The 43299-nt window shown below is 65.6% G+C and carries 47 protein-coding genes (1 of these 47 running past the window's edge); 14 read left to right on the forward strand and 33 right to left on the reverse strand.

Annotation, left to right across the window (positions count from 1 at the left end; genetic code table 11):
• On the reverse strand, positions 1-374 hold the beginning of the coding sequence (gene pnp, locus ACFPO9_RS08980; RefSeq protein WP_379769659.1) for a polyribonucleotide nucleotidyltransferase. Its footprint begins 1738 nt before the window's first position; the window shows 374 of its 2112 coding nt (coding positions 1-374); the start codon lies at positions 372-374; its stop codon lies off the left edge, out of view.
• A gap of 232 nt (positions 375-606) precedes the next feature.
• The gene (gene rpsO, locus ACFPO9_RS08985; protein WP_047826294.1) at positions 607-876 is read right to left on the reverse strand and encodes a 30S ribosomal protein S15; all 270 of its coding nucleotides are present in this window, start codon (positions 874-876) and stop codon (positions 607-609) included.
• A gap of 171 nt (positions 877-1047) precedes the next feature.
• Between rpsO and ACFPO9_RS08990 the strand changes: the two genes are divergently transcribed.
• The gene (locus ACFPO9_RS08990; protein WP_379769661.1) at positions 1048-1548 is read left to right on the forward strand and encodes a hypothetical protein; all 501 of its coding nucleotides are present in this window, start codon (positions 1048-1050) and stop codon (positions 1546-1548) included.
• Positions 1549-1555: 7 nt separating this feature from the next.
• Positions 1556-2059: a hypothetical protein gene (locus ACFPO9_RS08995; protein ID WP_379769664.1), complete on the forward strand. Its 504-nt coding sequence runs from the start codon at positions 1556-1558 to the stop codon at positions 2057-2059.
• On the opposite strand, the gene ACFPO9_RS09000 is transcribed toward ACFPO9_RS08995, so the two are convergent.
• Complete coding sequence (locus tag ACFPO9_RS09000; protein WP_379769666.1) at positions 2013-2933, reverse strand: alpha/beta hydrolase; 921 nt, start codon at positions 2931-2933, stop codon at positions 2013-2015. The genes ACFPO9_RS08995 and ACFPO9_RS09000 overlap by 47 nt on opposite strands.
• Before the next feature lie 135 nt (positions 2934-3068).
• Here ACFPO9_RS09000 and ACFPO9_RS09005 point away from each other — a divergent pair, with 135 nt between their 5' ends.
• Positions 3069-3833, forward strand: a complete 765-nt coding sequence (locus ACFPO9_RS09005) for a hypothetical protein (RefSeq protein ID WP_379769668.1) — start codon at positions 3069-3071, stop codon at positions 3831-3833.
• 6 nt (positions 3834-3839) lie between these two features.
• Here ACFPO9_RS09005 and pssA read toward each other — a convergent pair whose 3' ends face one another.
• From pssA to ACFPO9_RS09035, 6 genes are all read right to left on the reverse strand, one after another.
• Complete coding sequence (gene pssA, locus ACFPO9_RS09010) at positions 3840-4709, reverse strand: CDP-diacylglycerol--serine O-phosphatidyltransferase (protein ID WP_379769670.1); 870 nt, start codon at positions 4707-4709, stop codon at positions 3840-3842.
• An 84-nt stretch (positions 4710-4793) separates the two neighbouring features.
• Positions 4794-5579, reverse strand: a complete 786-nt coding sequence (locus ACFPO9_RS09015; protein ID WP_379769672.1) for an SIMPL domain-containing protein — start codon at positions 5577-5579, stop codon at positions 4794-4796.
• Between the two features lie 225 nt (positions 5580-5804).
• Positions 5805-6821: a ketol-acid reductoisomerase gene (gene ilvC / locus ACFPO9_RS09020; protein WP_379769674.1), complete on the reverse strand. Its 1017-nt coding sequence runs from the start codon at positions 6819-6821 to the stop codon at positions 5805-5807.
• A gap of 29 nt (positions 6822-6850) precedes the next feature.
• Positions 6851-7342, reverse strand: a complete 492-nt coding sequence (gene ilvN / locus ACFPO9_RS09025) for an acetolactate synthase small subunit (protein WP_230029864.1) — start codon at positions 7340-7342, stop codon at positions 6851-6853.
• The gene (locus tag ACFPO9_RS09030) at positions 7342-9069 is read right to left on the reverse strand and encodes an acetolactate synthase 3 catalytic subunit (RefSeq protein ID WP_379769677.1); all 1728 of its coding nucleotides are present in this window, start codon (positions 9067-9069) and stop codon (positions 7342-7344) included. Before ACFPO9_RS09030 ends, ilvN begins: the two co-directional genes overlap by 1 nt.
• 382 nt (positions 9070-9451) lie before the next feature.
• Entirely contained in the window at positions 9452-10075 is a 624-nt protein-coding gene (locus ACFPO9_RS09035) for a glutathione S-transferase family protein (protein ID WP_379769679.1), read from the reverse strand.
• A 120-nt stretch (positions 10076-10195) separates the two neighbouring features.
• Between ACFPO9_RS09035 and ACFPO9_RS09040 the strand changes: the two genes are divergently transcribed.
• The 4 genes from ACFPO9_RS09040 to ACFPO9_RS09055 are packed head-to-tail and all read left to right on the forward strand — an operon-like array spanning position 10196 to position 12496.
• A complete protein-coding gene (locus ACFPO9_RS09040) occupies positions 10196-10768 on the forward strand; it encodes an RNA polymerase sigma factor (protein WP_379769681.1) in 573 nt (190 codons plus the stop codon).
• On the forward strand, positions 10765-11172 hold the full coding sequence (locus tag ACFPO9_RS09045; RefSeq protein WP_379769684.1) for a DUF3619 family protein: 408 nt from the start codon (positions 10765-10767) through the stop codon (positions 11170-11172). The genes ACFPO9_RS09040 and ACFPO9_RS09045 overlap by 4 nt, the downstream gene beginning before the upstream one ends.
• 12 nt (positions 11173-11184) lie before the next feature.
• Entirely contained in the window at positions 11185-11964 is a 780-nt protein-coding gene (locus ACFPO9_RS09050; RefSeq protein ID WP_379769686.1) for a DUF3106 domain-containing protein, read from the forward strand.
• A 16-nt stretch (positions 11965-11980) separates the two neighbouring features.
• A complete protein-coding gene (locus tag ACFPO9_RS09055) occupies positions 11981-12496 on the forward strand; it encodes an RDD family protein (RefSeq protein WP_379769689.1) in 516 nt (171 codons plus the stop codon).
• A gap of 9 nt (positions 12497-12505) precedes the next feature.
• Here the strand turns inward: ACFPO9_RS09055 and ACFPO9_RS09060 are convergent, their stop codons facing one another.
• The 12 genes from ACFPO9_RS09060 to ACFPO9_RS09115 form a co-directional block, all read right to left on the reverse strand.
• Positions 12506-13207 carry an RNA pseudouridine synthase gene (locus ACFPO9_RS09060; protein WP_379769691.1) on the reverse strand — a complete coding sequence of 234 codons (702 nt, stop codon included), beginning with the start codon at positions 13205-13207 and terminating at the stop codon, positions 12506-12508.
• Positions 13204-14226, reverse strand: a complete 1023-nt coding sequence (gene ltaE / locus ACFPO9_RS09065; protein WP_379769693.1) for a low-specificity L-threonine aldolase — start codon at positions 14224-14226, stop codon at positions 13204-13206. Before ltaE ends, ACFPO9_RS09060 begins: the two co-directional genes overlap by 4 nt.
• Before the next feature lie 11 nt (positions 14227-14237).
• Positions 14238-15113, reverse strand: coding sequence for a class I SAM-dependent methyltransferase (locus tag ACFPO9_RS09070; protein ID WP_379769695.1), 876 nt, complete (start codon positions 15111-15113; stop codon positions 14238-14240).
• Entirely contained in the window at positions 15100-15294 is a 195-nt protein-coding gene (iscX, locus tag ACFPO9_RS09075) for a Fe-S cluster assembly protein IscX (protein ID WP_379769697.1), read from the reverse strand. Before iscX ends, ACFPO9_RS09070 begins: the two co-directional genes overlap by 14 nt.
• A gap of 16 nt (positions 15295-15310) precedes the next feature.
• Complete coding sequence (fdx, locus tag ACFPO9_RS09080) at positions 15311-15649, reverse strand: ISC system 2Fe-2S type ferredoxin (protein ID WP_230029368.1); 339 nt, start codon at positions 15647-15649, stop codon at positions 15311-15313.
• Between the two features lie 140 nt (positions 15650-15789).
• Complete coding sequence (gene hscA / locus ACFPO9_RS09085; RefSeq protein WP_379769700.1) at positions 15790-17679, reverse strand: Fe-S protein assembly chaperone HscA; 1890 nt, start codon at positions 17677-17679, stop codon at positions 15790-15792.
• Positions 17680-17776: 97 nt separating this feature from the next.
• A complete protein-coding gene (gene hscB / locus ACFPO9_RS09090) occupies positions 17777-18292 on the reverse strand; it encodes a Fe-S protein assembly co-chaperone HscB (protein WP_379769702.1) in 516 nt (171 codons plus the stop codon).
• Between the two features lie 20 nt (positions 18293-18312).
• Positions 18313-18636: an iron-sulfur cluster assembly protein IscA gene (iscA, locus tag ACFPO9_RS09095; protein WP_230029371.1), complete on the reverse strand. Its 324-nt coding sequence runs from the start codon at positions 18634-18636 to the stop codon at positions 18313-18315.
• A gap of 115 nt (positions 18637-18751) precedes the next feature.
• Positions 18752-19150: a Fe-S cluster assembly scaffold IscU gene (iscU, locus tag ACFPO9_RS09100; RefSeq protein WP_036168742.1), complete on the reverse strand. Its 399-nt coding sequence runs from the start codon at positions 19148-19150 to the stop codon at positions 18752-18754.
• Between the two features lie 24 nt (positions 19151-19174).
• Positions 19175-20431, reverse strand: coding sequence for an IscS subfamily cysteine desulfurase (locus tag ACFPO9_RS09105; protein WP_379769704.1), 1257 nt, complete (start codon positions 20429-20431; stop codon positions 19175-19177).
• Positions 20431-20946 carry a Fe-S cluster assembly transcriptional regulator IscR gene (iscR, locus tag ACFPO9_RS09110; protein WP_379769706.1) on the reverse strand — a complete coding sequence of 172 codons (516 nt, stop codon included), beginning with the start codon at positions 20944-20946 and terminating at the stop codon, positions 20431-20433. The genes ACFPO9_RS09105 and iscR overlap by 1 nt, the downstream gene beginning before the upstream one ends.
• A 256-nt stretch (positions 20947-21202) precedes the next feature.
• Complete coding sequence (locus ACFPO9_RS09115) at positions 21203-21973, reverse strand: uracil-DNA glycosylase family protein (RefSeq protein WP_379769708.1); 771 nt, start codon at positions 21971-21973, stop codon at positions 21203-21205.
• A gap of 171 nt (positions 21974-22144) precedes the next feature.
• Between ACFPO9_RS09115 and ACFPO9_RS09120 the strand changes: the two genes are divergently transcribed.
• Positions 22145-22603, forward strand: a complete 459-nt coding sequence (locus ACFPO9_RS09120; RefSeq protein WP_379769710.1) for a CBS domain-containing protein — start codon at positions 22145-22147, stop codon at positions 22601-22603.
• Between the two features lie 40 nt (positions 22604-22643).
• Here ACFPO9_RS09120 and maiA read toward each other — a convergent pair whose 3' ends face one another.
• On the reverse strand, positions 22644-23288 hold the full coding sequence (gene maiA, locus ACFPO9_RS09125; protein ID WP_379769713.1) for a maleylacetoacetate isomerase: 645 nt from the start codon (positions 23286-23288) through the stop codon (positions 22644-22646).
• Complete coding sequence (locus tag ACFPO9_RS09130; RefSeq protein ID WP_379769715.1) at positions 23285-24310, reverse strand: fumarylacetoacetate hydrolase family protein; 1026 nt, start codon at positions 24308-24310, stop codon at positions 23285-23287. The genes maiA and ACFPO9_RS09130 overlap by 4 nt, the downstream gene beginning before the upstream one ends.
• A gap of 92 nt (positions 24311-24402) precedes the next feature.
• On the opposite strand from ACFPO9_RS09130, the gene ACFPO9_RS09135 reads away from it, so the two are divergent.
• Both ACFPO9_RS09135 and ACFPO9_RS09140 read left to right on the forward strand, forming a co-directional pair.
• Positions 24403-25317: a LysR family transcriptional regulator gene (locus tag ACFPO9_RS09135; RefSeq protein WP_379769717.1), complete on the forward strand. Its 915-nt coding sequence runs from the start codon at positions 24403-24405 to the stop codon at positions 25315-25317.
• A 4-nt stretch (positions 25318-25321) separates the two neighbouring features.
• Positions 25322-25888 carry a gamma-glutamylcyclotransferase gene (locus ACFPO9_RS09140; protein WP_379769719.1) on the forward strand — a complete coding sequence of 189 codons (567 nt, stop codon included), beginning with the start codon at positions 25322-25324 and terminating at the stop codon, positions 25886-25888.
• 10 nt (positions 25889-25898) lie between these two features.
• Here the strand turns inward: ACFPO9_RS09140 and ACFPO9_RS09145 are convergent, their stop codons facing one another.
• From ACFPO9_RS09145 to ACFPO9_RS09185, 9 genes are all read right to left on the reverse strand, one after another.
• Positions 25899-27224, reverse strand: a complete 1326-nt coding sequence (locus tag ACFPO9_RS09145; RefSeq protein WP_379769722.1) for a diguanylate cyclase — start codon at positions 27222-27224, stop codon at positions 25899-25901.
• Positions 27225-27378: 154 nt separating this feature from the next.
• Positions 27379-27942 carry an AAA family ATPase gene (locus ACFPO9_RS09150; protein ID WP_379769724.1) on the reverse strand — a complete coding sequence of 188 codons (564 nt, stop codon included), beginning with the start codon at positions 27940-27942 and terminating at the stop codon, positions 27379-27381.
• Positions 27943-28024: 82 nt separating this feature from the next.
• On the reverse strand, positions 28025-29236 hold the full coding sequence (locus ACFPO9_RS09155; RefSeq protein WP_379769726.1) for a PA0069 family radical SAM protein: 1212 nt from the start codon (positions 29234-29236) through the stop codon (positions 28025-28027).
• Positions 29237-29346: 110 nt separating this feature from the next.
• Positions 29347-29967 (reverse strand): tRNA-uridine aminocarboxypropyltransferase, encoded by a 621-nt coding sequence (locus ACFPO9_RS09160; protein ID WP_379769728.1) that lies wholly within the window; start codon positions 29965-29967, stop codon positions 29347-29349.
• Positions 29968-30012: 45 nt separating this feature from the next.
• The gene (locus ACFPO9_RS09165) at positions 30013-30636 is read right to left on the reverse strand and encodes an NADPH-dependent FMN reductase (RefSeq protein WP_379769730.1); all 624 of its coding nucleotides are present in this window, start codon (positions 30634-30636) and stop codon (positions 30013-30015) included.
• Between the two features lie 35 nt (positions 30637-30671).
• On the reverse strand, positions 30672-32066 hold the full coding sequence (locus ACFPO9_RS09170) for an efflux transporter outer membrane subunit (protein WP_379769732.1): 1395 nt from the start codon (positions 32064-32066) through the stop codon (positions 30672-30674).
• Positions 32063-33163, reverse strand: a complete 1101-nt coding sequence (locus ACFPO9_RS09175; RefSeq protein ID WP_379769735.1) for an HlyD family secretion protein — start codon at positions 33161-33163, stop codon at positions 32063-32065. The genes ACFPO9_RS09170 and ACFPO9_RS09175 overlap by 4 nt, the downstream gene beginning before the upstream one ends.
• Before the next feature lie 20 nt (positions 33164-33183).
• Positions 33184-34917: an MFS transporter gene (locus ACFPO9_RS09180; RefSeq protein ID WP_379769737.1), complete on the reverse strand. Its 1734-nt coding sequence runs from the start codon at positions 34915-34917 to the stop codon at positions 33184-33186.
• On the reverse strand, positions 34914-35390 hold the full coding sequence (locus tag ACFPO9_RS09185) for a MarR family winged helix-turn-helix transcriptional regulator (RefSeq protein WP_379769739.1): 477 nt from the start codon (positions 35388-35390) through the stop codon (positions 34914-34916). The genes ACFPO9_RS09180 and ACFPO9_RS09185 overlap by 4 nt, the downstream gene beginning before the upstream one ends.
• Before the next feature lie 251 nt (positions 35391-35641).
• Here ACFPO9_RS09185 and ACFPO9_RS09190 point away from each other — a divergent pair, with 251 nt between their 5' ends.
• Both ACFPO9_RS09190 and ACFPO9_RS09195 read left to right on the forward strand, forming a co-directional pair.
• Positions 35642-36832, forward strand: coding sequence for a dienelactone hydrolase family protein (locus tag ACFPO9_RS09190; RefSeq protein WP_379769742.1), 1191 nt, complete (start codon positions 35642-35644; stop codon positions 36830-36832).
• Positions 36833-37055: 223 nt separating this feature from the next.
• Positions 37056-38255 carry an esterase/lipase family protein gene (locus tag ACFPO9_RS09195; protein ID WP_379769744.1) on the forward strand — a complete coding sequence of 400 codons (1200 nt, stop codon included), beginning with the start codon at positions 37056-37058 and terminating at the stop codon, positions 38253-38255.
• Between the two features lie 30 nt (positions 38256-38285).
• Here the strand turns inward: ACFPO9_RS09195 and ACFPO9_RS09200 are convergent, their stop codons facing one another.
• Positions 38286-40187 carry a hybrid sensor histidine kinase/response regulator gene (locus ACFPO9_RS09200; protein ID WP_379769746.1) on the reverse strand — a complete coding sequence of 634 codons (1902 nt, stop codon included), beginning with the start codon at positions 40185-40187 and terminating at the stop codon, positions 38286-38288.
• Positions 40188-40431: 244 nt separating this feature from the next.
• On the opposite strand from ACFPO9_RS09200, the gene ACFPO9_RS09205 reads away from it, so the two are divergent.
• Entirely contained in the window at positions 40432-42684 is a 2253-nt protein-coding gene (locus ACFPO9_RS09205; RefSeq protein ID WP_379769749.1) for an ATP-binding protein, read from the forward strand.
• Between the two features lie 19 nt (positions 42685-42703).
• On the forward strand, positions 42704-43162 hold the full coding sequence (locus ACFPO9_RS09210; RefSeq protein ID WP_379769751.1) for a response regulator: 459 nt from the start codon (positions 42704-42706) through the stop codon (positions 43160-43162).
• Positions 43163-43299 lie beyond the last annotated feature (137 nt).

Genomic DNA, 43299 nt, shown 5'->3' on the forward strand with positions numbered 1-43299 from the left:
TCGATTTCAGGGTTCACGGACAGGACGTGGATGATGACCTGGACTTCGTTCAGGTAACCTTCCGGGAACAGCGGGCGGATCGGACGGTCGATCAGGCGCGAGGTCAGGGTCTCCTTCTCCGACGGACGGCCTTCGCGCTTGAAGAAGCCACCCGGGATCTTGCCGGCGGCGTAGCTCTTCTCGATGTAGTCGACGGTCAGCGGGAAGAAGTCCTGGCCCGGCTTGGCGTCTTTCTTCGCCACCACGGTTGCCAGGACAACGGTGTCCTCGACCGACACGACGACAGCGCCGCTGGCCTGGCGAGCGATTTCGCCGGTCTCCAGGGTCACGGTGTGATCGCCGTACTGGAAGGTTTTCGTAACTTTGTTAAACATGGGTAATCCCTTTCTATTTGCCGACAGATTTTCAGGCGCTGTCGTTCACCTCACCGCGGGCTATCCGGTTTCGATAGCCTTTACTGCAAGTCAGTTGGCGCCTTTCGGGGTCAGAGCCCACCCGTATGAACCGGGCTCTGACCCCGAAAGGCGCCAAGAAAAACAAAAATGCCTGCGGCAGTCTGACTGACGCAGGCATTTCGATTCAAGCTTGACGCTCGAAGCGCAACAATTACTTACGCAGACCGAGCTTGGCGATCAGATCGCGGTAACGGTTCAGGTCCTTGTTCTTCAGGTAAGCCAGCAGGCTCTTACGACGGTTGACCATCATGATCAGGCCGCGGCGCGAGTGGTGGTCTTTCTTGTGTTCCTTGAAGTGGCCGTTCAGTTCGTTGATGCGTGCGGTCAGCAGTGCAACCTGGACTTCCGGGGAGCCGGTGTCTTTGTCGCCACGTGCGTTGTCGGCGATGATGGCTGCTTTGTTGATGTGTTCTACGGACATGATGTTACCTTTCACATGCGGTGCAAGAGTCGGAACCCAGCGCACCGTGAGTTATTAAAAACCTGGCCTCGAAAGCCAAGACCGGGAAGTATAGGCGAAAACCTCGGGTGAGGCCAGCGTTTCCTGGACTTCGCTACAATGCATTGCATCTCCATTGTTTTTTTGATACTCATGAACACATCCAGATACGCCCTCGCCCTGGCCATTGGCATGGCCCTCTCCGCCTGCGGCCATTTGATGCCCAAGCCCCCTGCCGCCGGCACGCCCCTGGCCGAGGTCACGGCCAGGCTCGGCAAGCCGAGCGCCGTGTATCCGGAACCGGACGGCGGCCAGGTGCTCGAATACCGCGGCCAGCCCATGGGCCAGTTCCAGCACATGGCGCGCTTCAAGGCCGATGGCACGCTGCTATCCTACGAACAGGTGCTGACCACCGAAAATTTCGCCCGGATCGAGCCGAATCGCTGGACCCGCGACGAGGTGCTGCGCAACTTCGGCCGCCCGGCCGAGGTCGTGCGCTCGCGCCGCGAGGACGGCGAAATCTGGTCCTACCGCTACAAGGAAAAAGGCGTGTGGGATTCGCTGATGAACGTGGACTTCAATGCCCGCGGCACGGTGCTGCGCGTCTTCAACAGCGCCGACCCGCTGCTCGACGACCGTTTCAAGGGACTGTGAGGATGCGATGTCTTGCCTGATCCGAAACTGCGCGCTGGCGGCGCTCGCGCTGTCGCTGTCCGCCTGCGCGCCGCTGTTCCGCCAGCCGCCGCCCGTCGGCGCTTCGGTGGGCGAAGTCTCGGCGGCGCTGGGCCAGCCGGCCGCCAGCTATCCGATGCCGGACGGCGGCCAGGTGCTCGAATACCGCGGCCAGCCGATGGGCCAGTTCCAGCACATGGCGCGCATCGGTGCCGACGGCCGCCTGCTCTCCTTCGAGCAGGTGCTGACCAGCGAGAATTTCGCCAAGGTGAAGGTCGGCCAGTGGACCAGGGACGACATCCTGCGCAACTATGGCCGCCCGGCCGAGATCTCGCGCGTGGCCTTTCACGACTACGAAGTCTGGTCCTACCGCTACAAGGAAGCGGGGGTGTGGAATTCGATGATGAGCGTGCACTTCGACCAGAACGGCGTGGTGCAGCAGATGCTCAACGGCCCGGACCCGATGTACGACGACCGTTTCCGGCATCGCTGAGCGCACCATTGCGGCCGCCATCGCTGCGCACGAAGGCATCGACCGCATCCAGGGTCGGCGCCAGGCGCTGCAAGGAGGCCGACAGCGATGCCACCAGGGTCGCATGGCCCACGCCGTCATAATAGATTTCACGCACGGGCACGCCGGCGCCGCGCAGCCTGGCCGCGAGGCCGCCGGTATTGCGGACCGGGTTGACCAGCTTGTCCTCCTTCGCGGCGACCAGCAGGGCCGGCGGCGCCGACGCGCCGACATGCTCGACCGGCTGCGAGTCCGCCGGCGTATCCGGGAAATGAAAGACCGGCCGCGCGGTCGGGTTCTGCACCGGCAGGAAGTCGTAGGGACCGGCCAGGCCGATCCAGCCGCGCAACGAATCCGGCCGCAGGCCCTGGCGGCCCAGCCAGCGCCCGTCCAGCGCCAGCATGGCGGCATTGTAGGCGCCGGCGCTATGCCCCATCAGGAAGACCTGGCGCGGGTTGCCGCCATAAGCCCCGATGCTGCGCTCGGTCCAGGCGACGGCCTGCGCCGCATCGTCCAGGAAGTCCGGATAGCTGACCTTCGGATACAGCCGGTAGTCCGGCACGACCACCACGTAGCCACGCGCGGCCAGGGCGCGGCCGACGAAGGCGTAGTCTTTCCGGTCGCCGCTGACCCAGTTGCCGCCGTAGAAGAACACGATGACCGGGGCCAGTCCCGCCTCCCCTTTCGGCCGATAGACGTCGAGCAGGTGGCGCTCGCCGGCGCCGTAGCGGATGCCTTCGGCCAGCTGCGCGGCGCCGTTCGGCGACACCGCATTCACCACAGCCAGCGGCGAACACGCCGCCAGCGTCAGGGCAAGCAGCAGGCTTGCGGCGATATAGAAAACGGTTTTGGTCATCGGCTTCCACGGCAGAGATCGGAAACCCAGTATAGGGACGAGCGGCGGATCGGCGCGCGCGTTTTAAGGCGCGGCTAAGGCGACGGTGAGGATGTGTGACAAAGCCGCTCTCCGGGACGGCTATACTCTTTCCGCATGGACCGCGCCTACCACACATCCGTCTCCGATCGCCGCTATGGACTGCTGCTGACCGTTCTCGTGCACGTGGCGCTGGTGATCGGCTGGCAGGCCGTTCGTACCTTGCCGGCGCCGGCGACGCAGCCGGACGGATCCCGCACCCGCCTGCTGTGGATTCCGCTGCAGTTGCCGAAGCTGAAGCGGCGCGAGCCGGAGCCCGACCCGCAGCCGGCCGCGCCGCGCAAGGAGGCCACGGCGCCGGGCCTGCATTCGCGCCCTGCCCTTTCACTCCCGCCCTTGCCTGTCGTAACGCCCTCAGCTGCGCCAGCCGACAGTGCCGCAACGGCACCGGCGGCGCCCACCGCAAAAGCGGATGCATTGCCGCAAGCTGCCTCGCAGAAGCCCAGCGCCGAACAGATCCTGCAGCAGGCCAGGCGCGACATCGGCAGCATCGCCAAGACCCTGCGCAAGGAAAACAATCCGTATATCGCGGCGCCGCTGGACAGCCCCGTGATCCGCATGCAGCGCGGCATGGAGCAGGCCCACGCGCTGGCGGCGCCGCGCCTGTGGGAAGCGCCAAAGGTGGAGGAACTGGTGAACAACACCGGCGATGGCGCGCGGCGCTCGCGCGTCATCACCGGCAACGGCACCTATTGCCTGACCGAGCGCGCCACCAATACCGACGTCGAGATGATCGAGCACCACGGCAAGCTGCGCATCACCAACTGCCCGGCGCACGAAGAGCCGGCCAAGCAGCAGACCTGGCGCACCCTGCGCGATTAAAAAAGATCAGCGCCGCTCGCTCGGATCGAGCGGCTCTTCCTCGGTCTGCACGATGCTGACCGGCTTGCCCTTGGCCAGGCGCCACAGGTAGACCGCATAGCCAGACAGGCCGTACAGCACGAACAGCGGCCACAGTACCTTCGGCGGGTCGATCGCCAGCAGCGCCAGTCCCAGGGCGACAAGGAACACGACGATGAAGGGCACCGACTTGCGGAAATTGACGTCCTTGAAGCTGTAGAAGGGCACGTTGGTCACCATGGTGATGCCGGCGAACAGCGCAATGCTCCACGAGATCCAGTCGGCCTGGCGGGGACTGATGTTGATCTCGGGATCGGTCATCATCATCACAAAGCCGACCACCAGCGCCGCCGCGGCCGGGCTGGGCAAGCCCTGGAAGAAGCGCTTGTCGACGACTTCGATGTTGGTGTTGAAGCGGGCCAGGCGCAGCGCGGCGCCGGCGCAGTAGACGAAAGCGGCGATCCAGCCGAGCTTGCCCAAGCCGCGCAGCGACCATTCGTAGATCACCAGCGCCGGTGCGGCGCCGAAGGAGACCATGTCGGACAACGAGTCGTACTGGGCGCCGAACTCCGACTGCGTGTTGGTCAGGCGCGCGACGCGGCCATCCAGGCCGTCGAGCACCATGGCGATGAACACGGCCCAGCAGGCGTGGTCGAAGCGCTGGTTCATTGCCATCACGATGGCGTAGAAGCCGCCGAACAGCGCGGCGGTGGTGAAGGCATTCGGCAACAGGTAGATGCCGCGGCGCGGGCGGGTTCCTGCATCCGTCTTGCGCGGAGCACGGCTGAAGCGGCTGAAGCGGCCGAAGCGGCCCGTCTTGGGCGCGGCGTTTTTTCTGCGGCGTGGGAATGTTGGCATAAGTATTGTTATTCGGAAACTGCGCACGCGGGCGCGGATGACGCCATTATATGGCCGCGCCCTGCAGTTAGCGAACCGATACTGTTACCGGAATTTCACCTTCCCGACGACACGCATTTCCAGGCGCGTTACACCGGGCTCGAAACTGGGTTCCGGGGTCTCGCCGGATTCGGCGAAGCGCTTGCCGCGCATCATCGCCATCGGCGCCGCGGCGGCGTCGGCCTGCCCGCCCACGTAATTCCCGCTGCCTTCGAAATCGACGGTATCGATCACGGCCTCATTGACATTGCGGCCCATCGCGCGCGCGATCGAGGCGATGCGTTCGTTCAGATTGCGGTAAGTGGCGGCGATACGCTGGTCGTCCATCTGCTTCGTCAGCTCCGGACTGAGATGGTAGTCGATGCCGGTGATGCCCAGCACCTTCTGTGCCGCGGCGGCGGTCTTCGGCAGGTTCTCGAGATTGCGCGTCTTCAGTTCCAGGTACTGGCCGACGCGCCAGCCGATCGGGACGCGGCGCGCGGCCTGGGTGGCCAGCGGGCGCTGCGGATTGTCCGGCACCTCCGGATACACCGGGTAGCTGTAGTAGTTGACGGTCTTGAGCTCGGCGCGCGGATCTTCGCGGCGCACGATGTCGGTGCCCTGCTTCATCTTCTGGTTCACGCGCGCCTGCGCGGCGGCGCGGTCCTTGTCCTGCTCTTCGACCGAGAAGGTGACGGTGGCTTCGTCATTGGCATGTTTTACTTCACCGTAGGCGGGGACGATGACCAAGGTGCCGCTGGTGGTGGCTGCGGCTGCTGCCGGCGCGGTCTGGGCGTGGGCGTTCAGGGCCAGGGCGAGGCTGGCGGCGAGGATCAGGCGGGAGGGGCGCATTGTTGTTCTCCTGTTGGGTTGCAGGGGGAACGATAGCGCCTTTTGGCGAGGTGGGGGATGGATGTAATGGAAAGTTGCAATCGGTTGCAAACGAATGCAATTGTTTGCTGCAAAACCGTCGTCCCCGCGTAGGCGGGGATCCAAGTTGCACGCGCTATCGAAATGCACGCAGAACTTGGATTCCCGCCTGCGCGGGAATGACGGCTTTTAAGTTGGTGGCAGAACTTAGTTCTTCGACTGATCCACCAGCTTGTTCTTGGCAATCCACGGCATCATCGCACGCAGCTTGCCGCCCACTTGCTCGATCTGGTGCTCGGCATTCAGGCGGCGGCGCGAGATCAGGGTCGGGGCGCCGGCTTTATTTTCCAAGATGAACGACTTGGCGTATTCGCCGGTCTGGATGTCCTTCAGGCACTGGCGCATCGCGTTCTTGGTGTCTTCGGTCACGATGCGCGGGCCGGTCACGTACTCGCCGTATTCCGCGTTGTTCGAGATCGAGTAGTTCATGTTGGCGATGCCGCCTTCGTAGATCAGGTCGACGATCAGCTTCAGCTCGTGCAGGCACTCGAAGTAGGCCATTTCCGGCGCGTAGCCCGCTTCGGTCAGGGTCTCGAAGCCGGCCTTGATCAGCTCGACGGCGCCGCCGCACAGCACGGCCTGCTCGCCGAACAGGTCGGTCTCGGTCTCTTCGCGGAAGTTGGTTTCGATGATGCCGGCGCGGCCGCCGCCGTTGGCCATCGCATACGACAGCGCGATGTCGCGCGCGGCGCCCGACTTGTCCTGGTAGACGGCTACCAGGTGCGGCACGCCGCCGCCCTGCTTGTAGGTGTTGCGCACGGTGTGGCCCGGGGCCTTCGGCGCGATCATGATGACGTCGAGGTCGGCGCGCGGCACCACCTGCCCATAATGCACGTTGAAGCCGTGGGCGAAGGCCAGCACCGCGCCCTGCTTGATGTTCGGCTCGACGTTTTCCTTGTAGACCTGGGCGATGTTCTCGTCGGGCAGCAGGATCATCACGACGTCCGCGGCCTGCACTGCCTCGTTGACTTCGGCAACCTTGATGCCGGCCTGCTCGACCTTGTTCCAGGACGCGCCGCCGCGGCGCAGGCCGACGGTGACGTTGACGCCCGATTCGCTCAGGTTCTGGGCGTGGGCGTGGCCTTGCGAGCCGTAGCCGATGATGGCGACGTTCTTGCCTTTGATGAGGGAGAGGTCGCAGTCTTTGTCGTAGAAAACTTTCATTTTATATCCTGTGTTTTGGTGTATTCAGTTCAAACTTTTAAAATGCGTTCGCCGCGGCCGATACCGCTGCCGCCGGTACGCACCGTCTCGAGAATCGAAGCCCGGTCGATCGCATCGATGAAGGCATCCAGCTTGCTCTTGGCGCCGGTCAGCTCGATCGTGTAGGTCTTCTCGGTCACGTCGATGACGCGGCCGCGGAAGATGTCGGCGGTGCGCTTCATTTCTTCGCGCTCCTTGCCGACCGCCCTCACCTTGATCAGCATGAGCTCGCGCTCGATGTGCTGGCCTTCGGTCAGATCGACCACCTTCACGACTTCGATCAGCCGGTTGAGGTGCTTGGTGATCTGCTCGATGATGTCGTCGGAACCGGTGGTGACGATGGTCATGCGCGACAGCGTCGGGTCCTCGGTCGGCGCCACCGTCAGCGTCTCGATGTTGTAGCCGCGCGCGGAGAACAGCCCGACCACGCGCGACAGGGCGCCCGCTTCGTTCTCGAGCAGGACAGAGATAATGTGGCGCATTACAGGTCCTCCGAGCTCAGCAGCATCTCCGACAAGCCCTTGCCCGTCTTGACCATCGGCCAGACGTTCTCGCTGCGGTCGGTGATGAAGTTCATGAACACCAGGCGGTCCTTCATGGCGAAGGCATCGCGCAGCGCGCCCTCGACGTCGCCCGGCTTTTCGATCCGCATGCCGACGTGGCCGTAGGCCTCGGCCAGCTTCTCGAAATCGGGCAGCGCATCCATGTAGGACTCGGCATAGCGCGAGTTGTAATCGAGCTCCTGCCACTGGCGCACCATGCCCAGGAAGCGGTTGTTCAGGAGGATGATCTTCGGCGTCAGGTGGTACTGCTTGCAGGTCGCCAGCTCCTGGATGTTCATCTGGATCGAGCCCTCGCCGGTGACGCAGGCCACCGTCGCGCCGGGATTCGCCATCTGCACGCCCATCGCGTACGGCAGGCCCACGCCCATCGTGCCGAGGCCGCCCGAATTGATCCAGCGGCGCGGCTGGTTGAACGGGTAGTACTGCGCGGCCCACATCTGGTGCTGGCCGACGTCGGAGGTGACGAAGGCGTCGCCGCCGGTCACCTGCCACAGGCTCTCGACCACCGATTGCGGCTTGATGACATCAATGGACGGCGCATATTTCAGGCATTCGCGGCCGCGCCATTCGCCGATCTGGCCCCACCACTTCTGCAGCGCCTGCTCATTCGGCTTTTGTTCGGCCGCGTCCAGCTGGGACAGCAGCTCGACCAGCACGTCCTTGACGTTGCCGACGATCGGGATGTCGACCTTCACCCGCTTCGAGATCGACGAGGGGTCGATGTCGATGTGGATGATCTTGCGCGGGTTGCTGGCGAAGTGTTTCGGGTTGCCGATCACGCGGTCGTCGAAGCGGGCGCCGATCGCGACCAGGACGTCGCAATGCTGCATCGCCATGTTCGCTTCGTAGGTGCCGTGCATGCCCGGCATGCCGACGAAATGGCCGCTCGAGGCGCGGTAGGCGCCCAGGCCCATCAGCGTGTTGGTGACCGGGTAGCCGAGCTTGTCGACCAGGCGGTTCAGCTCGTTCGAGGCGTTCGCCAGGATCACGCCGCCGCCGGTGTAGATCATCGGGCGCTCGGCGGCCAGCAGCAGCTGCACGGCCTTGCGGATCTGGCCCGCATGGCCCTTGTCGACCGGCTTGTACGAGCGCATCTCGATCTCGCGCGGGTAGTCGTACAGGGCCTTCTGCATGCTGATGTCCTTCGGGATATCGACCAGCACCGGGCCCGGACGGCCGGTACGGGCGATATAGAAGGCCTTCTTGATCGTCGCGGCGACGTCGCGCACGTCCTTGACCAGGAAGTTGTGCTTGACCACTGGTCGGGTGATGCCGACCGTGTCGCATTCCTGGAAGGCGTCCTGGCCGATCGCGTGGGTCGGCACCTGGCCCGAGATCACCACCATCGGAATCGAATCCATGTAGGCGGTGGAAAGGCCGGTGACGGCATTGGTGACGCCCGGACCGGAAGTGACGAGGGCCACGCCGACCTGGTTCGAGCTGCGCGAATAGGCGTCGGCCGCGTGGATGGCCGCCTGCTCGTGGCGCACCAGGATGTGCTGGAATTTGTCCTGCTTGAAGATGGCGTCGTAGATATACAGGACGGCGCCGCCGGGATAGCCGAAGACGTGTTTCACGCCCTCCTCGGCCAGGCAACGGACCAGTATTTCAGCGCCCGTGATGGGAACTGCCGTGTCGTGACTCATTACGTTTTCCTTTCAAGACCCATAGGGAGATTGATCGGATGCTCGTTCCTGACGAGATACGTGTCACGCGACAGCGCTCATGCTTCCCTTCTTTCTGCGGTCACGTCGATCTTTCGGCTGCCGGCAGGCAGCGTACGAACCGGCGCTGGGCGCAAACTCGTTTGGCGTGAGTTTCTGTCTGCGGAATGCGTGTCTCTCGCGCTTTTGGCGCGGGTTGGAGCAAACTGCCTACATGTGAAAGCGCGTCATTCCTGGAACAGCGGGATATGCCGTTCCGGACGACCTTGGGCTTCGGGGTTGCAAAGCGTTCCATACCTTACTGCGTTGCACCATTCAGGTCAAGAACAAATATGGAAATAGCCAAATTGGTGCGGAAAGCAACTCAGGCGCTGCCGTTCAGGCAGAATTCGCGGCAAGCTGGACGCAGGCGCAGCAATTCGGCATAGGCGCGCAGTGCCGGATAATCGGGACGTTCGATTGGCGTACTCAGCCAGCGGTTGAGCGACAGGCCGAGCACCACGTCGGCCAGCGAGAAAGCCGCGCCGGCGGCATACGCGCCGGTCTTGCCGAGCTGGCCTTCGAGGATGCCCATGGCGCGGTTCCACTGCGCGATGCCTTGCGCTATTTGGGCCGGATCGCCATGCGCCGGGCTGTTGCGCACCAGGGCCATGAAGGCGTAGCGCCAGGCATTGTTGAGCTCAGTGGCCTGCCAGTTCATCCACTGCTCCACCCTGGCGCGCGCCGCCGGATCGGCCGGCAGCAAGGCGCCGCCGCCGTAACGCCCTGCCAGATAGCGGCAGATCGTGTTCGACTCCCACAGCACGACGTCAGCGTCGACGAGCACCGGCACCATGGCGTTCGGGTTCAAGGCCAGGAATTCCGGCTGCCAGGTCGACTGGAAGCCCGAGCCCCAGTCTTCCCTGGCGAAAGGCAGGCCAAGTTCGGCGCAGGTCCACAAGACCTTGCGGACATTGATCGAACTTGCCTTGCCCAGGATGCGCAACATGGACGTCCTTTCCTATGATTGATCGAATAATCATAGTCGAGCCGCGCGCGGCACGCCTGTTTTCAGTGCGCTCAGCCATAATTTTTGCTAGGATTCGGGGGTTTTGCTACCCTTCATCGCATGGCCACTGACAAAGAACTAAACGACTTCCTCGAGAGTGTGGAACGGCGCGCCTTCAAGCAGGCTGCGTACGCCGTCCGCAAGGACGAGGCAGCGCTGGACATCGTTCAGGACGCCATGATCAAGCTGGCCGAGAAATACGGCGACAAGCCGCTGGCCGAACTGCCGATGCTGTTCCAGCGCATCCTGCAGAACACCATCCTCGATTATTTCCGGCGCGAGAAGGTTCGCAATACCTGGGTCAGCCTCTTCGGAAGCCTGGGCCGGCGCGGCGAAGACGACGACGAGGACTTTGATATACTCAATTCCTACGAGGCCGAGGAAGGAACGGCCGCCGCCGAATCCAGCGCAGATCAGGTCGAACGCGCCGAAACGCTGCGATTGATCGATGACGAGATACAAAAGCTCCCGGCGCGTCAACGGGAAGCCTTCCTCATGCGTTACTGGCAGGACATGGACGTGGCCGAAACGGCCCAAGCGATGGGATGCTCCGAGGGCAGTGTGAAAACGCATTGCTCGCGCGCTACGCATTCCCTGCAAAAAGCCCTGGAGGCCAAGGGAATTAAATTATGAATACCGACGACATCAACCTGGCGTACAAGGTCCGCCACGCCCTGAACGAGAACCTCGAGAACCTGCCGGCCTCGACCACCGACCGGCTGGCCGCCGCGCGCGCGCTTGCCCTGTCGCGCAAAAAGGCCGACGCGCCCCAGTCGCGCAAGCAGGCGCGCTTCGATGTGGCTTCGCTGCTCGGCATGCAGTGGGTGCGCGGCCTTGCCGTGGCGGCGCCGCTGCTGGCGATGGTCATCGGCCTGGCCGGCGTCTATCAGAACCAACACGAGCAACGCGCGGCCGAGCTGGCCGACCTGGACGCCGCCGTGCTGTCCGACGACCTGCCGCTTACCGCTTACACCGACCACGGCTTCAACGCCTACCTGGCCGAGCAACAGCAGCAAGCCCCGCAACGCGCTCAGTAAGGCCCAGCTTTGATGACGGCAAACAAGGGTAAAGTCGCTGCCGCCGGCGCCGCAGTCGTATTCGCCGGCGTCCTGCTGGTGTTCAGCCAGCGGCACGACCGCATCGCCATGCCGGATGGCGGCAACGGCGCGCCCGCCGCCAACGCCGCGGATACCGCACCCCAGGCCGGCAAGCCCGGCGCACCCGCTGCGCACAAGACCGGCGACAAGCCGCTGTGGCGCGCCCTGACGCCGCCCCAGCAGCTGGTCCTGCATCCGCTGCAAGGCGAGTGGGACCAGATGGACGGCGTGCGCAAGCAGAAATGGCTGCAGCTGGCGAACCGCTTCGCCAGCATGAAGCCGGAAGAACAGCAGCGCGTGCAGGAGCGCATGCGCGAATGGGCCAGGCTGACCCCGGCCCAGCGCGAGCTGGCGCGCGAGACCTATGCGCGTGCGCGCAAGATCGCGCCCGAGCAGAAGACCGCGAGCTGGGCCAGCTACCAGCAGCTGCCGGAAGAACAGAAGAAGAAACTGGCCGCCTCCGCGGCTGGCCGCAAGAACACCGCCGTGGTGCCGAGCCAGGCCAACGGCAAGGTCGTGGCGCCGCTCGGCCAGGGCGCGACCTCCTGCCCCGCCGGCACCATGAAGAACAGCGTCTCCGCCACGCCGGCCTGCGTGGCCGTCCCGGGTACGCCGCAGCAACCGTCGCCGGCCGTACCGGCGCAGCAACCCGCCCCGCCCGCCCAGCCGAAACCGCCCGAACAGGAAAAACCGGTGCCGGCCAACTGGGGCATCAGTCCGAACAACGCCTGAGTCCTTGAGTTCATCCATGAGCGATACACCCAGCATCAAACGCCGCCTGACCATCATGGTCTACGAGACCTTTCTTCTCCTGGCGGTCGAGATGCTGTCGGTGGCACTCTACCTGCTGGTCACGCAAAACAGCCACGCGCCGCTGGCCGGCCATGGCCTGAAAATCTTCCTGTTCCTCGTCACCGGCGCCTACTTCGTCTGGTGCTGGACCGACAGCGGCCACACGCTGGCGATGAAGACCTGGCGCGTGCGCCTCATCGGTCCCGGCCAGGGCCGCGTCTCCTTGCAGACCGCGGCGCTGCGCTACCTGCTGGCCTGGGGCTGGTTCCTGCCGGCGCTGGTCGCCTGCGGCCTGCTCGGCCTGAAGGGCAAGGCGGAAGTGTCGATCGCCGTCGCCATCGGCATCGCCGCCTGGGCTCTCACCGCCTTCCTCGACAAGGACCGCCAGTTCCTGCACGACCGCCTGGCCGGCACCCGCCTGGTGCAGCTGCCGAAGGCGGCCGCTGCGACTGCGCCGGCCGCCAGGGCCTGAGCGCCGTCTTCAGAACTTCTCGATCTCGCGCAGGTAGCGCCACTGCCCTGCCGGCAGGCCGCTCAGCGCGACCCGGCCGATGCGCAGGCGGCGCAGGCCGGTCACTTGCAGCCCGACCCTGGCGCACAGGGCCTCGATCTGGCCGGGCGCGATGCCCTTGCCGGCGAAGCGCAGCCGCGCCTCGCTCTGCCAGCTGGCCTTGATCGGGGCCTTGGGCGTGCCGCCCGCGTTCAGGCGCGCCAGGCCGTCCTCGGCGATCGCGCCCGTGACTTCGGCCACGTACTCCTGCTCGATGCGGTCGCTGTCCTGCGTGAGCTTGCGCACCACGCGCCAGTCCTGGCTGAACACCAGCAGGCCGCTGGCCATGACTTCCAGCGGCATCGCCGGCGTCAGCTTCGTGAGATGGCGCTTCAGGAAGCGCGGACCCATCTCCGCCTGGAACAGCGTGTCGGGCTGCAGGGAATCGAGCGCCGCCTTGCCGTGCAGGCCGGCCGGCTTGTGCAGCAGGATGGTGACCGGCTGCGGTTCCTCGGCCGTCGCGCCGGGGAGCAGCGCGACCTGCTGTGCCGGCAGCACGCGCGTGGCCGGCTCGTCGACGACTTCGCCGTCGACGCTGACCCAGCCGCCGGCGATGTAGCGCTCGGCGTCGGCGCGCGAACACGCCACCAGTTCGGCCACGCGCTTGGCCAGGCGAATACCGTCGTCGCTCACTTGAAGAATTCCTTGAAGGCGTTGATGGTCTTTTGCACGTCCTGCTTGCTCACGTCCAGGTGGGTTACCAGTCGGGTATGCGTACCGATCGAGGCGCGGATGCCTTGACGTGTCAGATGCTCGCGCAGGCCGGCGACGGCCGCTTCCGGAATCTCGACATAAAAAATGTTGGTTTGCGGCGTGGTCACGCGCAGCTGCTCGATCTGCGCCAGGCCGGCCGACAGATCGGCCGCATTTTGATGGTCTTCCGCCAGGCGCTCGACATTGTTCTCCAGCGCGTACTGGCCCGCCGCGGCGATCACGCCGGCCTGGCGCATGCCGCCGCCCAGCATCTTGCGCCAGCGCTTGCCCTGCTCGATGAAAGCCTTGGGGCCCAGCAGCACGGAGCCGACCGGCGCGCCCAGGCCTTTCGACAGGCAGACCGAGACGGTGTCGAAACCTTCGACCGCCGCGCGCAGGCTGATGCCGTTCTTGACGGCGGCGTTGCAGACGCGCGCGCCGTCGAGGTGGGTCGCCAGGCCCTTGCCGTGCGCCAGCCTGGTGGCGGCGAGCACGTAATCCTGCGGCAGCACGCGGCCGCCGATGGTGTTCTCGAGCGCCAGCAGGCGCGTGCGCGCGAAATGCATGTCGTCCGGCTTGATGTAGGCCGCGATGTCCGCCAAAGCGATGCTGCCGTCGGCCTGGTTGGCGATCGGCTGCGGCTGGATGCTGCCCAGCACCGCGGCGCCGCCGCCTTCGTACTTGTAGGTGTGCGCTTCCTGGCCGACCAGGTATTCGTCGCCGCGGCCGCAGTGGCCCAACAGCGCGATCAGGTTGGTCTGGGTGCCCGAAGGCGCGAACAGGCCGGCCTCGAAACCGAACAGCTCGGCCGCGTAGTCCTGCAGGCGATTGACGGTCGGATCGTCGGCATACACGTCGTCGCCGACCGGGGCCGCGGCCATGGCGGCGCGCATCGCGCTGGAGGGTTGGGTGACGGTGTCGCTGCGCAGGTCGATCCAGTGTTCGTGTTGTTCGCTCATGGTCTCACTCGTTATACGTAAAAGCGCTCGGCCATCTCTTCGAGGCCGACTTCCGCCAGCACCTGCTGCAGGCGTTCGGCGGGCCGCTTGCGCGGCAGGTTTTTCCAGGTGGCGACGATCAGCTCGTTCTTCATCGAGTGCTCCCAGCCCACCAGTTCCGTCACCGTCACCTGGTAGCCGTGCGCCTCCAGCTGCAGGCAGCGCAGCACGTTGGTGATCTGGCTGCCGAATTCGCGGGTGTGGATCGGGTGGCGCCAGATTTCCGTCAGCGCGCTGCGGCCCAGGTCCTTGCCCTTGTTCTTGCGCAGCACCGAGGCGACTTCGGCCTGGCAGCAGGGCACCAGCACGATGTGCTTGGCCTTTTTCTTCAGCGCGAAGTCGATCGCGTCGTCGGTCGCGGTATTACAGGCGTGCAGCGCGGTGACCACGTCGATGGATGCCGGCAGCTTGCCCGAATCGGTGGACTCGGCCACCGACAAGTTCAGGAAGGACATGCCCTCGAAACCCAGGCGCGCCGCCAGCTCGGTCGATTTCCGCACCAGCTCTTCGCGGGTCTCGATGCCGTAGATGTGGCCGCCCTCGCCCGCAGGCTTTCCTTTGAACAGCAGGTCGTAGAGGATGAAGCCGAGATAGGACTTGCCGGCGCCGTGGTCGACCAGGCTCACGCCCTGCTTGTCGCTGGACTGCGCTCCCTGCTGCTCGAGGACGTCCTTGACCAGGGGTTCGATGAACTGCACCAGGTGGTAGACCTGCTTCAGCTTGCGCCGGCTGTCCTGATTGAGCTTGCCCTCGCGGGTGAGGATGTGCAGCTCCTTGAGCAGTTCGATCGACTGCCCGGGCTTCACTTCCGGGAGCAGTTCGTACACAGTGGGTTTAACTTGCTTCATCTATCCAGGCCGTTTGTATGGCTTCCAGCACGCGCTCGCCGCCGCGTGTACGGTCGTCGTCGAAGCCATCGAGCTCGACGACCCAGTTATGCAGGTCCACGAAGCGCACCGCGGTCGGGTCGACATCCGGGTGCTTTTCATACAAGGCCTCGGCGATGGCGGTGACGTCGGTCCACTTCATGGCTCACACTCCGTGATCAGTGATTCTCGGCTGCGTGGTTGATCGTGTATTTCGGGATCTCGACCACCAGGTCTTCATCGGCGATGATGGCCTGGCAGGACAGGCGCGAGTTCGGCTCCAGGCCCCAGGCCTTGTCCAGCATGTCCTCTTCCTTTTCTTCCTGCTCGTTCAGCGAATCGAAGCCTTCGCGCACGATCACGTGGCAGGTGGTGCAGGCGCACACGCGGTCGCAGGCGTGCTCGATCTCGATGTCGTTTTCCAGCAGGGTGTCGCAGATCGACTTGCCGGTCTGGCCATCGAGCACGGCGCCTTCGGGGCAGAAGACGGGATGGGGGAGGATGACGATTTGTGGCACTTCTTTACCTCGTTTATATTGTTTACTCTTGCTTCGTCGTTCCCGCGCAGGCGGGAATCCAAGTTTGCCAGCGTTTCGTTTGCTCAAGCAGAACTTGGGTTCCCGCCTTCGCGGGAACGACGTGCTGCTGTTCGCGGTCCTTACACCTGATCCAGCGACTTCCCGGCCAACACCTTGCGCACGCTCTTGTCCATGCGCCGCGCCGCGAATTCCTCGGTGCCATGCGCCAGCGCCTGCACCGCGTCGTGCAGCTTGTTCTGGCGCTCGTCGACGCCGACCGATTCATCGTTCGAGCGGGCCAGCGCGTCGCGCACGCCCTGCTGCAGCGTGGCGACCGCCGCGCGTTCTTCATCGCTCAGCAGTTCGGCGTCGGTGTCCAGCGCCGACTGCGTGGCCAGCAGGATGCGCTCGGCCTCGACCTGTTCTTCGCGCAGCGCCCTGGCGACCATGTCGACTTGCGCCGAGTTGTACGAGTCCTGCAGCATGCGCGCCACTTCGTCGTCGCCCAGGCCGTAGGACGGCTTGACCGTGATGTGCGCCTCGACGCCCGAACGCGCCTCGCGCGCCGACACCGCCAGCAGGCCGTCCGCATCGACCTGGTAGGTCACGCGGATGCGCGCCGCGCCGGCCGCCATCGGCGGGATGCCGCGCAGCTCGAAGCGCGCCAGCGAACGGCAGTCGGACACCAGCTCGCGCTCGCCCTGCACCACGTGTACGGCAAGGGCAGTCTGGCCATCCTTGAAGGTCGTGAACTCCTGCGCGCGGGCGCACGGGATGGTCGAGTTGCGCGGAATGATCTTCTCGACCAGGCCGCCCATGGTCTCGATGCCCAGCGACAGCGGGGTCACGTCCAGCAGCAGCCAGTCGTCGCCGGCCGCGCGGTTACCGGCCAGCAGGTTCGCCTGGATCGCGGCGCCCAGCGCCACCACCTTGTCCGGGTCGATGTTCGCATGCGGGATGGTCTTGAAATAGTCGCCCACCGCGCGGCGGATGTTCGGCATGCGCGTGGCGCCGCCGACCAGCACCACGCCGTCGACGTCCTCGACCGACACGTCGGCGTCGCGCATGGCCTTGCGGACCGCGTTCATGGTCTTGGCGACCAGCGGCTGCGTGATCTCGGTGAAGGTCTTTGCCTGAATCGTCACCTGCACGATCTCGCCCGACTTCAGGATCGCCTCGACCGTCGTTTCTTCGTTGGTCGACAGCAGTTCCTTGGCCTGGCGCGCCTTGACCATCAGGGTCGCGGTGTCTTCGTCCGACAGCGGCGCGAGGCCGGCCTGCTGGGTGATGTGGCAGAACAGGCGCTGGTCGAAGTCGTCACCGCCCAGGGCCGAGTCGCCGCCGGTAGCCAGCACTTCGAACACGCCCTTGGACAGCTTCAGGATCGAGATGTCGAAGGTGCCGCCGCCCAGATCGTACACCGCGAACACACCCTCTTTACCATGGTCGAGGCCATAGGCGATGGCCGCCGCGGTCGGCTCCGACAGCAGGCGCAGCACGTTCAGGCCGGCCAGCTGGGCCGCGTCCTTGGTCGCCTGGCGCTGGGCGTCGTCGAAGTAGGCCGGCACCGTGATCACGGCGCCGACCAGTTCGTCGCCGAGCGCGTCTTCGGCGGTCTGGCGCAGGGTCGCGAGGATCTGGGCCGAGACCTCGACCGGGCTTTTCACGCCGGCGACGGTCTTGACCTGCACCATACCGGGAGCGTCGACAAAGTCATACGGCATGTTCTCGGCGTGCGCGATGTCCTTCAGGCCGCGGCCCATGAAGCGCTTGACGGAGACGATGGTGTTCTTCGGATCGGTGGTGCGGTGGGCTTGCGCCTTGTAGCCGATGTTGGCGTGGCCGTTCGGCAGGTAGCGCACGATCGATGGCAGCAGCGCGCGGCCGTCTTCGTCGCTCAGCACTTCGGGAATGCTGGAGCGGACGGTCGCGACGAGGGAATTGGTGGTGCCCAGGTCGATGCCCACCGCCAGCCGGTGCTGGTGCGGCGCGGTCGACATGCCGGGTTCGGAAATCTGCAGTAGTGCCATGGTCGTGTTACCTGGTTGTTTTTATTGTCGCGTGGGCACGGGGTGCCCACCCTACGGGAAACGCCGCAGTTCGTAGGGTGGGCACACCGTGCCCACGTTACGTTTCGAGCGCTTCGAATGCGTAATGTAATTCGTCGCTGAACTTATCGAGGAACATCAGCGCCCGCACGCCCTGCGCCGCCTGGGTGTAATCGCCGGCGTCGAGCAGCTTGCCGACCTGCGCCAGCCGGCTCTTCTTCTCGCCGCGCACCTGGGCGTCCAGCTCGTCGAGCGCCTCGGCGTCCTTGGACGCGCGCGCATCGGCCAGCAGCTCGCGCAGTTCCATCTGCTGCATCAGGAAGTCCATCGGCATCGCCGTGTTGGACTCGGTCTGCAGGTCGACGCCATTCAGCTCGCACAGGTAGCGCGCGCGCAGCATCGGGTTGCGCAGGGTCTGGTAAGCCTCGTTGGCGCGGGTCGCCCACTGCATCGCAACGCGCTTCTCGGCGTCGCTGGCGTTGACGAAGCGGTCCGGGTGCACGCGCCCCTGGACTTCGCGATAGGCCGCGTCCAGCGCGTCCTGGTCGACGTCGAATTTGGCGGGGAGCTGGAACAGCTCGAAGTGATTCTGCATCGTGCCGGCTTTACTGAGCGTTAGATGCGGAAGGATTCGCCGCAGCCGCAGTTGTCCTTGACGTTCGGATTATTGAAGCGGAAACCCTCGTTCAGGCCTTCGCGCGCGAAGTCGAGTTCGGTGCCGTCGATGTAGGCCAGGCTCTTCGGGTCGACGAAGACCTTCACGCCATGCGACTCGAAGATGTTGTCCTCGGCCGCCGGCTCGTCGACATACTCCAGCTTGTAGGCCAGGCCGGAGCAGCCGGTCGTGCGCACACCGAAACGCAAGCCGACACCCTTGCCCCGGCGTTCGAGGTAACGGGTGATGTGACGCGCGGCTTTTTCGGTCAGGGTGATTGCCATTCGTATTTCTCCAGCTTGATTCGTTGCTACGGTTTGCTGCTGTACGCGCGTGGGCTCGGGGAGCCCACCCTACCTTTTGCATCGTAGGGTGGGCACACCGTGCCCACGCCACACATCAGGCGGCTTTTTCTTCCGCTGCGTGCTTGTGCTTGTAATCGGCCACGGCGGCCTTGATCGCATCCTCTGCCAGGATCGAGCAGTGGATCTTCACCGGCGGCAGCGCCAGTTCTTCGGCGATCTGGGTGTTCTTGATGGACAGCGCTTCGTCCAGCGACTTGCCCTTCACCCATTCGGTCACCAGCGAGCTCGAAGCGATCGCCGAGCCGCAGCCGTAGGTCTTGAATTTCGCGTCTTCGATCACGCCGGCTTCGTTCACCTTGATCTGCAGCTTCATCACGTCGCCGCAAGCCGGGGCGCCGACCATGCCGGTGCCGACGTCGTCGGAATTCTTGTCGAACGAGCCGACGTTGCGCGGGTTTTCGTAGTGGTCGAGGACTTTGTCGGAATATGCCATGGTGGTTCTCCTAGAATTCGTAGATTAGTGTGCGGCCCATTGGATCGAATTCAGGTCGATCCCGTCCTTGTGCATTTCCCACAGCGGCGACAGTTCGCGCAGCTTGCCGACTTTCGATTTCAACAGGTCGATCGCGAAGTCGATGTCTTCCTCGGTGGTGAAGCGGCCGATGGTGAAACGGATCGAGCTGTGCGCCAGTTCGTCGCTGCGGCCCAGCGCGCGCAGCACGTAGGACGGCTCCAGCGAGGCCGAGGTGCAGGCCGAGCCCGACGACACCGCCAGGTCCTTGACCGCCATGATCAGCGATTCGCCTTCGACGAAGTTGAAGGACACGTTCAGGTTGTGCGGCACGCGGTGTTCCATGTCGCCGTTGATGTAGACCTCTTCGATCTCCATCAGGCCCTTGGCCAGGCGGTCGCGCAGCGCCTTCACTTTGGCGATCTCGGCGTCCATCTCTTCCTTGGCGATGCGGAAGGCTTCGCCCATGCCCACGATCTGGTGGGTCGGCAGCGTGCCCGAACGCAGGCCACGCTCGTGGCCGCCGCCATGCATCTGCGCTTCCAGGCGCACGCGCGGCTTGCGGCGCACGTACAGGGCGCCGACGCCTTTCGGGCCATAGGTCTTGTGGGCGGTGAAGGTCATCAGGTCGACCTTCAGCGCTTCCAGGTTGATGTGGACCTTGCCGGTGGCCTGGGCGGCGTCGCAGTGGAAGATCACGCCCTTCTTGCGGCACAGCTCACCGATTTCCGCGATTGGCTGGATCACGCCGATCTCGTTATTCACCAGCATGACGGAGACCAGGATGGTGTCCGGGCGGATCGCCGCTTCCAGCTGCGCCAGCGAGACCAGGCCGTTGTCCTGCGGCTCGAGGTAGGTCGCCTCGAAACCGACGCGCTCCAGTTCGCGCACGGTGTCGAGCACCGACTTGTGCTCGGTCTTCACGGTGATGATGTGCTTGCCCTTCGTTTTATAGAAGTTGGCGGCGCCCTTCAGGGCCAGGTTGTTCGATTCGGTCGCGCCCGAGGTCCAGATGATCTCGCGCGGATCGGCGCCGACCAGGGCGGCGACATTGGCGCGCGCTTCCTCGACCGCCGCCTCGGCGCTCCAGCCGTAGGCGTGGCTGCGCGAGGCCGGATTGCCGAACTGCTCGCGCAGGAAGGGAATCATCGCATCGGCGACGCGCGGATCGATCGGCGTGGTGGCCGAATAGTCCATGTAGATCGGGAAGTGCGGTGCAGTCTGGAAGCTCTGCTCGATTTTTTTGTCCAGGGGCGCGTTCATCAGTTCACTCCATTCAATATGCTGTGCGTTGCTTCGGTATTCTCGGCCGGCGCGTGGCGGTGCATCACCACCACGTTCTGTTCCTTCTGCTCTTTCTGTTTCTGCTGCTCGACCAGGTCATGCAGGGTGACCGAATCGAGGTAATCGACCATCTTCGCGTTCAGCGTGGCCCACAGCTCGTGGGTCATGCAGCGCGTGCCGCTGGCGGCATCGGCGCCGTGGCAGTTTTCCTTGCCGCCGCATTGGGTGGCGTCGAGCGGCTCATCGACGGCGATGATGATGTCGGCGACAGTCACCTTGTCGGCGCCGCGCGCCAGGCTGTAACCGCCGCCCGGGCCGCGCACGGATTCGACGATCTCGTGCCGGCGCAGCTTGCCGAACAGTTGCTCCAGATAGGACAGCGAAATGGCCTGGCGCTGGCTGATGCCCGACAGCGTGACGGGACCCTTGCCCTGGCGCAGGGCAAGATCGATCATCGCAGTAACAGCAAAACGGCCTTTGGTGGTCAGACGCATCACAACCCCGGGTTGGTATCCAGACAGTGGTAAAATCTTGCTTCTCTTCAACGTCATCAAGTGCATTTCCTGCATGAGCAAGAATAGAAACCTGATTAGTTGATTGAATTAGTCAAGTATAGCGCATCCCGCGGGCTTTGTCTTGGAGGCCCCAATTCCTGATTTGCCACAAACCGGGGTCAGACCCCGAATTTTGGCAAGGTCCTAGAAGCACTTTCCAAAAATCGGGGTCTGACCCCGGTTTGATCTTCATCAGTCAGTTTGGACGTAGGAGTTGCATCGGGCCGAAGAGTTTGTGCATGCCTTCGTGGCCGATGAAACTGAGGTTGTAGGGGTGCTCGGCGTGGATCTGGGGCAAGCCTTCGGTTTCCGGGACTTTTTTCAGTTGCTCTGCGATTTTGCCCCACAGGACCAGGGTCGGCTTTTCCCTGCATTTCCCCAGGGCCGCGAAGACGGCGCGCTGGAATGGCAGCCAGGCGCGGGCGTCGACGACCGGAGCAACGTGCTTGCGGAATACCAGCGAAGCATTCAATAACAGGAAGCCTTGCGCGGTCAGCTTGTCCTGCAGCGCGGGCAGGGTCTGGATGAATGCGCCTTCGCGCGCCGCCCGGGCGATTGGCGCCATGGCCGCGCCGCCGGTGTCGCCGACGTTCAATTGGCCGTCGGCCACCAGCAGCATCTTCATGAAGTTGCGAAGCGAGGTCGCGCGGTTGACCGGCTTCGACAGGCCCGTGTCCGACCACAACTCCCCCACCGCGCCATCCATGAAGCACACGCCGGTTGCGCTTTCCGGACGCGGATACGGCCCCTCCCCCACCAGCACGTAGCGGACATGTTGCAGCGGCAAGGAAAACGCCGCGAACAGGCGCCCGCCGGTCGGCAGGAAGTCGTCGCCGGCCAGCGCCGGCAGGTAGGCCGGATCGGCATCCATCATGGCGCGCAGGCCGGCTTCCAGGTGCGGGCGCCACGACGGGTCGGCCAGGCCCAGGGCGTCGAGGATGGGCGCGGGAATCGAGGAATTCGGCATGGCTGGAATGGCAAGCTGAAAGGGAGGCAGATTGTAGCCGAGCCGGCCATCCGCAAGCCCGCGCGCCGGCTTTTTTTACGGACTGTTCCGTGCGTCAACCCGGCGTCCGCATTTCCGAAATTGCTGCATCATGGGCAACTACCAGCCACCGCCAACCCACAGGAGAGCCTCATGCAAACGATCCAGGATGTGATGACCCGCGACGTGCAAAGTATTTCGCCGCAGGAAACGATACAGCGCGCCGCCCAGATGATGGACGAATTGAACGTCGGCTCTATCCCCGTGCTCGACGGCCGGAAGCTGGTCGGCATGATCACCGACCGCGACATCACCGTGCGCGCCACCGCCGCCGGCCAGGCGCCGGGCAGCACCCGCGTCGGCGACGTGATGAGCACCGACGTCCGCACCTGCTCGCCAAACCAGAGCGTGGACGAGGTGCTGGGCCAGATGGGCGACGTGCAGATCCGCCGCGTGCCGGTCGTCGACGCGCAGTCGCAGGAAGTGGTCGGCATCGTCTCGATGGGCGACATGGCGACCAAGCACTCGGGCGGCATCGAGCGCGCACTGGAAGAAGTGTCCTCACCCTCGAAACCGGACCGCTCGGCGCCGGAATCGCAGACCCGGCACTGACCGGGCGCCAAGCGGGCATTTCACCCGGCACGGCCGCGGATTACTCGGCGTCCGGCTGGTTCGAAGGATGCGCCGCGACGAAGGCCGGCATCGCGATGCAGGCCGCGTTGATGCGCGCAATCGCCGGATAGGCGGCGATATCGATGCCATTGCGCTGCGCATTGAAAACCTGCGGCACCAGGCAGCAGTCGGCGATGGTCGGCGTGTCGCCGTGGCAGAACGCGCCGCCGGCGAGGTCGCGCGCCAGGTGATTCTCCAGCGCCTCCAGGCCGCCGACCAGCCAGTGGCGGTACCACTCGGTCTTCTGCTCTTCCGACAGGCCCAGGTCCCGCACCAGGTAGCGCAGCACGCGCAGGTTGTTCACCGGGTGGATGTCGCAGGCGATGATCTGCGCCAGTTCGCGCACGCGGGCGCGCCCGATGGCGTCCGCCGGCATGATCGGCGTTTGCGGATACGCTTCCTCCAGGTACTCGAGGATGGCGATCGACTGCGTCAGCGTCATGCCGCCGTCCTCGAAGCTCGGGACCAGGCCGCTCGGATTGATCGCGCGGTAGGATTCCTGCAACTGCTCGCCGCCGCCGCGCAGCAGGTGCACGGGAATGGCGTCGTAGCTTAAACCCTTCAGGTTCAGCGCGATGCGGACGCGGTAGGCGGCCGAGCTGCGGAAATAGGTGTAGAGCTTCATTTCTGCGCCCCGTGATAGTGGACCACTTCCTGGTCGATGGCGCCGAAGATGCTCGCGCCGCTCCCATCCAGCATCTCGATGCGGACCGTGTCGCCATAGCGCAGGAAGGATGTCTGCGGCGCGCCCTGCTCGATGGTCTCGTACATGCGCACTTCGGCCAGGCAGCAGTAGCCGACGCCGCCGTTGGCGATGCTCGATCCGTGCAGGCCGCCCTGCTTGTTCGACACCGTGCCCGAACCGATGATGCTGCCCGCGGCGAGCTCGCGCGTCATGGCGGCGTGCGCGACCAGTTGGGCGAAGCTGAAGCTCATGTCGTCGCCGGCGTTGGGGCGGCCGAAAGGGGCGTCGTTGAGCGTGACCTGCAGCGGCAGGCATAGCTTGCTGTCGCGCCAGGCATCGCCCAGTTCGTCGGGCGTCACCGCCACCGGCGAGAAGGCGCTGGCCGGCTTCGACTGGAAGAAGCCGAAGCCCTTTTCCAGCTCTTTCGGGATCAGGTTGCGCAGCGAGACGTCGTTCACCAGCATCACCAGGCGGATCGCCTGCGCCGCCTGCTCGGGGCTCGCGCCCATGGGCACGTCGCCGGTGACGACCGCCACTTCCGCTTCGAGGTCGACGCCCCAGTCCTCGGACAGGACCGCGATCGGGTCGCGCGGGCCGACGAAGGAATCCGAGCCGCCCTGGTACATCAGCGGATCCTGGTAGAAAGACGGCGGCACCTGGGCGCCGCGCGCTTTACGGACCAGTTCGACGTGGTTGATGTAGGCCGAACCGTCGGCCCACTGATAGGCGCGCGGCAGCGGCGATGCGCACTCCTCATCCAGGAAGGACACCGCATCTGCGGCCATCCCCTGGTTCAGCAATTCATAGATCTGCTGCAGCTGCGGGGCGATGCTGTCCCAGTCGTCCAGCGCGGCCTGCAGGGTGCGCGCGATATTGGGTACGGCCTGGCAGGTGACGAGATCGCGGCTGACGACGACCAAAGTGCCGTCGCGGCCGCCGGCTTTCAGGGTGGCGAGTTTCATGGATTCCTCAGCGATTGAATGATGTCCCAATTAAAAATGAAAACGGACTATCATACAAACAGTTTTTTTCGCCCTATTTATCGGATTATCTGATGAATCCAACCCTGCGCCAGATGCGCGCCTTCATCGCCGTGGCCAAGACCGGTAACTTTACGCTTGCGGCGCAGTTCCTGCACGTCACACAGTCCGCCTTGTCCGGTTTGATCAAGGAGCTTGAGCAAACGCTGGGCGCCCGCGTGATCGATCGCAGTACGCGCCGGATTGCCCTGACGGAAATGGGCAACGAGCTCTATCCCTTGTTCAACCAGATGATCGACGATCTCGACCGCGCGCTGGCCAACGTCGCCGATCATGCGCAGCTGCGGAAGGGCATCGTGCGGGTCGCGGCGCCCCAGTTGATGGCCTGCACCCTGCTGCCGCAGGCAATTGCCGCCTGGCGCGAACGCCACCCGGACGTCAAGGTCAGCCTGGCCGACAGCGGCGTCGAGAACGTCACCGCACGGGTGCTGTCCGGCGAGGTCGACTGCGGCATCGCCCCCGAGCGCGACGAGACGCCGGAGCTCGAGGCGCGCCTGTTACTGGATATGCCCTTCGAGGCCGTGGTCCCGCCAGGCCATCCGCTGGCCGGCCGCGACCAGCTGGCCTGGGGCGACCTGGCCGGCTTTCCCTTCATCTCGCTGCGCGGCCAGTTCACCGAGCGCCTGCTGGCCGACATGGGCGACGCCCCGCGCGAAGCCACCTTGAAACCCGAGCACGAAGTCAATTTCATGAGCACCGCGCTGGCGATGGTGGCGGCCGGCCTCGGCGTCACGGTCAGCATGCCCTACGCGGCGGCGCTGGTGCAGCGCCATGGGCTGCTGACCCGGCCGCTGACGGATCCGGTCCTGACGCGCCGTTTCTTCATCTACACGCGCGGCCAGCGTTCGCTGTCGCCCGCGGCCGAGGCTTTTATTGCCTTTTTGGCCGAGTACGTCGGCAGCGGGCTGCCGCGCCAGCCGCTAGAATAAGGACATGTCCCATAACACCATCGCCATCAATCGGGCCATGGACCGCTTCGACAGCCACGCCAGCGTCTGGCTGTTCGGCTACGGCTCCCTGATCTTCAAGGCAGACTTCCCCTTCCTCGAACGCCGCCCGGCCCACATCGGCGGCTGGAGCCGGCGCTTCTGGCAAGGCTCGCACGACCACCGCGGCACCGAGACCGCGCCCGGCCGCGTCGTGACCCTGGTCCCGGAAGCCGGCGCCATCTGCCACGGCATGGCCTACCTGGTCACGCCCGAAGAATTCGCCCACCTCGACTACCGCGAAAAGAACGGCTACCTGCGCCTGGCGACAAGCATCCATTTCGAGGACGGCAGCGCGGCCGAGGGCTTGGTCTACATTGCCACCCACGAGAACGCGGCCTACCTGGGCCCGGCCAGCGAGCGCGACATTGCGCGCCAGATCGCTGCCGCCTGCGGCCCGAGCGGACCGAACAGCGAATACCTGCTGGAACTGGCCAAGGCCCTGCGCGAACTGGGCAAGTTCGACGCGCACGTGTTCGAGATCGAGCGCCATCTGGCGGCGTTTCTACGCTGATCCGGCTCCGCTAAGCAGCTGCCCGGGCGATCGGCGCGGGGCAGATGCGGTCGCGCCCGCCCTGCTTGGCTTCGTAGAGCATGGCGTCGGCGCGCAGGAACAGCGCATTCTCCGTCTGGCAGGCCGGATAGGCGGCCATGCCGCCGCTGAAGGAAAAGCGCCGCACGTCGCCGGCGCGGACTTCGAAGGGCAAGGCGCCGAAGGCACGGCGCATCGCATCCAGCCGGGCCCAGCCCTCCTCCACCGTGCAATCCCAGAACACGAGCACGAATTCCTCGCCGCCAAAGCGGCTGAGCAGGTCGCGCTCGCCCAGGTGGGAAGCCAGGCAGACGGCCAGGCGCTTCAGCACGATATCGCCAAAATAATGGCCCCAGGTATCGTTGATGGTCTTGAACTTGTCGATGTCGATCACACCGTAGGCCAGCAGCCGCTCCTCGCGCGCCGCCTGGCGGATCAGTTCCTGGGCCTTTTGCTGCAGGCCGACCTTGTTGAGCAGGCCGGTGGCGCGGTCTTTCGAAATCAAATCCTTGCTGACGCGGATCTTGCTGGCCCGGTTGACCAGCTGGGCGCACAGCAGCCCGGCGTCGCCGGCCGGCAGCACGGCGTCGAAGCCGTTCGCCAGCGCGCGCTGCATCAGGGCCGCATCGGGCTGGCGCTGCAGGAGCACGATCTCGCGCACCGGATCGGCTTCGATGTTCTTCTTGAGCACCCACGCCAGCGACTCGGTGCGCGCGAACTCGGCATCGCTGACCAGCACCAGGTCGGGCTGCAGCTCGCGCACCCGCAGGTGCAGGGTCTGGGCCTGGTCATGTTCGACCAGTTCGATCCGCGCCTTGTGCAGGCAGGCCTCGTCCATGCCGCTCATGTCGCCCAGGTGCATCAGGCGCACCAGGTCGCCGCGCTTCTGCTGGACGAAGAGCTTGAACAGCTTGTCGACCAGCACGTCGTTGGCGATCGGCTTTTCGGCATAGGCCAGGCAGTGGCAATCAACCAGCTTCTGCTGCAGCAGGTAGCGGCCGCCCTGGCGGCTGCTCTGCAGGTAGACGTATTCCTTCCCGGCCGGCAGGCGCTGCAGCAGCTCGCCCAGCATCAGGGTCTTGCGGCTGTCCAGCATGTCCGACTGCATGTTGTGCAGGGCGTCCAGGTCGATCACGAACAGGCCGTTGCCGGTATCGCCCTCCACCGCCGCCACGAACTGGCTGACTTCGCTGAAGAAAGCCATGTCGAAGTCGTATTTGTGGGCGTGCAGGCGCAGCTCGGCCGCGTTGTCTTTGATAAAGAAACTCTGTGACAGGAGCAGCGCGCGATATTTATAAAGCGGGACAGGGCTAGGCATCTTGCAGGGTCCGTCGATGCAAAAAGTTGCACGGCTAACATACAAGGATATTGCCCTGAAAGGTATAAAAAATGGAAACTTTTTTTACTGCCATGTGTTGACATAGCACAACAACAACACTCGGACTGTCCGGCGCGGGTCGGCGCGCCCCAGCCTACACGACGCCCTCGATCACGCGCCGTACCTGCAGCGCGCGCTCCTCGACGCTGCCGCTGACCAGGGTGTAAGGAATGCCGCGCGCCTCCAGGTCCTTCAGCACCAGTTGGTGAATGCGGCCGCGCCAGGCTTCGTTTTCGCGCGCCGATTGTTCTTCGTAGGGAATGTCATCCGCGCAGACGAAGGTATGGGCGTAGCGCTCGCGGCACTCGTCGGCGCAGCGCAGCAGCTCGGCCGGCGCCGGTTCGGTGACCTGGCCGAATTCCAGGCCCAGCAGCAGCGTGGTCAGCGCATTCGTGTCGACGAACAGGTAGCGCCGGACATAGGGCATCTGCTCGTCTTCGGCCTCGCGGTGGCGCAGGGCGATGTCGACGTAGTCCTCGGCATTCAGCTGGCCCTGCTTGTCCTCCCAGATATAGCGGCCGATCTCGGGCACGGCGACGCTGCCGTACTGGCGCGCGAGGTATTCGCACAAGGTCGACTTGCCGGTCGATTCCGCGCCGACGAAGACGACCCGCTTGACCTGCCCTGCTGTGCTGCTGCCCTGCTCTTCCATATGCATCCCGTGATCGAAAAACTGCCATCCAGAAAGATGAGAGCGCCATCCTAGCCGACGACGGCGCCTGCCACAAGACGCCGCCTGCTCAGAACAAGTCCAGCTGCGGGCTCGCCTTGGTCGTCTTGCTCGCCGGCTTGCCGCCACCCTCGACCGCCGGCGCGCCGCCGAACAGGTCGAGCTGGGTCACGTCCTCGTCCCGGCGCCGGCAGGCGGCCGCCGAAGGCACGACCAGCGGCCGGCGGAACTGCGCGCCGTCCATCTTGCTGAAGCGGCCATTGAAGCCGTCCATGCCGAGCCGCTTGACCGCCTTCGTGAAGCGCTGGCGGATCAGGTCGGCCCATACGCCTTCGCCGCTCATGCGCTTGCCGAAGTCGCTGTCGTATTCCTTGCCGGCATGCATATCCTTCATGCGGTTCAGTACGCGTTGCGCACGGTCTGGAAAATGAGCGTACAACCATTGATGGAACAAGGGGTTGACTTCCCACGGCATGCGCAACACCGTGTAATGCGCGCCGACCGCGCCGGCATCCCTGGCGGCTTCGAGAATGCGCTCGATTTCCGGTTCCGTGATGAAGGGAATGATGGGCGCCACGCTGACGCTGACCGGGATGCCGGCCTCGGTCAGGGTGCGGATCGCGCGCAGGCGGCGTGCGGGCGCCGCCGCGCGCGGTTCGAGCGTGCGCGCGATCTCGCCGTCCAGGGTCGTGAGCGTGATGGCGGCCGCCGCCAGGCCCTTTTCCGCCATCGGCGCGATCAGGTCGATGTCGCGCTCGATCAGCGCCGACTTGGTGATCAGGCCATAGGGGTGATTGCACTCGCCCAGCACTTGCAGCACTTCGCGCGTGATGCCGCGCTCGCGCTCGCACGGCTGGTAGGCGTCCGTGTTCACGCCGATGGCAATGCTCTCGGGCACGTAGCCGGGCTTGGCCAGCTCGCGGCGCAGCAGGTCGGCCGCGTTGACCTTGGCGAACAGGCGGCTTTCGAAGTCCAGCCCCGGCGACAGGCCGAGGTAGCTGTGCGAAGGCCGGGCGAAGCAGTAGATGCAGCCGTGCTCACAGCCCCGGTAGGGGTTCAGGGAGACATGGAAGGGAATGTCCGGCGACGCATTGCGCGTCAGGATAGTTTTGGCGAACTCATCCGTGACGATGGTCTTCGGCGGCGCCGCTTCATCGGTCTTCAGTCCCGGGACCGTCCAGCCGTCGTCGAAACGCTCGCGGCCGTGGACTTCGTAACGGCCCTGGAGGTTGGACACGGCGCCACGGCCCTTGTGCGGCGTCAGCGGCCGCGGGGGGATCATGACCTGCCCTTGCAATTCCACGTCTTCAGCCCAAGCTTGTTGGCGATTCACTATGGCGCTCCCGAGTACTGTATGGATATACAGTATCGTACACCCGCTTTACTGGCGGTTCAAGCGCAAAATCGCCGGGATTGTTGTTCCACAAAGCCGGCGAAGCTGACAAACAACGGTGCGTAGTGTTCAGGCCGGTTTTCGAGTTGCGAAAGTGCGTGGGCGGCCGCTTCCAGCGAGGACAACTGGTCCGGCGCGTGGGCCTTGCGAATCCGATAAGCCGAGGGTGGCAAGTCCTGCAGGCCCAGGCGCGGCAAGGCTGGCAGCAAGGAATTCAAGTAGAGCATCTTGCGGCTCTTGCGCCAGGTGGCGTCCAGCAGCACCAGGCGCAGCCTGGCCGGCGCGGCCAGCAGCGCCGGATCGAGCACGGGCGGCAAAGGCAAGCCCAGCGAAGCCTCGCCCACCGTCCGCGGATACAGCAGCAGCGGCGTGCGCCCATCCGCGTACAAGGCCGTCTCCAGTTCCGCCGCGGGAAAAATCTCGCCCACCAGCAGCCGGCTGGACGGCAGGCACAGGTGCAGCAGCCGCGCGCTGTTCTTGGCGTTGTGCACCTCGAGCGGATGTTGCAGGACCAGCAGCTCGACCTGGCTGTCCAGCGGAGTCACGAAGCGGCAGATGCAGGCGCTCTGCGCGCGCAGGCAGGCGGCGCAGGTCGCGCGGCGGGGTTCGGTCGATGTCATGGGCGCCGATTGTACCCGCGCGCGCTCGAGCCCGAAAACCGAAGCTCAGTAGCTGCCGCCCACCCGCTCCCCGCGCGGCGGCATGTTGTCCGGCACCGGAACCGGCGGATCGTCCTTGCGCAGCGGCTTCAGGGCGCCGGCCCACTGCACCACCTGGTCGAGCATGATCTCGACCGAACGCTCGTGGTGCTCGGCCGGGTTGAAGGCCGTGAAATTCTCGAAGTCGGTGAACAGCGACAGCATGACCTGGGCGCGCACGTCGGCCACCATCAGCTCGCCCATCACCAGGCGCAGGTTCTCGATCGCGCGCGAGCCGCCCGCGCTGCCGTAGCCGACGAAGCCGGCCGCCTTGTTGTTCCACTCCTTGTACAGGTAATCGATGGCGTTCTTCAGCGCGCCCGAGGTGGCGTGGTTGTATTCCGGCGTGACGAACACGAAGCCGTCGAACTCGGCGATCTTCGCCGCCCACGCCCTGGTGTGCGGCTGCGAATACTGGCCCATCGAGGGCGGCACCGGCTCGTCCAGCAGCGGCAGCTGGAAATCCTGGATGTCGACCAGTTCGAAGGCGGCGTCGCCGCGCGTGCCCGCGCACTCCATCACCCAGCGCGCCACGTCCAGCGCCTTGCGTCCGGGGCGGGTGCTGCCCACGATGATTGCGATGTTGATCATGCCTGTCTCCCGGTCTGCGAAATAATTAATACCGTTTAGTGTATTCCAGGCCAACCGCCGCCCAGCGCCCTGTATAAATCCACGTGCGCCGCCAGCCAGCTCGCCCGCAGCTGCAGCACGTTGGTCTCGGCACTGAAGGCGTTGCGCTGCGCATCCAGCTCTTCCAGATAGGACGAATAGCCGTTGCGGTAGCGGTTGTGGGCGATGCGCAGCACCTCGGCGGTGGCGACCCGGCGCGCCTCGGCCTGTTCCAGCTGCTCGCGCAGGCGCTGCACCGCCGACAAGCCGTTCTCGGTCTCGGCGAAGGCGTTGCGCACCACGGATTCGTAGGCGAACACGGCGCGGTCGCGCAGCGAAGCCGAGATCTCGGCCTGGGCGCGCAGGCGGCCGGCGTCGAAGACCGGCGCCAGCACGCTGCCGCCGACGCTCCACAGCATGCTGCCGGCGCCCAGCAGGTCCGGCAGATTGTGCGCATAGCCGCCCACCGAGGCGGTCAGGCGCAGCGAAGGCAGCATCTGGTCGCGCGCGGCGGCCAGGCTGGCGTCCGCGGCGGCGACGCCGCGCTCGGCCTGGGCGATGTCGGGGCGGCGGCGCAGCAGTTCGGACGGCAGGCCGGGGGCGATGCCGGGCGGGCGCAGCGCGCTCAAGCCGGCGCCGCGCGCGACCGGCCCCGGACTGGCGCCCACCAGCAGGTTCAGCGCATTTTCCTGCTGGGTGATGGCACGCTCCAGCTGGGGCACGACGGCCGCCGTGTTGCGGTATTCGGCCTCGGCCTGCGACAGTTCCAGGCGCGAGCTATAGCCGACTTCGAACTGGCGCCGCGCCAGCGCCAGCGACTGCTCGCGCGATTGCAGGGTCTGGCGGGCCAGCGCCAGCTGGGCATCCAGCCCGCGCAGGTTCAGGTAGCCGGACGCGGTGCTGGCCGCCACCGACAGCGCCACCGCATCCGCCGCCGCCTGCTGGGCCGCATAGTCGAAGCGCGCAGCCTGCGTCGCTGCCGCCAGCCTGCCCCAGGGATCGAATTCATACGCCGCCTGCACATTCCCCGTGATCGCGGTCGATTCGACCGGCGTGCCCAGCGGCCCGATGGCGCGCGCCCGGGCCGGTCCCGCGCTCACCGACACGCTGGGCTCCTGGGCCGAGCGGGCCACGCGGATGCGCGCCTGGTATTCCTGCAGCCTGGCGCGCGCCGTGCGCAGGTCGCCGTTGTGCGCCAGCGCCTGCGCCACCAGGCCGTCCAGCACCGGGTCGCCGAAGGCCCGCCACCATGCCTGCTCGACGGCGGCGGTGGGCCCGATTTGCAGCGGCGCGCGCCAGCTGGCGGGCACCTCGAGCGTGGACGCCGGGCGCTCCTGCACCGGAATGCGGCAGCCGGCCAGCAGCAGCGCAGCCGCGGCAGCGGCCAGCGATAAGCGGAACGCCTTGCTCATCGCGCCTGCCCTTTCGTTGCGGCGGCCGGCGCTCCGGTATCGATACTGGCCACCACCGACATGCCCGGCCGCAGGCGCGCCGCCAGTTCCTGGTTCGGGTCGATGCTGATGCGCACCGGGATGCGCTGGGCGATCTTGACGAAGTTGCCGGTCGCGTTGTCCGGCGTGATCACCGAGAACTCGGAACCGGTGGCCGGCGCGATCTGCTCGACATGGCCGCGCATCTTCGCGTGGTTCAGCGCGTCGACGGTGAAGCTGACCGGCTGGCCGAGCCGCACCCCGGCCATCTGGGTTTCCTTCATGTTCGCCACCACCCACATGGCCTGCGGCACCAGCGCGGTCAGCTGGGCGCCGGCGTTGACGAAGGCGCCCAGGCGTACCGTGACCTGTCCCAGCTGGCCGTCGCGCGGCGCATTGATGCGCGTGTTCGCAAGGTCGATTTCCGCCAGCTTCACCGCTGCTTCGGCATTCGAAACAGCCGCCTCCAGCGAGGCGCGGTTGACGTCCACCGTGCGCAGGTTCTGGCGCGAGATCTCCAGCGCGGCGCGCGATTGCGCGGTCTGCGCCACCGCCTGCGCATGCGCGGCGCGTGCGGCGTCCCGTTCGCGCGCGGACAGCGAACCGTCGGCCGCCAGCTCCTCGACCCGGCGCAGGTCGGCCTGGGCGCGCTGGGCCTGGGCGCCGGCGTTCGCCACCGCCGCCTGGTTCTGGGCGATGGTGGCGGCGGCGCTCTTCTGGCTCTGGGCGAAATTGGCGAGCGCCGCGCGCTGGGCCGCCAGCTGGGCGCGCGCCTGCGCCAGGCGCTGCTGGTAGATGCGGTCGTCGATGCGCATCAGCAGCTGGCCCTGTTTCACGTTCTGGAAATCCTGGACGTCGACTTCGACCACATAGCCGGACAGCTGCGGACTGATGATGGTCACCTGCCCGCGCACGGTCGCGTTCTCGGTGCTCTCGACCGTGCTGCGGAAGGGCGGCAGGTCCCACGCATACAGCACGATCAGGACGCCGATCAGCGCGATGAGCGCGAACAGGGCGCCGCTGACGACGACGTGGCGGTTCGATTTTTGCTGGGCGGCGGTGCTGGTGGTCTCGGCCATGGCGGTGTCGTTTCAATAGATCATGTTGGGCGGGTCGTGCCGTCGACGGTCGGCTCGGGCGCCTCCCCGGCGGCGTTGGCGATCGGCGAATCGGTGACGGTTTCGGGCGCCGTCACCGCGGCGGGTGGCGGCGCGGCGTGCGGCGGCGGCGCCACGTATTTGAGCCACAGCGCGCGTCCGAAAATCCAGGCGGCCAGCGCGGTGGCGAGGACGGAAATCGCCAGGAACACGTCGTTGTAGGCGAGGATGTTGGCTTCGCGGGTGGCGGTCTGGCTCAGTATCGAGATGCCCTGGCGCGTGCGCGAAGACGGATCGGCCAGCACGCGCCCGTAGGCCGCCGCGCCCTGCTGGATGCGGGCCGCCACCAGCGGATCGAGGCTGCTGAGCTGGTCGGCCAGGTTCGAGGAATGGAATTTCTCGCGCATCACCTGCCACGTGCCCAGCAGCGCGGAGCCGAGCAGGCCGCCCAGGTTCTGGGTCAGGCCGAACAGCACCGAGAAGGTAATCAGGTTGGCCGGGTTGGTGATCACGGTGCCCAGCAGCGTCAAGAGCAGCGGGCCGAGGAAGAACACGCCGCCGAAGGCCAGCAGGGCCTGGCTGAGGTACATCTCTTCGGGGCGTGTCAGGCTGGTGGCGTGCGAATCGATCCATGCGCCCAGCGCCATGATCAGCAAGGCGATCACCTGGGGCGCCATCAGGTGCGGCGGATTGAAGGTCAAGGCCGACATGACGATGCCGAGGATGGTCGCCAGCAGCACCACCAGGAACAGGGTCTGCAGCTGGTCGTTGTTCAGCCCCACCATGCGCAGGAAGCCGACCGCGCCCACGCTCTGCTCGGACAGCACCACGCGCACCAGGATCATGGCGATGAACAGGCGCGCGATCATGCCATTGGTGAGCCAGCGCAGGTTCAGCAGCGGGTTCTTGCGATTGTGCTCGACCGCGACCGCCGCCAGGATCAGGATGATCGACACCGCCAGCGCCACGCCGATCCAGGGTTCCTGGGTCCACCACAGCACGCGGCCGAAGCTCAGGGCCGCGCACAGCAGCGCCATGCCGGGCGCGAACAGGGCGAAGGTGACGAAGTCGGTCGGGCGGAAGGCCTTGAAGCGGTCGCCCGGCGGCAGCTTGAGCCATAGCACGGCGCCCAGCGTGACCAGGGTCAGGCCCAGCTCGAAAACATACAGCCCGCGCCATTCGGCCAGTTGCAGCAGCCGCGTCGAAAACAGATAGGCGATCGGCTGCGCCAGCTGCGAGATGCCGGTCGAGATGATGATCCCGCGCGGCCGCCAGGCCTTGGTGAAGGATTGCAGCGTGTAGTACAGCCCCAGCGTGGACAGCGCCGCGCCGACCATGCCGTGCGCCGCGCGCACCGCGATCGCCGAGCCCAGGTCGTTGACGAACAGGTGGCCGAAGGTCACCAGCGCGTACAGCACGAGGAAGAACTCGGTGAAGGCGCGCAGCCCGAACTGCTGGCGGAACTTCACCAGCAGCAGGTTCATCGAGATGTTGGCCATGACGTAGGCGGTCGGCAGCCAGGTGGTCTCGGCGGCAAAGGCGCCCAGCGTGCCCTGCAAGTTGACCAGGTTGACCGTCACCAGCGCATTGCCGAGGCCGCCCGTGATCGTGACCAGGGTCCCGACCAGGAAAAAGGCAATGCGGCGCGGCGTGGAGTGGGCGGGAAAGGATGGGCCGCCCGGCATGGTGGGCCGCTCGTCGGGGTGCCATTCGCGCGGGGCGTACTTGTCGCTCATGCGCTCTCCAGCACCTGCTGCAGCTGCTCCAGCACGCCGACCGCCAGCGCGACCTCGCCCGGGTCCAGGCGCGCCAGCGCTTCGCGCCGCAGCGCGTCGGCCTGCACCCTCACCTTTTCCTCGAGCTCGCGGCCCTCTTGGGTCAGCACCACCAGCTTGACACGGCGGTCGCGCTGGCTGGGGATCCGTTCGATCAGCCTTGCCGCGGTCAGGCGGTCGATGGTGGCGACCAGGGTTGCGCCGTCCACGCCCAGTTGCTGGGCCAGCGCGGTCTGCGACGGCGGATGCGGATCCTTGGCGCCGGCGCGTTGCATGTCCGCCAGTGCGGCGATGGCGCTCCAGCCGGCCGCGGTCAGGCCGCAAGGCTTGAGCTGGCGCTCGAGCGCCTTCTGCCACGCCCGCCCGCCGGCCTGCAAGGCCTGGGTGAATCGTTCACTGAGGTGCTCGTTCAGACCTTCCTCGAGAGTAAGCATGGGCCACCTAATCGTTGGACATACAAATTATCTGCCTGTTCTGGCAAATGTGGCCACACACGAAGATTTAATGCGCGAATTGGTTAAACGGATATTGCTCTCGGAAATTACCGTGCTTAGAATCAACTCATTCCGCTAAGCAATTGGTTTCTTACGGACACATCCGTGAGGCCGCTGTCGAAGAGTTTTCCATGTTTAGAGCACCCGCATCTGTTCGCAAACTTACGTCCGCAGCGATTGTCGTCCTCGCCATGCTGCCCGGCTTCTCGGTCGAACAGGAGTTGCAGCTCGACTACCGGATCAACGAGCACATCGTGCTGATCCCGGCCGGCCGCAACCACCAGGCACGTCTCGAGACGACGGTGTTCCAGCCGAACGGGCCGGGGCCGTTCCCGTTGATTATCATTAATCACGGCAAGGATCCGGGCCACCCGAACCTGCAGCCGCGCGACCGCTTCTATCACATGGCCCATGCCTTCGTGGCGCGCGGCTACGCGGTGATGGTGCCGATGCGCCAGGGCTTCGCCAACTCGACCGGCCGCTACCGCGACCACGGCTGCGACATGACCGCCAACGGCTATATCCAGGCCGAAGACATCCGCGCCACCCTCGAATACGCCCGCGGACAGAAATGGATCGACGCCGACCGCATCGTGGTCGCCGGCCAGTCCTACGGCGGCCTGGCGACAATGGCGCTCGGCACCGAGGAACTGCCGGGCGTGCGCGGCCTGATCAACTTTGCCGGCGGCCTGCGCGACGACAGCAACGGCTGCGGCTGGCGCTCGGCGCTGGTCTCGGCCTTCGCCGAATACGGTTCGCAGAACAAGATCCCGAGCCTGTGGATGTACGGCCAGAACGATTCGCTGTTCGGCCCGGAACTGGTGGCGCGCATGCACGACGCCTTCGAACAGGCCGGCGGCAAGGCGAAGCTGGTCGAATACGCGGCCTTCAAGCGCGATTCGCACGGCATGCTGGCCAGCCGCGACGGCGAAAAGGTGTGGCTGGCCGACACCATGCAGTTCCTCGAGCGTGTCGGCATGCCGACCAAGGTGCTCTACAAGGTGCCCGAGCCGCCGCTGCCGCAGCCGACCAATTTCGCCACCGTCGACGACGTCGATGCCGTGCCCTTCCTGAGCGAAAACGGCAAGCGCGCCTACGCCGACTATCTCACCAAGATGACCCCGCGCGCCTTCGCGGTGTCAAGCAGCGGCGCCTGGTGCTGGGCCGAAGAAGGCGAAGACCCCGAAGCCCGCGCCCTCGCAACCTGCTCGGCCAAGAGCGACAAGCCTTGCCGTTTGTACTCGGTGGACGAGCATGTGGTGTGGAACCCGGACCTGGCCGAGAAAGCGGCGGTGACGGCATCGAACACGCCGGCGCCGGTGCCAGCGCAGGATGCGACGGGGACTGCGCAGATGGGTAGTACGGCGGCTGTTACCAACTAAGGATGAACCTCATTCCCGCGCAGGCGGGAATCCAAGTTGCAGGCAAATCCCCAAACTTGGGCGAATAGTGCTGGGGGCACTATTCCGCCTGCGCGGGGAGTCGTTTCGGACAGTGCCCGGAACGACGGTTTCAGGCTGCAGGCCGAGGTTTGGGGCCGCTCAAGCCTCTCATCCAATACCAATTCGACAATGTAGAGCCCGCCACCCGAAATGGGAGAGCCACATGTCGCCCACCAAAACCCTCGGCGCCCGAGCGCTGCTGGCCCTGGCCTGCCTGCTGAACGCCGCGCCGGCCGGGGCCGCCAATAACGACCCGATCGTGCTGGTCCACGGCTTCCTCGGCTTCGGGCCGGACACTGATCCCGGCAACGCTTTCCTGTACTGGGGCGGCTACCACGACATCGCCGCGCGCATGCAGCTCTACAAGGGTCCGCACGCGGTGTACACGGCCGGCGTCGGCGCGATCAGCTCCAACTGGGACCGCGCCGCCGAGCTGTACGCCCAGATCAAGGGCGGCTGCGTCGATTACGGCGCCGCACACGTCGCCCGCTACGGCTATCCCGGCCAGCCGCGCCGGCCCGCCGGCAAATGCTGGGCCGCCGATCCGGCCAACAATCCGCACGGCTATCCCCTCGCCTTCCACCCGCAATGGGATGCGGCGCATCCGCTCCACCTGGTCGGCCACAGCCAGGGCGGCACCACGATCCGCGCGCTGATCCAGCTGCTGGAACACGGTTCGCCGGACGGCGACGAAGGCGGCGGCGAACTTTACCGCGGCGGCAAGACCGGCTGGGTGAAGAGCGTGGTGACGATCTCGGCGCCGCACAACGGGACCACCTTGCGGGACGCGGTGCTGGACGTGATGCCGAATCCACGCAGCCCGCTGCGCGACATCCTCGACCAGCGCCTGGCGCACTGGGAGATGGCGCCGGACGGCGCGCGCGAATTCAACCGCTGGGCGCTGACCTCGCCCTCGGTCTATTATTTTTCGCTGGGGACGCAGGCCACGGTGGCCGGCGCCTGGTGCTGCAACGGCAGCGACCGCGTGATCGCGCCGGTCCAGAGCAGCCAGTTCCAGTACCCGCGCGAGGACATGATCCCCTACTTCAAACTATTCGCCGGAGAGCTGATCGTCGGCTCGCTGGCGCAGCCGGGCATGGGTTCCTATACGCAGTCGGCGCCGGGCCGGGTGCGCATCGACAGCAGCTGGTTCGCCAGCGACGGCGTGGTCAACACGGTCAGCATGCGCGCGCCCGCCGGCCATCCTGTGCGCGACTACGATGGCCGCGCCGTGAAAGGGTCCTGGAATTACCTCGGCACTTACGAGGGCTACGACCACTTCGATATTTTGAACTGGACGAATCCGGGGCCGTCGGCGGATGCGGTGTACGACCGCATCTGCGACATTATTTTTGGATTGTGATGCGTGGGCACAGGGTGCCCGCCCTGCGCATCACATCGTCGAACGCAGCGTCCGCGCCAGATCGGCCAGCCGATAAGGCTTGTTGACGAAGGCGAAATCGTTCAAGTCCTGGCCGTGGCGCTGCTTGAGGGCCGGCAGCGGATAGCCGGAGGCCAGCATGATCTTGGTGTCCGGATAATGGGTGCGCGTGTAGGTGGCCAGCTGCAGGCCGTCCATCCCGTTCGGCATGACGACGTCGGTGAACAGGATGTCGACGTCGCGCTGCTCCAGCATGTCCATCGCCTCGCGGCCGCTCGCGGCGGTCAGCACGTCGTAGCCCATGCTGGCGAACAGCGAGGCCGCCACGTCCATCAGGTCCGGCTCGTCCTCGACGATCAGCACGCGCTCGACCTGCGCGCGGCGGTCTTCCTGGGCCTCGGACACCACCGCCGGCAGGTAGATCGCGATGGTGCAGCCTTCGCCCGGCCGGCTCTCGATCACCACGTCGCCGTCCGACTGCTTGATGAAACCGTAGACCTGGGACAGGCCCAGGCCCGTGCCCTTGCCCACTTCCTTGGTGGTGAAGAAGGGTTCGAAGGCGCGCGCCACCACGTCGGGCGGCATGCCGGTGCCGGTATCGCTGACCGACACGCGCACGTAATCGCCGGCCGGCAGGCTGCCGGCTTCGTGGTGGCCGAGCGTGAGGTTGCGCGTGGCGATGACGATGCGGCCGCCGTCCGGCATGGCGTCGCGCGCGTTCACCACCAGGTTCAGCAGCGCCGATTCGAAGCGCGCGCTGTCGATCACGGCGCTGTGCGCCTTGCGGTCGAGGTCCACTTCGAACTCGATGTCGGCATTGCCGGCGCGCCGCAGCACCGGCTCGAAGGAGGTGATGATGCGGTTCAGGCTGCGGGTTTCGGCCTGCAGCGGCTGCTGGCGCGCGAACGCGAGCAGCTGCTGGGTCAAACGCGCGCCGCGGTCGACCGCGCGCCGCATGCTGTCGAGGGTGCGGCTGTCGCCGCCCTGGCCGCCGCGCTGCAGGGCCAGCACCTCCAGGCCGCTCGACAGCACCGACAGCAGGTTGTTGAAGTCGTGCGCGATGCCGCCGGTGAGCTGGCCGATCGACTCCATCTTCTGCGCCTGGTAGAGCGCGGCGTTGGCCGCCTCCAGCGCCTCGGCGGTGCGCTTCTTCTCGGTCAGGTCGCGGGTGATCTTGGCAAAGCCGACCAGCTTGCCCTCGTCGTCGTGGATGGCGTCGATGATGACGTGGGCCCAGAAGCGGGTGCCGTCCTTGCGCACGCGGCAGCCTTCGGCCTCGAAACGCCCGGCCGTGGCGGCGGTCGACAGCGCACGCTGGGGCACGCCGGCGGCCAGGTCCTCGGCGGTGTAGAAGCGCGAGAAATGGCTGCCGACGATCTCGTCGTGGGTATAGCCCTTGATGCGCTCGGCGCCCGAGTTCCAGTTGGTGACGATGCCTTCCGGCGACAGCATGTAGATCGCGTAGTCGGTCACGCCCTGCACCAGCAGGCGGAAGCGCTCCTCGCTCTCGCGCAGCTTGTCCTCGGCCCGTTTGCGCTCGGTGACGTCGCGCGTGACCTTGGCAAAGCCGAGCAGCGCGCCTTCCTCGTTGTAGATCGGGTCGATAACCACGTGGGCCCAGAAGCGGGTGCCGTCCTTGCGCACGCGCCAGCCTTCGGCTTCGAACTTGCCCTGCTCGAGCGCGGTTTTCAGGGCGCGCGCCGGCAGGCCCGAGGCGCGGTCTTCGTCGGTGTAGAAACGCGAGAAGTGCTCGCCCAGGATTTCCTGCGCCACGTAACCCTTGAAGCGGTTGGCGCCCGCATTCCAGCTGCTCACGTGCCCCTGCGGGTCGAGCATGTAGATCGCGTAGTCGTTGATGCCGGAAATCAGGTACTGGTAGCGCCGGTCATCCGACAAGACTTTCTGTTGCGGCATGTGTTCGCTCATGGCTTAACGTTCGTGTCGAGATGCATTAATGCATTGAATCAAATCTAATCAATCATACACGCTGCAACTGACCCTGTCCGCGCAGCTCGTACCGGATTTCACGTCTTAGCATGCCAGAAATGTTGCAAGATCGCCGCGTCGTCAATATCGACAAATTGACCGATACAAGAGCACTTTCGTTTCATTGTAAAATGACGGATCTGCAATTGACGATCTTCCACGCCAAACCTACATGAATCCGGCTCCACCCGTCCCCGAACTCGACCTGTCCGCCTGCGACCGGGAGCCGATTCGCACGCCCGGCAGCATCCAGCCGCACGGCTTCCTGCTGACCCTGTCCGCCGGCATGGAGGTGCTGCAGGCCAGCGCCAATCTTGGCGACTGGACCGGCACCACTGCGCAGGCCGCGGTCGGCCGCCCCCTCGCCGACGTGATCGGCGAAGGCGCCGCCCTGCGCCTGGCGCCGGAGCTGGCGACCAAGCTGGGCTTGCGCCCCTATTACGTGGGCACGGTCACCACCGGGAACAACCGCCGCTTCGACGTGCTCGGCCACCAGTGGGACGGCGTCACCATTCTCGAGTTCGAGCCGACCGAGCGCGCCGCCACGGCCGACTTCCGCCACTTGTACTCGCTGATCGGCGACTTCCTTCAGAAGGTCAACGGCGCCGAAAGCATCGAGTCGCTGGCCCAGCTGGCCTGCCACCACGTGCGTTCGGTGACGGGTTTCGGCCGCGTGCTGGTGTACCAGTTCGACCGCGACGGCCACGGCCACGTGATGGCGGAAGCGAAGCAGGACGACTATGCCTCCTACATGGGCCAGCACTTCCCGGCCTCGGACATCCCGGCCCAGGCGCGCCAGCTGTATGCGCTGTCGCCGATCCGCCTGATCCAGGACGCCAACTACACGCCGGCGCCGCTGGTCCCGGCCACCAACCCGGCGACGGGCAAGCCGAACGACCTGTCGTTCGCGGTGCTGCGCAGCGTCTCGCCGGTGCACCTGCAGTACATGCGCAACATGAACACGCTGGCCTCGATGTCGGTGTCGCTGATGGTCAAGGGCCAGCTGTGGGGCATCATCTCCTGCCACAACGAAGGCCCGTCGCCGGTGCCCTTCGAGCAGCGCACGGCCTGCGAGCAGCTGGGCCAGTTGCTGGCGCTGTGTATCGAATCGCGCGAAGACGCCCAGGAGCTGCAGTTCCGCCTCGAGGTGCGCCGCATCATGGTGGCCATGCTGGCCGGCCTGACCCAGGGCAGCGACTTCGTCGAGAACCTGGCCAGCGTTTTTCCCGAGCTGCTGCGCTTTGCGCGCGCCACCGGCGTTGCCGTGGTGGTCGACGAGCGCGTGCTGAGCTTCGGCGACGCGCCCGAACAGGACCACATCCTCGAGCTGGTCGACTGGCTGGCGCTGCACGACCATGGCGAGGTCTACCACACCGACAAGCTGTCCGCCGAGTGGCCTGAAGCCCAAAAAATGATCCGCAACGCCAGCGGCCTGCTGGCGATGCCGATCTCGCGCATCCACAAGCATTACCTGCTGTGGTTCCGTCCCGAGTTCGTGCACACCATCGAATGGGCCGGCAACCCGCACGACAAGCTGGTGCAGGCCGCGGTGGACGGCCGGCCGCTGCAGCTGTCGCCGCGCACCAGTTTCGCCGCCTGGCGCGAGACCATCCACGGCGCCAGCGTGCCCTGGCACGGCGCCGAGATCGAGCTGGCGGTGGAATTCCGCAGCGCCCTGCTGGGCATCGTCCTCGAACGCGCCGAGCAGATGGCCGAACTGGCCGGGGAGCTGACCCGCTCGAACAAGGAACTCGAAGCCTTCTCGTATTCGGTGTCGCACGACCTGCGCGCCCCGCTGCGCCACATCGTCGGCTTTGCCGACCTGCTGATCGAGGCCAGCGGCAGCGAGGACGGTGAGCAGCGCCAGCGCTTCCTGAAGAACATCAAGGAAGCCGCGCGCCTGGCCGGCAAGCTGGTCGACGACCTGCTGTCCTTCTCGCAGATGGGCCGCGCCTCGCTGCGCCCGACCGACGTCGACATGGGCGACCTGGTGGCCGCCTGCATCGACAAGCTGGCGCTGGAAACGCGCGGCCGCAACATCGAGTGGGACATCGCCCCGCTGCCGCTGGTCCACGCCGATCCGGCCTTCCTGCACCTGGCGATGTTCAACCTGCTGTCGAACGCCGTGAAGTTCACCGGGAAGCGGGACCCGGCCGTCATCCGCATCAGCGCCGACGACGCGCCGAATGAAACCATCATCCATGTGGCCGACAATGGCGCCGGCTTCAACATGGACTACGTACACAAGCTGTTTGGCGTATTCCAGCGCCTGCACCGCATGGAAGATTTCCAGGGAACCGGCATCGGCCTGGCCAACGTCCGCCGCATCATCGAGCGGCACAATGGCAGGGTCTGGGCCGATTCGGTGCAGGGCGAGGGCGCGACCTTCTCTATCGCACTTCCAAAACATGTATCGAACGACTGATCCGACCCCGAAAGAATCCATGCTCAAGCCCATCCTGCTTGTCGAAGACAACCCGAACGACCTGGAACTCACGCTGATCGCGCTGTCGAAGAGCCAGCTCGCGAACCAGGTCATCGTCGTCCGTGACGGCGCCGAGGCGCTCGACTACCTGCACCGCCGCGGCGAACATGCGCAGCGCCCGGCCGGCAATCCGGCCGTGGTGCTGCTCGACCTCAAGCTGCCGAAGGTCGACGGCCTCGAAGTACTGAAGGAAATCCGCACCACCGACGGCCTGAAGCCGCTGCCGGTCGTGATGCTGACCTCGTCGCGCGAAGAACAGGACCTGGTCCGCAGCTACGAACTGGGCGTGAACGCCTATGTGGTCAAGCCGGTGGACTTCACGGAATTCGTGCGCGCGATCTCCGACCTGGGGATCTTCTGGGCCGTGCTGAACGAACCGCCGCCGGGTTCGCAGAAGTTCGTGCGTCCAGCGAAGTAAGGTAGGGTGGGCACCCCGTGCCCACGCGGATGCCGCCAACACGCAAACGTCATGCGTGGGCTCGGAGAGTGTTCAGCACAGGGACATAGGTAACACTTGTCTAGAGACATAGGTAACACCTTTTATGATCATTGCAC

The organism is Massilia aerilata (assembly GCF_042656905.1).
Classification (GTDB): domain Bacteria; phylum Pseudomonadota; class Gammaproteobacteria; order Burkholderiales; family Burkholderiaceae_D; genus Telluria; species Telluria aerilata.

What these genes read in the sequence shown, in the direction of transcription:
- maiA (WP_379769713.1), bottom strand. Translation starts at nt 23,288, where the DNA reads ATGAAGCTCTACACCTATTTCCGCAGCTCGGCCGCCTACCGCGTCCGC.
- ACFPO9_RS09175 (WP_379769735.1), bottom strand. Translation starts at nt 33,163, where the DNA reads ATGGCCGAGACCACCAGCACCGCCGCCCAGCAAAAATCGAACCGCCAC.
- ACFPO9_RS09005 (WP_379769668.1), top strand. Translation starts at nt 3,069, where the DNA reads ATGGACCGCGCCTACCACACATCCGTCTCCGATCGCCGCTATGGACTG.
- ACFPO9_RS09140 (WP_379769719.1), top strand. Translation starts at nt 25,322, where the DNA reads ATGTCCCATAACACCATCGCCATCAATCGGGCCATGGACCGCTTCGAC.
- iscX (WP_379769697.1), bottom strand. Translation starts at nt 15,294, where the DNA reads ATGAAGTGGACCGACGTCACCGCCATCGCCGAGGCCTTGTATGAAAAG.
- ACFPO9_RS09015 (WP_379769672.1), bottom strand. Translation starts at nt 5,579, where the DNA reads ATGCGCCCCTCCCGCCTGATCCTCGCCGCCAGCCTCGCCCTGGCCCTG.
- ACFPO9_RS09145 (WP_379769722.1), bottom strand. Translation starts at nt 27,224, where the DNA reads ATGCCTAGCCCTGTCCCGCTTTATAAATATCGCGCGCTGCTCCTGTCA.
- ACFPO9_RS09050 (WP_379769686.1), top strand. Translation starts at nt 11,185, where the DNA reads ATGACGGCAAACAAGGGTAAAGTCGCTGCCGCCGGCGCCGCAGTCGTA.
- ACFPO9_RS08995 (WP_379769664.1), top strand. Translation starts at nt 1,556, where the DNA reads ATGTCTTGCCTGATCCGAAACTGCGCGCTGGCGGCGCTCGCGCTGTCG.
- ACFPO9_RS09105 (WP_379769704.1), bottom strand. Translation starts at nt 20,431, where the DNA reads ATGAACGCGCCCCTGGACAAAAAAATCGAGCAGAGCTTCCAGACTGCA.
- ACFPO9_RS09155 (WP_379769726.1), bottom strand. Translation starts at nt 29,236, where the DNA reads ATGATCCCCCCGCGGCCGCTGACGCCGCACAAGGGCCGTGGCGCCGTG.
- ACFPO9_RS09170 (WP_379769732.1), bottom strand. Translation starts at nt 32,066, where the DNA reads ATGAGCAAGGCGTTCCGCTTATCGCTGGCCGCTGCCGCGGCTGCGCTG.
- ACFPO9_RS08990 (WP_379769661.1), top strand. Translation starts at nt 1,048, where the DNA reads ATGAACACATCCAGATACGCCCTCGCCCTGGCCATTGGCATGGCCCTC.
- ACFPO9_RS09055 (WP_379769689.1), top strand. Translation starts at nt 11,981, where the DNA reads ATGAGCGATACACCCAGCATCAAACGCCGCCTGACCATCATGGTCTAC.
- ACFPO9_RS09190 (WP_379769742.1), top strand. Translation starts at nt 35,642, where the DNA reads ATGCTGCCCGGCTTCTCGGTCGAACAGGAGTTGCAGCTCGACTACCGG.
- ACFPO9_RS09180 (WP_379769737.1), bottom strand. Translation starts at nt 34,917, where the DNA reads ATGAGCGACAAGTACGCCCCGCGCGAATGGCACCCCGACGAGCGGCCC.
- hscB (WP_379769702.1), bottom strand. Translation starts at nt 18,292, where the DNA reads ATGCAGAATCACTTCGAGCTGTTCCAGCTCCCCGCCAAATTCGACGTC.
- ilvN (WP_230029864.1), bottom strand. Translation starts at nt 7,342, where the DNA reads ATGCGCCACATTATCTCTGTCCTGCTCGAGAACGAAGCGGGCGCCCTG.
- ACFPO9_RS09120 (WP_379769710.1), top strand. Translation starts at nt 22,145, where the DNA reads ATGCAAACGATCCAGGATGTGATGACCCGCGACGTGCAAAGTATTTCG.
- ACFPO9_RS09135 (WP_379769717.1), top strand. Translation starts at nt 24,403, where the DNA reads ATGAATCCAACCCTGCGCCAGATGCGCGCCTTCATCGCCGTGGCCAAG.
- ACFPO9_RS09185 (WP_379769739.1), bottom strand. Translation starts at nt 35,390, where the DNA reads ATGCTTACTCTCGAGGAAGGTCTGAACGAGCACCTCAGTGAACGATTC.
- ilvC (WP_379769674.1), bottom strand. Translation starts at nt 6,821, where the DNA reads ATGAAAGTTTTCTACGACAAAGACTGCGACCTCTCCCTCATCAAAGGC.
- ACFPO9_RS09030 (WP_379769677.1), bottom strand. Translation starts at nt 9,069, where the DNA reads ATGAGTCACGACACGGCAGTTCCCATCACGGGCGCTGAAATACTGGTC.
- hscA (WP_379769700.1), bottom strand. Translation starts at nt 17,679, where the DNA reads ATGGCACTACTGCAGATTTCCGAACCCGGCATGTCGACCGCGCCGCAC.
- ACFPO9_RS09000 (WP_379769666.1), bottom strand. Translation starts at nt 2,933, where the DNA reads ATGACCAAAACCGTTTTCTATATCGCCGCAAGCCTGCTGCTTGCCCTG.
- ACFPO9_RS09200 (WP_379769746.1), bottom strand. Translation starts at nt 40,187, where the DNA reads ATGCCGCAACAGAAAGTCTTGTCGGATGACCGGCGCTACCAGTACCTG.
- iscU (WP_036168742.1), bottom strand. Translation starts at nt 19,150, where the DNA reads ATGGCATATTCCGACAAAGTCCTCGACCACTACGAAAACCCGCGCAAC.
- ACFPO9_RS09205 (WP_379769749.1), top strand. Translation starts at nt 40,432, where the DNA reads ATGAATCCGGCTCCACCCGTCCCCGAACTCGACCTGTCCGCCTGCGAC.
- ACFPO9_RS09070 (WP_379769695.1), bottom strand. Translation starts at nt 15,113, where the DNA reads ATGAAGCAAGTTAAACCCACTGTGTACGAACTGCTCCCGGAAGTGAAG.
- ACFPO9_RS09160 (WP_379769728.1), bottom strand. Translation starts at nt 29,967, where the DNA reads ATGACATCGACCGAACCCCGCCGCGCGACCTGCGCCGCCTGCCTGCGC.
- ACFPO9_RS09195 (WP_379769744.1), top strand. Translation starts at nt 37,056, where the DNA reads ATGTCGCCCACCAAAACCCTCGGCGCCCGAGCGCTGCTGGCCCTGGCC.
- ACFPO9_RS09115 (WP_379769708.1), bottom strand. Translation starts at nt 21,973, where the DNA reads ATGCCGAATTCCTCGATTCCCGCGCCCATCCTCGACGCCCTGGGCCTG.
- ACFPO9_RS09040 (WP_379769681.1), top strand. Translation starts at nt 10,196, where the DNA reads ATGGCCACTGACAAAGAACTAAACGACTTCCTCGAGAGTGTGGAACGG.
- pssA (WP_379769670.1), bottom strand. Translation starts at nt 4,709, where the DNA reads ATGCCAACATTCCCACGCCGCAGAAAAAACGCCGCGCCCAAGACGGGC.
- ltaE (WP_379769693.1), bottom strand. Translation starts at nt 14,226, where the DNA reads ATGAGCGAACAACACGAACACTGGATCGACCTGCGCAGCGACACCGTC.
- ACFPO9_RS09150 (WP_379769724.1), bottom strand. Translation starts at nt 27,942, where the DNA reads ATGCATATGGAAGAGCAGGGCAGCAGCACAGCAGGGCAGGTCAAGCGG.
- ACFPO9_RS09210 (WP_379769751.1), top strand. Translation starts at nt 42,704, where the DNA reads ATGCTCAAGCCCATCCTGCTTGTCGAAGACAACCCGAACGACCTGGAA.
- rpsO (WP_047826294.1), bottom strand. Translation starts at nt 876, where the DNA reads ATGTCCGTAGAACACATCAACAAAGCAGCCATCATCGCCGACAACGCA.
- iscA (WP_230029371.1), bottom strand. Translation starts at nt 18,636, where the DNA reads ATGGCAATCACCCTGACCGAAAAAGCCGCGCGTCACATCACCCGTTAC.
- iscR (WP_379769706.1), bottom strand. Translation starts at nt 20,946, where the DNA reads ATGCGTCTGACCACCAAAGGCCGTTTTGCTGTTACTGCGATGATCGAT.
- ACFPO9_RS09045 (WP_379769684.1), top strand. Translation starts at nt 10,765, where the DNA reads ATGAATACCGACGACATCAACCTGGCGTACAAGGTCCGCCACGCCCTG.
- ACFPO9_RS09035 (WP_379769679.1), bottom strand. Translation starts at nt 10,075, where the DNA reads ATGTTGCGCATCCTGGGCAAGGCAAGTTCGATCAATGTCCGCAAGGTC.
- ACFPO9_RS09165 (WP_379769730.1), bottom strand. Translation starts at nt 30,636, where the DNA reads ATGATCAACATCGCAATCATCGTGGGCAGCACCCGCCCCGGACGCAAG.
- ACFPO9_RS09130 (WP_379769715.1), bottom strand. Translation starts at nt 24,310, where the DNA reads ATGAAACTCGCCACCCTGAAAGCCGGCGGCCGCGACGGCACTTTGGTC.